This window comes from Klebsiella sp. 7-CIP_Kleb., from assembly GCF_050378655.1.
In the GTDB taxonomy this organism is placed as follows: Bacteria; Pseudomonadota; Gammaproteobacteria; order Enterobacterales; family Enterobacteriaceae; genus Klebsiella; species Klebsiella quasipneumoniae.
In genome coordinates, this window is sequence record NZ_JBNRLJ010000001.1 from 504504 (window position 1) to 559202 (window position 54699).

Genomic DNA, 54699 nt, shown 5'->3' on the forward strand with positions numbered 1-54699 from the left:
AAAATACCCGGCAGACCCAGGCCGGTCTGCGCTATGAGCGCCAGCTGAGCGCCCAGGACGATCTCAGCGTCATGATGTACGCCGGGGAACGCGAAACCACCCAGTTCCAGTCGATCCCGCGCGCGCCGCAGCTGAAGCCGAGCCACGCCGGCGGGGTGATTGACCTCACCCGCCACTACCAGGGGATCGATACCCGGCTGACCCATCGCGGGGAGCTGCTGGTGCCGGTCACCCTGACCGCCGGTCTTGACTACGAGAACATGAGCGAGCGCCGCAAAGGCTATGAAAACTTTGTGATGGTCAACGGCGCGCCGCAGTATGGCGAACAGGGCGCGCTGCGTCGTAACGAACGCAACCTGATGTGGAACGTCGACCCTTACCTGCAGACCCAGTGGCAGCTCACCGACAAACTTTCGCTCGATGCCGGGGTGCGCTACAGCTCGGTATGGTTCGATTCGAATGACTACTACATCACGCCGGGCAATGGCGATGACAGCGGCGATGCCAGCTATCACAAATGGCTGCCCGCAGGCTCGCTGAAGTATGCCCTGACCGACGCGTGGAACGTCTACCTCTCCGCCGGCCGCGGCTTCGAGACGCCGACCATCAACGAACTGTCATACCGCTCCGATAACCAGAGCGGCCTTAATTTCGGCCTGAAGCCCTCCACCAACGACACGGTGGAGATCGGCAGCAAGACGCGGATCGGCAATGGGCTGCTCACCGCCGCCCTGTTCCAGACTGATACCGATAATGAGATCGTGGTCGACAGCAGCAGCGGCGGGCGCACCAGCTATAAAAACGCCGGCAAGACCCGTCGTCAGGGCATGGAGCTGGGACTGGATCAGCAGTTTGGCGAGAGCTGGCGCCTGAAGGCGGCCTGGACCTGGCTGGACGCGACCTATCGCACCAACGTCTGCGGCGACGCCAGCTGCAACGGTAACCGTATTCCGGGGATCGCGCGCAATATGGGCTACGCCTCCTTCGGCTATCAGCCTGAGCAGGGCTGGTACGCCGGAAGCGATATTCGCTACATGAGCGACATCATGGCGAATGACGAAAACACCGCCAAAGCTCCGTCCTGGACGGTGGTCGGCCTGACGACCGGCTATAAGTGGAGCTATGGCAGGATGGATATGGATCTGTTCGGCCGGGTCGACAACCTGTTCGACCGCGAGTACGTCGGGTCCGTCATCGTTAACGAGTCCAACGGACGCTACTACGAGCCCGCGCCCGGACGCAACTACGGTATCGGACTGAACCTCGCCTGGCGCTTCGAGTAACGCTCGACTTCGCCCGCGGATTCGCGGGCGAAGTCGTTATTCTCAGGCGCTGGCGCCCAGGACGCTGATTAAAGCAGGTTTCTCAGGGACAATTCGAAAATGATCTTTTCCGCCTGGCAGGAGAAGGCGATGGACAGATCGAGCTTCACCTCGTCGCCGGCGGCGGCGAGGGTGTAGTCAACCTGCGGCGGTTCACTGGCGGGCGCCGCCGCGGCGGCACGCTCGCGAACGGCGGCTACGGTTGACTCCGCTTCCTCGCGGCTCGGGAATAATTTCTCAGCCCGGTAGACGCAGTCCTCGTTATCAATGATCGTCCCGACATCAATGGCGCAGCCTTTGGTGCTGCATTTATCTACTACATCTTTCATCGTCATAACCTCTTGAGTTTTCTTAAGGATAAGAATCCGCTCGCCGAAAAGCAAACCATTAATATTCGTAAGGATTAGCGATTTTTATTCTATCGCGCCGCGGCGGACGCAAGCTTGCGCCACCGCAAGGCGAGGCCTGATGACGCAGGACCGCCGCGACTAACCGTGCGATTGCCGGTGCAACCGTGCTTGCCATCACACTATTCTGCACACTATCTCGTCTGCTTCGCGCCGCAGCGTTAGTCTGGTCACAGAACAACGCCAACAAGGAGCTGCTATGGCACTGCCGATTATGATTGATTGCGATCCGGGACATGATGACGCGATCGCCCTGGTCCTCGCTCTCGCCTCGCCGGAGCTGGAGGTGAAAGCCGTCACCGCCTCCGCAGGCAACCAGACGCCGGAGAAGACCCTGCGCAACGTGCTGCGTATGCTGACCCTGCTGAACCGAGCGGATATTCCGGTCGCCGGCGGCGCGTGGAAGCCATTGATGCGCGACCTGATCATCGCCGATAACGTGCACGGGGAAAGCGGACTGGATGGCCCGAACCTGCCGGAGCCGGCCTTTGCCCCGCAGAACTGCACCGCCGTCGAGCTGATGGCCAGGGTGCTGCGGGAAAGCCGGGAGCCAGTGGCACTGGTGGCCACCGGGCCGCAGACTAATGTGGCGTTGCTGCTCGCCAGCCATCCGGAGCTGCACATGAAGATCGCCCGCATCGTGATCATGGGAGGCGCCATGGGGCTGGGCAACTGGCAGCCGGCGGCGGAGTTTAATATCTACGTTGATCCACAGGCTGCGGAGATGGTCTTTCAGTCGGGGATCCCGGTGGTAATGGCGGGCCTGGATGTCACCCACCGGGCGCAGATCCTTCCTGCGGATATTGAGCGATTCCGCAAGATTGGCAATCCGGTATCCACTATCGTCGCCGAACTGCTCGACTTCTTTATGGCCTACCATAAGGATGAAAAGTGGGGCTTCGACGGCGCGCCGCTGCACGACCCCTGCACCATCGCCTGGCTCCTCAAGCCGGAGCTCTTTACCACCATCGAGCGCTGGGTCGGCGTGGAAACGGAAGGAAAATATACCCAGGGGATGACGGTGGTCGATTACTACCATCTGACCGGCAATCCGCCCAATACCACCCTGCTGCTGGATGTGGACCGCGAAGCCTTTGTCGATATGCTCGCCCAGCGGTTAGCCTTTTACGCCTGATATTCATGCAGCGCCTCTCTTCCCGGCCGGGAGAGAGGCGCATTCAGGCTAAACCCGGCGTATTAGTCGTCCGCCGACACGCGGATCACCACCTTACCAAAGTTTTCGCCTTTCAACAGGCCGATCAGCGCCTGCGGCGCCTGCTCCAGACCGTCAATCAGCTGTTCGCGATATTTAATTTTCCCCTCCTGCACCCAGCGCCCCATCTGCTGCTGGAATTCCGCGATCCGATGCCCGTAATCCTGGCCGATAATAAAGCCCTGCATCCGGATGCGTTTCTTGAGGATGGTCGCCATCAGCAACGGCAGACGATCCGGCCCATCCGGCAGACCGGTGGCGTTATAGCCGCTCACCAGCCCGCAGACCGGAACCCGGGCCGCGGTATTCAGCAGCGGCAGCACCGCGTCAAACACCTTGCCGCCGACGTTTTCGTAGTAGACGTCAATGCCCTGCGGGCAGGCCTGGGCCAGCTGTTCGGCAAAGTCCGCTGCGCGATGGTCAAGGCAGACATCAAAGCCTAAGGTGTCAACCGCATAGCGACACTTCTCCGCGCCGCCGGCGATGCCGACGGTACGGCAGCCCTTAATTTTGCCGATCTGTCCGACCGTGGCACCCACCGGCCCGGTGGCCGCAGCGACCACCAGCGTGTCACCCGCCTTCGGCTGGCCAATGTCCAGCAACCCCATGTAGGCGGTGAAGCCCGGCATCCCCAGAACCCCCAGCGACCAGGACGGGTGCTGCGGGTTGTCCCCCAGCTTCACCAGTCCGCTGCCGTCGGAAAGCTCATAATCCTGCCAGCCGCTGTAGCCCAGCACCCAGTCGCCTGGTTGAAAATCATCATGCTGCGAGGTCACGACGCGACTCACGGTCCCGCCCACCATCACCGCGCCAATGGCCACCGGCGGTGAATAGGACGGCGCGTCGCTCATCCGCCCGCGCATATAGGGATCCAGCGATAAATAAACGGTACGCAGCAGAACCTGGCCCGGCCCTGGCGTCGGTACCTCGCTCTCTTCCAGGCGGAAATGCTCTGCCGTCGGTTCACCATGGGGACGGGAAGCCAGTACCCAGCGGCGATGGCGTTGCGGTTGTTCTGTCATAGCAAACTCCTCTTGTTAGCAGACTGTACTGAGGCTAGCTGCTTTATGCGCAATGCGCTTTAACATTAAGAGCCGGATGGCGATTGATTAAGGCGCACCACCAGATAGACGCAGGTCTCTGCGGACTCATTGATAAAGCGGCAGTCGTTCGGCGGGCCGAGCTCCAGACAGTCCCCTGTCTGCATCTCGTGGCGGGTATTCCCTTCCATGAACACCAGCTCGCCCCGCTGCAGCCAGATCAGCTGGCGGGCCAGCGCATAGGACGAGGCCGGCATCGGCACATCGCTGCCGGGCGGCAGCTCGATCTGCACCAGGTCAATGGGCAGATCGCTGCGCGGCGAAACGTGGCGGCGGAGATAGTGGCTTTGCGGGTCGTGCCATACCGGCTGGCTGGCAAAACGCAGCAGCTTGCCTTCCTGCATTTCCGCCCTGGCGATCAGGGTCGACATACTGATGCCGAAGGCGCCGGAAAGGCGGCCCAGCATCGACGCCGTCGGGCTGCTTTCGCCGCGCTCGATTTTATGGATCATCGCCCGCGAGGCGCCCGCCCGTTCGGCCAGGTCGTTCAGCGACCAGCCACGGGATTCGCGCTCGATGCGGATGCGCGCGCTGATACGCTGATTGAGGTTGTCTTCTATAGTATTCATAACGTAACACTATAGTGTGCGCGCAGGCATTACACAACCGCCCGTCGTGCCGCGTAACCCCTGGCCCATCAGGAAAAAATTTGCTGAAAACGGATGACAGCGTGGCGTTCATTATTGTAATAATATCGTACTACTATAGTGTACGAAAAACTGAGGTTTGCTATGTCCATCCGCCCTGCCATTAAAGACGATTGCGCGGCGATCGCCGAGATCTATAACCACGCCGTCGTGCATACCGCCGCTATCTGGAATGACAAAACCGTGGATACCGACAACCGCATCGCGTGGTTTGAAGCCCGCCAGCTGGCCGGCTTTCCGGTGCTGGTGAGCGAGGAAAACGGCGTCATCACCGGCTATTCCTCCTTTGGCGACTGGCGCGCGTTTGACGGCTTTCGCCACACCGTGGAGCATTCGGTGTACGTTCACCCCGAGCACCAGGGGAAAGGCCTGGGCCGCAAACTTCTGGTCGCCTTGATCGCCGAAGCGCGTCGGCTGAATAAACATGTGATGGTCGCCGGGATCGAGTCGCAGAACCACGCCTCGCTGCACCTGCATGAAACGCTGGGCTTTATCACCACCGGGCAGATGCCGCAGGTGGGAACCAAATTTGGTCGCTGGCTGGATCTGACCTTTATGCAGCTGCAGCTTGATGCGCGCCAGGACCCGGACGGCCAGGCATGAATGGGTCGCTTACCCTCGCCTTTCTGGTGGCCGCCGGCGTAGGCCTGGTGGTGCAGAACACCCTGATGGTGCGCATCACCCAGTCGGTGTCGACGATCCTCATCGCCATGCTGCTCAATTCGCTGGTAGGTATCGTTATTTTCGTGACCTTGTTGCTCCTGCGCCAGGGTGTCGCCGGCTTTCATGAGCTGGCCCTGAACGTGAAGTGGTGGACGCTGATCCCCGGCATGCTGGGATCCTTTTTCGTCTTCGCCAGCATCAGCGGCTATCAGACCGTGGGCGCAGCCACCACCATCGCGGTACTGGTGGCCAGCCAGCTGGTCGGCGGGTTGATCATGGATTTAATTCGCGCCCACGGCGTACCGCTGCGGGCGCTGATCGGGCCATTATGCGGCGCGGTAATGCTGGTAGTGGGCGCCTGGCTGGTGGCCAGACGCCAGTTCTGAGCGCCTCTTCAGAGGATCGCGCCGCCTTTGGTCAACTGCTCGCGGCGCGCGTCCTGCTCTTCCTGATGCTGTCGGCCATGGTGGGCGATAGCGGTGCGCAGGCGCTGCTGCTGGGTATAGCGCTCCTCACGACTGAGTTGCGCGTCATCGCTCAGGGCGATCAGCAGCTCATTCATATGAGCGATAACCCCCTCGGCAATAGTGTCATCGACTTTGACGATAACCTCATCCAGATGTGCCATCCTGTTCTCCTTTCGCTTAATTCAGCTTCGCTTTGGAAAAATCGCTGCCCATCATGCTCACGCGGTAGCCGCTGACGTTACTGCGGGTGGCATAGAAGGTCTTGCCGGTCGCCAGGGTGATCCACGGCGCCTGCTGGTAGAAGATCTCTTGCGCCTGTTCATAGAGTGTGGCGCGCGCCTGCGGATCGCTCACCAGCAGCGCTTTCTTCACCAGCGCGTCATACGACTTATCGCACCAGCGGGCGGCGTTAGAGCCGGTCTGGATATTATCACAGCTGAGCAGCGTGCCGGCAAAGTTGTCCGGGTCGCCATTGTCCGACATCCAGCCGTACAGCGCGCTATCGTGTTCACCTTTACGCATGCCGGCGAGGTATTCGCCCCACTCATAGCTGACGATCTTCGCTTTCACCCCGACTTTCGCCCAGTCATTTTGGATCATTTCAGCAATGCGTTTTGAGTTCGGGTTGTACGGACGTTGAACCGGCATCGACCACAGGGTCACTTCCGCCCCTTGGTCCAGACCCGCCTGCTTGAGCAGCGCTTTCGCTTTCTGCGGATCGTAGTCGTAGTCCGGGAGGTCTTTTTTATACCCGAGCATGGTGGACGGGATCGGTGACTTCGCCACCGTACCGGAATCGAGGAACACCGCCTTAACGATTGCCTGCTTGTCGGTGGCATAGTTTAACGCCTGGCGCACCAGCACATTATCAAACGGTTTTTTCTCCGTGTTAAACGCCAGGTAGCCGACGTTCAGCGCCTCGACGGCGTGCAGCGCCAGATCTTTATTGCCCTTAATTACCGGGAACTGAACCGGCGAAGGCGCAGGAATAATCTGGCACTCGTTAGTCTGCAGTTTCGCCAGGCGTGTCTCGACGTTTGGCGTGATGGAAAAGATTAAGTGCTTAGTCGGCACCTCGCCTTCCCAGTAGTGGGGATTGGCGATATAGCGGATTTGCGAATCCACTTTATACTGCTGCAGGGCATAGGGTCCGGTACCGACAGGCCAGTTATCAACGTTTACCGGCGTCCCTTTCTTCAGCATCGCCTCGCCATACTCCGCCGACAGAATAGAGGCGAAGTCCATTCCCCAGTCGGCAAGAAACGCCGCGTTCGGCTCGTTAAGTACGAACTGGACGTGATAGTCATCGACCTTTTTCACCGACTTAATCAGCTTATCGAGGCCCACGTCGTGGAAGTACTCATAGTTCCCCTGCGACACCTTGTGATAAGGATGCTGAGGATCCATCTGGCGCAGCACGGAAAACAGGACGTCGTCGGCGTTAAAATCGCGGGTCGGTTTGAAGAATTTATTGCTGTTGAACTTCACCCCCTGACGCAGCGTGAAGGTCCAGGTCTTGCCATCCTCAGAGACGTGCCACTCGGTGGCCAGCGACGGGATCGGCGTGTTCTTCACCGGGTCAAAAGTGACCAGGCGGTTATACAGCACCTGCGAGCTGGCGACGAACGACGGGCCGGAGCTGGCGATCTGCGGGTTGAAAGACTCCGGGGAGGCCTCTGAGCAATAGACCAGCGTATCATTGCCCGCGGCCCATGCGGCGCTGACCGGCAACAGCGCGCTCAGCAGCAGCGCCAGCGTGGTTTTCCCTGTAGACATGGTTATAAGTCCTGATTATTGATTATAAGAACAGTAATAACAGCACAGCCCCTCGCCACCGGCAAATAATCAATGGCTATCACCTTATGCCAATCGCGCTGAATTTGCTGGTTTAATCGGCGTCGCGCTGCTTTTTGCGTCAGGCACGATTGGGATGTTGTGAGCTACGCACAATTCCGGCAAAAAAATGTGCGATAACCGCCCCGCTCACGCTCGCCATCAGCCGCGACCGGTACACTGGAGGGACCGCAGAACAAGAGGTTACACCCATGACAATCACCTGCAATCTGTACATTGATGGCCAGTGGCATGATGCCGAAGACCGTCGGACCTTCACCCGGCGCCACCCGGCCCAAGACGATGTCGCTTCGGTTGCCGCTGCCGCCAGTCTCGCCGACGGCAAACGCTGCGTCGAGGCCGCGGCCAGCGCCTTCCCACAGTGGCGCGATACGCTCCCGGCGGAACGGCGTCGCTTACTGCTCGACGCGGCGGAACATATGCTGTTGCGGGAGGCTAAATTTATCGCCGCCATGGCGGCGGAAACCGGCGCGACCGCGCACTGGGCCGGATTTAACGTCCATCTGGCGGCTGATATCCTGCGCGAAGCGGCGGCGCTGACCACCCAGATTGAAGGACAGATCATTCCATCCAACGTGCCGGGCAATCTGGCGATGGGCGTCCGCCAGGGGGCTGGCGTGGTGCTGGGCATGGCGCCGTGGAACGCGCCGCTGATCCTTGCCACCCGGGCGCTGGCGACGCCGCTGGCCTGCGGCAACACGGTGATCCTCAAGGGCGCTGAGCTCTCCCCGGCGACACAAGGATTGATTATCGACGCCCTCGACGCGGCGGGCTTCCCGCCGGGTGTGGTGAACTATCTTACCTGCGCGCCGCAAGACGTACCGGCGCTGGTGGAGTCGCTGATCGCCCATCCGGCGGTGCGGCGCGTCAACTTTACCGGCTCCACGCCGGTGGGGCGGATTATCGCCCGCACCTGCGGGCAGTATCTGAAACCAGCGGTGCTGGAGCTCGGTGGCAAAGCGCCGCTGCTGGTCCTCGACGATGCCGATATCGAACAGGCGGCGGCGGGCGCCATTTTTGGCGCCTTCGCCAACGCCGGACAGATCTGCATGTCCACCGAGCGCATTATTGTCGACAACGCCGTGGCGGATCGCTTTATCCCTCTGCTGGCGAGGCGCGCCGCCTCTCTCCCCGCCAGCCTGACCGGCCCGGTGGTCGACATGAATACCGTCACCCGCTGCAACGCGTTAATCGACGATGCCATAGCCAAGGGCGCCCGCCTGCTGACCGGCGGTAAAGCCAGCGATACCCACATGGCGCCGACCTTACTGGACGGCGTCACCCGCGAGATGCGGCTGTGGAACGAAGAGTCCTTCGGCCCGGTAAAAGCGATTATTCGGGTTAATAATGACGAAGAGGCGCTGGCGGTAGCCAACGACAGCGAATATGGCCTTTCCGCGGCGGTCTACAGCCGCGACAGCGCCAGAGCGTGGAACCTGGCGCAACGTCTGCAAACCGGCATTTGCCATATCAATGGTCCAACCGTTCATGATGAAGCGCAGATGCCGTTTGGCGGCTGCAAAGCCTCCGGCTATGGCCGGTTCGGCGGCCGGGCCGGAATTGCAGAATTCACTGAGCTGCGCTGGATAACGCTCCAGACCCAGCCCCGCGAACTGCCTTTCTGACGCCGTCTCCCCTTAGCCGTGGCTGGCGATGAGTTGCGCCAGCCCTTCCGGGTTTTCCCACGCCATCGAGTGCCCCGCGTGGGGCACAATCCCGACCGGGATCCCGTGCGCCTCTGCCCGTTCGATATCCGCATAAGGGAGCGACTGCTCGCCGACGATCAGCATCTTCTGACAGCGCAGCTGGCAGAGCTGGGTAAACCAGGGCGTGTCGCTGCCGTTTATCAGGCTGCTGGCGGCTCGCCAGACGGCCCAGGGGGCGCTGTTTTGCAAACAGCCGGCCCACGGCGAGCGCTCTTCCGCCAGCATCCTGGCGTAACCTTCAGCGATAAAGGCCCCCTCTGCCTGCGCCGCAATGCGTCTGCTGTACTCACCGCCTCCGGCGAACAGGTTGGGTTCAGACACCAGCAGCGTCGTCACTCGCTCCGCCAGCAGCCCTGCCGCTTCGATGGCGATGCTTCCACCCATGCTATGCCCATACAGCGCGAAGCGCTGCAGGCGCAGGTGGTTGAGGACCTGCTCCACAGCTTGCGCTTGCTTATGTATGTTGTAACTAAATCCGTGCGGTTTATCGCTGTAGCCGAAGCCCGGGAGGTCGATAAGTATTTTGCGCCGCCCGTTGAGCGCGGGGTCGCTGGCGACGCGGGGGTAGTCGTAAGAGGACGCGCAGCCGAGGCCGTGGATAAACACCAGCGGAAGCCCCTCTCCCGGGAGATCGAGCCAGCGCAATGTGGCGCCTGCGACGGACGAAAAGAAACCGTTCACCTGTTTGCCTCCATGATAAGGTTACTGTGTTTTTATACAGTAACCTTACCTTTGCCGCCACCCTTTTCTGTCGTCCGCAGCCGGAAGGTTAAAACAGCGAGACGAGCAGCGCCATGGGGAAGCTGAACGGCCAGGTGGCACCGATCAACAGAGCCGCCAGCAGGCGGATCACCCAACTCTCTTTGGTTAAAAACCAGCTAATTACGGCACAGATCACGCCCATAATGGCGTAAAACACCAACATTTTTTGATATAACGTCATTCTTAGTTTTCCTTCCCTGAGGAGCGTTCCATGGTGGGATAATTATCTGCCATGACGTCGTGATTCAGAGATACCTGTATAACAAATTCAGAATCGGGCTCAATATTCAGAACAAAGCCTGATTCGTCTTAATCCGATAGCGCAACCGCGCCCGCCGTACTATACCTTTAGGGGCTTACTCATTAAGGTGGCGTTATGGATGTCTCCAGCAAGACCGTCGTTATGATTAATGTCTGCGCCGCGTTCGCGCTTATCAGCCTGCTGTCGGTGAGATTTGGCTGGTTTTAATCATTTTACTCAGCAACGAAACCTAAAAAAGCAGCCCAGTGGGCTGCTTTTTTACGTGCGGAGGCTGGCGCCATTATCAGGGTCATAAACGCTACGGGCTGAATGGCCTGCGATAATAACCTTGTTCAGCTCAGGGTTATAATGAGGCAGAACATTCACTTTCTCATTATCCCATTCGGCAGCGGCGCAGACGGCCTGCCCCACTCCCGCGTTCTCACAGTCCTGAATACGTTTTGCCGGCGCGTTACCATAGCTCAGCGCCACGGTGCCGATTGCCAGCAGAATAAAAGCCAAAATTTTCACAGCGACATCAACGTTAAAACCGAATATGCATGAAATGATCGCATGAGCGGCGGCGGAAAGTCAAACCCGGGAGCGTGCGCCACCGCGCTGGCGCGTATGGTGGATTGATTCGTCGGTGATTAAATATTGCGAATAAATATCACCCGCTGACTGCAAATATAAAAGCCTTATTTATAGTCGTGAAATAGTTTCTGTTCAGCGCAATCTGATTCATCTGATAAAGATAATATTTCGCCAATCGCAAATGAAAAGATTAGCGCGCGTTGACCGAAAATGCGATATACCACGCTGGCGCTGGATCTGAATAAGATAACAGGCGGCTACAAGCTATTGTAACCAAACCTTTTCCTGTCTGGCCTCGCTGGCCAGGGCCCAAAATAGCGCTAAATGACAACAAATATCATTTGCCTTCTCTGCAGAGAATACTTACATTCATAACTATTGGTAATGTTTTTAGCGCAGTGCGCTTTTATATTTCGAGGTGGATATGTCCGGAATCATCACGCTGGTCATCGCGCTGATCCTGCTGGTCGCGGCGGTGTATAATCTTATTTCCTATATACGTGACCGTCGCAGCGCCAGCTTGCCGAGCAAAAAAACCAAACGCTGAACACGGTTAAAACAAATTCCTCCCTGCTCCAGCGTCGCTGGCATCCTCCTCTTCCTGGCTTACTGTGGACATAAAAAAGCCCCTGCCATCAGGCAGGGGCCGGTATCCGGTCGCAAACCGCGACGTTGCCGCCTCACCCGCCGGGCGCGATGCGCCCAGGGTGGCTGGCGAACCCCATCCGGCGCTTATCTCCGGCACTCACGATGGCTTAGCTCTTGAAGGGGTATCAGAATAATCTCACATCCCCCGCCGCGAGTTTTAGCCATTTTTGCCATCGTGACTATTAGCGCACTAACACACCCATTGCGTAATAATCTTTTGCCGCTTAAGGGTCAATCCGTTAGCCATGTTTAACCATCACATGGCGAACCACGGTGTAATCCTCAAGGCCATACATTGACATGTCTTTCCCGTAGCCCGACAGCTTCTGGCCGCCATGCGGCATTTCACTCACCAGCATAAAGTGGGTGTTTACCCAGGTGCAGCCGTACTGCAGCCTGGCGCTGAGCCGGTGGGCGCGGCCAACATCTTTCGTCCACACCGAAGAGGCCAGCCCATACTGGGAGTCATTTGCCCAGCTCAGGGCCTGCGCTTCATCGCTGAAAGGCGTCACGCTGACCACCGGGCCAAACACTTCGCGCTGCACGATAGCGTCCTCCTGCCGGGCGCCGGCGAGCAGCGTCGGCTGGAAATAATAGCCGGCGCCGTCAGCCCGATTGCCACCGGTAACCACTTTAATATGCGGTAGCGCCTTTGCGGCTTCCACCGCGGCGCTGACCCGCTCAAGATGGGCCAGCGAGCTCAGCGGCCCCAGCTCGGTGGCGGCATCCTCCGGCGCCCCCATTTTCAGGCTGGCCACCGCCGCCCCGAGCTTCTCCACCAGCTGCTCATAAATACCCTGCTGGGCGTAGATCCGGCAGGCGGCCGTACAGTCCTGGCCGGCGTTGTAAAACCCGAAGGTCCGAACGCCATCCACTACCGCGTCGATATCCGCGTCGTCAAAGACGATGACCGGCGCCTTACCGCCCAGCTCCATATGGGTACGTTTAATCGACGAGGCGGTATGGCCGATGATATGGGCGCCGGTGGCAATCGACCCGGTCAGGGAAACCATCCGCACTTTCGCGTGAGCGGTCAGCGGATCGCCCACCGTTTTGCCGCGGCCAAACAGTACGTTGATCACCCCTTCCGGGAAGATATCTTTTGCCAGCTCTGCCAGCTTCAGCGCCGTCAGCGGCGTGATCTCGGAGGGTTTTATCACCACACAGTTGCCTGCCGCCAGCGCCGGGGCCAGCTTCCAGGCCGCCATCATCAGGGGATAATTCCACGGCGCGATGGAGGCTACCACGCCCACCGGGTCGCGACGGATCATCGAGGTATGCCCTTCCAGATACTCTCCGGCCGCCATCCCCGGCAGGCAACGGGCGGCCCCGGCGAAGAAGCGGAAAACGTCCGCAATGGCCGGCATCTCATCGTTAAGCACGCAGTGCAGCGGCTTGCCGCAGTTCAGCGACTCCAGCTGCGCCAGGGGCTCCGCCTGCGCCGCGATAGCATCCGCCAGCTTCAGCAGACATTCCGCGCGCGTTTTCGGCGTCGTCTGGCTCCAGGCATCAAACGCCCGATCCGCCGCCTCAACGGCGGCATCCACCTGGGCCGCTGTCGCTTCGGCAATCTCCAGGATCACTTCGCCGGTCGCAGGGTTGTATACCGGCACCTTTTCGCCTTCACCTGCCACTAACTTACCGTTTATTAAGAGGTTGTGTTGCATAGCATTATCCTGTTTCATGGTTTTATTTCCCGTTTCCGGCGACGTTATCGCCGTCGCGGGTGAGCCACCAGGCCCCTAAGATTGGTATCGTTGTTACCAGCATCACCAACAGCGCGACAACGTTGGTGACGGGCACATCTCGCGGCCGCCCCAGCTGATTCAGTAACCACAGCGGCAAGGTTCGCTCATGCCCCGCGGTAAAAGTCGTGACGATGATTTCATCAAATGACAGGGCGAATGCCAGCATCCCGCCCGCCAGCAGCGCCGATCCCAGATTGGGTAGCACCACGTAGCGAAAGGTCTGCCAGCCAGTCGCCCCCAAATCCATCGAGGCCTCCACCAGGCTCCAGGAGGTCCTGCGGAAGCGAGCGATGACGTTGTTAAACACCACCACTACGCAGAAGGTCGCGTGCCCCACCACGATGGTCAGCAGACCAGGCTCCAGGCCGACCGCTTTAAAGGCTGTCAGGAGCGCCAGGCCGGTTATAATCCCCGGCAGGGCAATGGGCAGCAGCAGCAGTAGCGACACCGCGTTCTTACCAAAAAAGGTGCTCCGCCACAGGGCGCCTGCAGCAAGCGTGCCAAGCACTAAGGCAATGGCCGTCGACAGGGCGGCGATCTTAAGTGACAACGTCACAGCCTCCAAAATATCGCTGCGCCCTGCCGCCTCACTGAACCAGCGCAGCGTCAGCCCCTGCGGCGGAAAGCTGAAGGCAGCATCTTCGGTATTAAAAGCATAGATGGCGATGATCAGCAGCGGAAAGTGGAGGAACACCACCCCGCCCCATGTCGCCAGTTTCAGGTACCAGGGTGCGCGTTCAGAGTGCATCGAAGGCTCCCAGACGTTTCACGAACGCCAGATAAAGGGCAATAAGCACGATCGGCACGAGGGTAAACGCCGCCGCCATCGGCATATTGCCGATCGCCCCCTGCTGCGAGTAGACCATATTGCCGATAAAGTACCCCGGTGGGCCGACCAGTTGCGGCACGATAAAATCGCCCAGCGTCAGCGAAAAGGTGAAGATCGACCCGGCGGCAATTCCGGGAATAGCCAGCGGCAGGACCACGTAGCGAAAGGTCTGCCGTGGGGCAGCGCCAAGATCGGCCGAGGCCTGGAGCAGAGAGCCCGGAATACGCTCCAGCGCCGCCTGCACCGGCAGGATCATAAAAGGCAGCCAGATATAGACGAAGACCAGAAAGCGTCCGAGGCCGGAAGTGGATAAGGTGTTGCCGCCCACCGCCGGGACGGTCAACAGAGCGTTCAGCGCCCCTTCCAGCCCGAGATGGCCGAGGAACCACTGCGCTACGCCATCTTTGGCCAGCAGCAGCACCCACGCGTAGGCCTTGACGATATAGCTGGCCCACATCGGCAGCATGACCGCGATATAAAAGAAGGCCTTCATTTTGCCGCTGGTGTAGCGCGCCATATACCAGGCCATCGGCAGCGCCAGCAGGGCGCTGGCCAAGGTCACGCACAGCGCCATCACCAGGGTGCGGACGATAATGTCGTAGTTGGCGGGGTTGAACAATGCCTGCAGGTTGGCCAGCGTAAAGTCGCTGGTCACCGACATGGTGAAGTCGTCAAAAGTGTAGATACTCTGCCACAGCAGGGTCAGCAGCGAGCCCAGATAGACGATGCCAAACCACATCAACGGCCCAAGCAGCAGCAAAAACAGGCCCAGCGCCGGCCGGCGCCAGAAGATCCCCGATACGCGTCCGGCCTGCGCAGGAACAATCGCCATGGTCATCTCAGCCTCCGCTTTCCAGCGGGGTCATCGCCGCACGCGACCATGACGCCTGCACCGTTTGCCCGGTTCGAGGAACGCTCGCCGCCGCCGCGCCGTCGATATTGGCCTGGCTAACCAGCAGCTTGTCGCCATCCGCCAGCCGGAGCTCGATCCGCGTCGCCGCCCCCTGATACTGTACCGCCTGAACCACGCCCTGCACCTGCACCTCCCCGCCGCCCTGCAGGCGAACATGCTCCGGGCGCAGCGACCAGCAGCCCGCCAGGCCGCATAACCGCCGGGCCGCCTCGGCCTCAAAGACGTTGGCGGTACCGACAAAACCGGCGACAAAGGCGGTCTTCGGATGCAGATAAAGATCCTGCGGGGCGTCCACCTGCTCAATGCGCCCGTTGTTAAACACCGCCACGCGATCGGACATCGACAGCGCTTCGCTCTGGTCGTGGGTAACGAAGATGAAGGTGATCCCCAACGACTGCTGTAGCTTTTTCAGCTCCACCTGCATCTGCTCGCGCAGCTTCAAATCCAGAGCGCCCAGCGGCTCGTCGAGCAGCAGCACCCGCGGCTGGTTCACCAGCGCCCGGGCGATGGCGACCCGCTGCCGCTGACCGCCGGAGAGCTGGGAGGGCTTGCGATGCTGCGCAAAACCGAGGGCCACTTTCTCCAGCGCTTCCTCGGCGCGGGCATGGCGCGCTTTCTTCGCCACGCCTTTGACCATCAGGCCGTAAGCAACATTGTCGAGGATCGACATATGGGGAAACAGCGCATAGTCCTGGAACACGGTATTGACGTCCCGCTGCCAGGGCGGCAGCTCGCTGGCCGGTTGACCGAAGATCCGGATGGTGCCGCCGGAGAGCTGCTCAAAACCGGCAATCAGCCGCAGGCAGGTGGTTTTCCCCGAGCCCGAAGGACCCAGCATCGAGAAAAACTCGCCGTCACGGATGCCAATGCTGACCCCGTCCACCGCCCGCACATCGCCATACAGGCGCGATACATTCTGAAACTCGACCGCATACGTCATTGTTTGCCTCCGATCCTTAGCGGCCGCCCATTATCGCAATGTAGTCCTGCGTCCAGCGGCTGTAGGGAACGTATTTCCCCCCCTCGGCAATCGGCGTTTTCCAGAAGTGGATGCGGGTAAACTGGTCATAGCCGTTGGTCTCACAGCCTTTCTCTCCGAGCAGCGCGCTGGCTTTACAGCCCTCAGGCACCACCGGCAACGAGCCGAACCAGGCCGCCACATCGCCCTGCACCTTCGGCGTGAGCGACCAGTTCATCCATTTATAGGCGCAGACCGGGTGCTTCGCCTCGCTGTGCAGCATGGTGGTATCCGCCCAGCCGGTCACCCCCTCCTTCGGAAATACGGTGGCGACAGGCTGGCCTTCCGCCTTCAGGCCGTTGGCCTGATAGGGCCACGAGCTGGAGGCGGCCACCCCTTCGTTTTTGAAGTCGTTCATCTGCACGGTGGCGTCATGCCAGTAGCGGTGAATCAGCGGTTGCTGGTCACGCAGCACTTTCAGCACCGCGTTGTACTGGGTTTCGGTCAGCTGATAGGGGTCGTCGATCCCGAGCTGTGGTTGGGTGGCTTTGACAAACAGCGCGGCGTCGGCGATATAGATCGGGCCATCATAGGCCTGCACTCGCCCCTGATTGGTTTTGCCATCCGGAAGATCCTGCTTCACGAAGACCACGCTCCAGCTGTCCGGCGGCGTCGGGAATACGCGGGTGTTGTACATCAGCAGGTTCGGTCCCCACTGATACGGCGTGCCGTAGACTTTGCCCCCGACGTTAAACCATGCCCCTTGCGCAATGCGCGGGTCAAGAGTGCGCCACCCGGCAATCAGCGCTGTGTTAATCGGCTGAACGCGTTTGCCCATGATCAGACGCAGCGAAGCATCGCCCGAGGCGGTCACCAGATCGTAGCCCCCCTTAGCCATCAGGCTGACCATTTCGTCGGAGGTGGCGGCGGTTTTCACATTGACCTGACAGCCGGTCTCCTTTTCAAACTGGCTGACCCAGTCGTACTGCTTGTCGGTCTGACCGCGTTCGATATACCCCGGCCAGGCGATAATATCCAGGCGCCCTTCCGGTTTATCCAGCGAGGTGAGTGGCTCAGCCGCCTGTACGGTCAGGCAGGCCATCCCCAGCACATAAAGGCTGCAACGGGCCAATTTTTTGCTCATCAGGTGTTACTCCTGTCACAAGGGAATTAGCGGCGGCCGTGCCGTAAAAATATCTCCTGAAATAAGGGTAGTCAGCGGATTAACGCCCTCGGGGGAATTTATTCAGGTTGTGACCCGGGACGCATTACGCAAAAATCGCCAACACAAGAATGACTTTATGGATTATAGACAACGAGTTAGAGAAAAAGGAGGGGTATGCATATTTCCTATGGTGAGCGCCGGTAAAATAATGACCGGCCTCGATAAAAAAAACTCTTCGTTTATTTATAGCGATTGGTTATCGCGGCGAAAAATAGCCAAAGCGATCAGGAAAGCTGCTCACGAATTAGTTCACCCAGCCGCTTCACCCCCTGCTCTTCGCGTTCTCCCCAGCCCCAGGCGGTATTGAAACGGAAAAACGAGGTCCAGCTGGCAGAGGTGGAAAACATTTTTCCCGGAGCGATGCTGATGTGCGACGCCAGCGCCCGGGCGCTCAGCACGCTGGCATCCGCCCCTTCCGGTAGTTCGATCCACAGAAAATAGCCGCTGTCGCTGTGATGAATAGTGACCTCCGGCGGCAGATGGCGCAGCAGCGCCTGCCAGGCCTGCTGTTTACGTTCCGCCAGCTGGCGACGGAGACGGCGCAGATGGGCGTCGTAGCGTTTGGTCGACAGGTAATCCACCAGGGCTAATTGCATCGGCGAGCTGGTGGAGAGCGTACTCATCAGCTGCAACTGCTGGATCCGCCGCGCCTGTTTCCCTGCCGCCACCCAGCCGATACGAAAGCCGGGCACCAGACATTTTGAAAACGAACTGCAGTGCAGCGTCATATCCTGTTGATCCCAGAACTTCGCCGGCAACGGCTTCTCGCGGCCAAAATAGAGCTCACTGTAAACATCATCTTCAATCAGCATCACGTTATAGCGCGCCAACAATGCCACCAGCGCCGCTTTTTTTTCGGCGCGGAGGGTGAAGCCGAGCGGGTTCTGACCGTTGGTCATCAGCCAGCAGGCCTTGACCGAATAGTTTTGCAGGGCCGCCTCCAGCGCCGTCAGGTCAATGCCCTCCTTGACGTCGGTGGCCACCGACAGCGCCTTCAGGCGCAGCCGCTCCAGCGCCTGCAGGGCCCCGTAAAAACAGGGATTTTCCACCACCACCCAGTCCCCCGGCTCGGTCACCGCCTGCAGGCTAAGGTTTAACGCCTCCAGCGCTCCGGCGGTAATGACGATCTCGTCGGGCGAGACGTTCATCCCCTGCAGAGCATAGCGCCGGGCAATGGCGTGCCGTAGCTCCGCGTTGCCCGGCGGCAGGTTCTCAATCACGCTCATGGCGGTGGCAGTTTTACTCACCTGCGCCAGCGAACGGTTAAGCTGCTGGAGCGGAAAGAGGCGCGGATCCGGGAAGGCCGAGGCAAAGGGCAGCATTGACGCCTGGCGGCTGGCCTGAAGCACCTCAAAGATGTAGGTATTGATATCAACCGCTTCATCGCGGGTCACCTGGGCAGGCGGCGCCGGCTGACGAAGCTTCACCGGCTGGGGGGCAACGTAATACCCTGACTGTGGTCGGGCGACGATGCGCCCCTGGCTTTCCAGTAGCTGATAGGCATGGCTGACGGTCATAAAGCTCATGCCGCTGCTGATCACCTGCTCGCGCAGCGAGGGGAGCCGATCGCCCGGTAACCAGACGCCCAGCGCGATCTGGTCGGTCAGCTGCTGCGCCAGCTGTTGATACTTTTTCATTGTCACCCTTTCCTTGCTGCAAACTCCTTTTATCATATATCAGTTGTTATAAATTAACAGTTTTAAGAAACTGTTATGTAAAACAGCGCAACCCGGTCACACAGAACGCCCGCAGGAAAGGTTCACGAGAAAATTGTCCAAAAAAACGATATGATGCATAACCAAAAAATGAACATGATACCGATGGTAATACATAAGCTATGTAATCCTTTTTCTGACATGACCATTCCCTTTTATTGATATCCTGAGAATAAAATACAAAGCACGGCTAAATACGACAATTTAAAATTATTTAATTCATAATTAACTGACTCATCCTTTTTACTGATTCTCATACTAGCAAACGTGTGCAGACGTTAAATTCATTAATAAAGAACAGATAATAAAATGCTATATCTGTCGTAATCAGAGGATATTGCTCACAAAAATTAAACGACCGCGCTTTCCCGGGCAGCTATAGGTCTAAGCTGATCCGTAAGACTACGATAATACAGTGAAATAGATTATTAATATTTTCCTGGCCAACAATCTGGCTTTGCTTTCAGCGTTAAAAATGACGCTGTTCACCCGGGGGATCTCCATGTTGGCGGTCCCCGGAGACCGGCAAAAAGATCATAACAGCCGCTAACTGTTATGCTAAAAAATGGCCCGACTGCCTCTGCCCCCTTGCCACCGCCCTGCCTAAAATTGCGCTGAATCAATTTTGTTGTGGAGTCCTGCATGTTCGGTCTTGATGCATTCCATCTGGCGCGAATTCAATTCGCCTTTACGGTCTCGTTTCATATTATCTTTCCCGCCATCACCATTGGCCTGGCGAGCTACCTGGCGGTTCTCGAAGGCCTGTGGCTGAAAAGCAAAAATCCCACCTGGCGCTCGCTGTACCATTTCTGGTCGAAGATCTTCGCCGTCAACTTCGGTATGGGAGTGGTATCCGGGCTGGTGATGGCCTATCAGTTCGGCACTAACTGGAGCGGTTTTTCGCAGTTCGCGGGCAGCATCACCGGCCCCCTGCTGACCTATGAAGTCCTGACGGCGTTCTTTCTGGAAGCCGGTTTTCTCGGGGTCATGCTCTTCGGCTGGAACCGCGTGGGGCCGGGGCTGCACTTTTTCGCCACCTGCATGGTAGCCCTGGGGACCATCATCTCAACCTTCTGGATCCTCGCCTCCAACAGCTGGATGCAGACTCCCCAGGGATTTGAAATCGTCGATGGCCAGGTAGTGCCCGTCGACTGGCTGGCGGTGATTTTTAACCCGTCGTTCCCCTACCGCTTACTGCACATGACGGTGGCGGCATTTCTCAGCAGCGCGCTGTTCGTCGGCGCCTCGGCGGCCTGGCATCTGCTGCGCGGCAATCAGTCGCCAGCGATCCGCAAGATGTTCTCCATGGCGCTATGGATGACGCTGCTGGTCGCGCCGGTCCAGGCGCTGATCGGCGATATGCATGGCCTGAACACCCTGAAACACCAGCCGGCAAAAATCGCCGCCATTGAGGGCCACTGGGAAAACCCGCCCGGCGAGCCGACGCCATTATTGCTGTTTGGCTGGCCAGATATGGAGCAGGAGCGCACCCGCTACGGGCTTGAGATCCCGGCGCTGGGCAGTCTGATCCTCACCCATAGCCTGGATAAACAGGTGCCGGCGCTGAAGGAGTTCGCCCCAGAGGATCGCCCAAACTCCACCGTGGTGTTCTGGTCATTTCGCCTGATGGCCGGTCTGGGTATGCTGATGCTGCTGCTCGGGGCGCTGGCCCTGTGGCTGCGCCGTGGCGACCGGCTGTACCACTCGCGGCCGTTTCTGCGCTTCGCCCTGTGGATGGGCCCCTCAGGACTGATTGCCATTCTCGCCGGCTGGGTGACCACCGAAGTGGGCCGCCAGCCATGGGTAGTGTATGGCGTTCAGCGCACCGCCGAGGCCGTTTCCGCCCACGGCGATCTGCATATGTCGGTCAGTTTGTTGACCTTTATTGTGGTTTATAGCGCCGTCTTCGGCGTTGGCTACAGCTATATGCTGCGCCTGATCCGCAAGGGGCCGCAGGCGGTGCAACCCGCGACAACCGGTACGCCAGCCCGCCCGCTGTCCGCCGCTACTGAAGGTCATCTGCAGAAGGAGTCCCGCTAATGGGTATCGAATTATCGGTGATCTGGTTCGTGATTATCGTCTTTGCCACGCTGATGTACATCGTCATGGACGGCTTTGATCTGGGCATTGGCATACTGTTCGGCACGGTCCAGGGCAGCACAGAGCGCGACGTGATGGTGAACAGCGTCGCCCCGGTTTGGGATGGCAATGAGACCTGGCTGGTGCTGGGCGGCGCCGGTCTGTTTGGCGCCTTTCCCCTCGCCTACGCGGTGATAATCGACGCCCTGTCGATCCCCCTGACCCTGATGCTGATCGGCCTGATCTTTCGCGGCGTGGCCTTTGAATTTCGTTTCCAGGCCACGCCGTCGCACCGGCCATTCTGGGACCGCGCCTTCTTTGGCGGTTCCCTGCTGGCGACCTTCAGCCAGGGCGTGGTGGTCGGAGCGGTGATCGACGGTTTTACCGTCAGCGGTCGCGCCTTCAGCGGTGGCATGTTTGACTGGCTGACCCCGTTCAGCCTGTTTTGCGGACTCGGGCTGTGCGTGGCCTATGCGCTGCTCGGCGCCACCTGGCTGGTGATGAAGAGCGAAGGCGCGCTGCAGCAGCGGATGCGCAGCACGTCGCGGCAGATGCTGGTCGCGCTGCTGGGGGTATTTGCCGTCATCAGCCTGTGGACGCCGCTGGCGCACCCGGCGATCGCCGCCCGCTGGTTCAGCCTGCCGAATCTCTATTTCCTGCTGCCGGTGCCGCTGCTGGTGCTCCTGATTAGCGCCTGGCTATGGCGCACGCTACCTCTGCATGACCGCCATGTCTCGCCTTTCACCCTGACGCTGGGCCTGGTGTTTCTCGGCTTTAGCGGCCTGGGGATCAGCATCTGGCCGCATATTATTCCGCCGTCGATCACCCTGTGGCAGGCCGCCGCCCCGCCGCAAAGCCAGGGCTTTATGCTGGTGGGCGCGCTGCTGATTATTCCGGTTATTCTTGGCTATACCTGCTGGAGCTATTACGTGTTCCGCGGCAAAGTCCAGCCCGGGGAGGGGTATCATTGATGAAAACCGTCTGGTCCAAACGTCTGCTGTGGCTGATCGCGCTGTGGGGAGGCAGCGTGCTGATGCTGACCGCCATCAGCCTGCTATTTCGCCTGCTGATGACCGCCGCAGGTCTTAAAGTTTGAACCGGGATGCAGAGTATTCCGGATCTGGACTTCTCCATCTTGTCTTCACTTTTACCTGCTGAAATACGCGGACACATCAGATTAAAGGATATTGCTATGAAGAAGTTAGCTTTACTCTCCGCCGCGTTGACGCTGGGACTATCGTCATGGGCTTTCGCTGCCGACAACCCGCCGCCGCCGCCAGAAAAAGGCGCGCACCATCAGGGTAAATTGCCGGCGAAAAAGGGCCAACACGACGGTAAGCAAGTGCAACACAACGGCAAGCAGCCGCAGCATGATGGCAAGCAGCCGCAACGAGACGGCAAACAACCGCAGCATGGTGGTAAGCAGCCGCCAAAAGGCGGCGAGCACAGCGGGAAACCACTGCCGCCAAAAGCGTAATCCCTCAGGCCTGGCCTTCTACGCCAGGCTTTTTTCACCCTCTTTCAGCAGACATTGACAAACCCTTGCCCTTCTTTGATAAACCGGGAAAAAAACCTGCACAGCCCCTGGCATAGTAAGCCCACGCCATTGATTCGCAGAGAAAAGGTATGTTGAGAAGAAGCACGAGTGCCCTGCTGTTGTTGTGCGCGCTATTTTCCGGGCATCTGCTGGCCCACCGTCAGGGGCACGATTACTTTCCGGTACAGGGTCTCGAACAGCAGCTGCTGCATGAGGCGGATAGCGATGAGCTTCGCAGCCGGTGCGAAGAGAACGCCGCCGACCTGCGCGAGCATCACCGCTGGCAGGACGCCCGCAAACCGCGGGCATCACACAGCCAGTAGCGTCGCCGCCGATCAGGCCCCTTTGCGCTTCGGCAGGGTCTTCATCAGCTCGTCAGGGCTAACGGAGGCCACGATGCTCCCCGGATGCGGCATTTTGAGGATATGGTTTTTGATCTTGCCGACCACGTGCATTTCGCACGGACGGCAGTCAAACTTCAGGGTCAACACTTCATCGCCATGGATCAGCTGCATCGGCGTGGCTTTCCAGCTCTTGATGGAGCCTTTCGCCTGTTTCGGACAGAGATTGAAGGCAAAGCGCAGGCAGTGTTTGGTGATCATCACCGGCACATCGCCCTTCTCTTCGTGCGCTTCATAGGCGGCATCAATCAGCTGCACGCCATAGCGCTGGTAGAACGCCCGCGCCTTATGGTTATAGACGTTGGCGAGGAAGGAGAGATGGGTCTCCGGGTAAACCGGGGGCGGCACGGAGACCGGCTTGCGGGTACCGCGCTGCCAGGCGTTGAGACGCGCGTCATCCAGCATTTCGGCGGTTTCACGACGCAGCTGGTTGAGCAGGCTGTTGGGAACAAACAGCGGCGGCAGATTGACCTGCACATCGCGCGCATAATAAATGGTTTGCCCCAGTTTTGTGACACCGTCACGCAGGTTGGTTAGCGCTTTCTCTGCCTGGTTAGCTTCGGCAAACACCCCGTCAAGGGTATGGGTCACGCTGACGCCATCTTCACAGGTCATGGTGAGAACCAGCTGCTCCTGCCAGCCGCTTAGGGTGACGTCTACGGCGATGCGGCGTTCGCTGGAGGTCTTCAGCAGCGCCTGCTGCCAGTTGTGGTCGAGGTTGCGGTTAAGCGCCTGATGCGGACGCACTTTATGCAGATCCGCAGGCATCTCGTTCGGCCACACTCGATAGCGATTTTCGCCAGTTTTTTCCACGGTATTGGCGCGGAAACCCACCACTTCGCGCTTAATCATCACGTTAAGGCCGTCGCCGTTGGTTAACGGTTCGCTAACCTCGACGTCGAGATGGTCTTTACCCACCTTCAGCACTTCGCCCACCGGCAGTCCGATAAATTTTGGCGAATCAAAGGCGCCGATATCGCCTTTACGGGCATTAACGAAGTAGTCGGTGCTGCCGCGGTGGAAGGTTTTATCGGTGGACGGGATAAAGAAATGCTCAGTGCGGCCGGCTGAAGCGCGCGCGAGGTCGCCGCGGTCTTCGATTATGGCGTCCAGCATCTGGCGGTAGTGAGCGGTGATGTTTTTCACGTAGCTCATGTCTTTGTAACGGCCTTCAATTTTGAAGGAGCGTACCCCGGCGTCGATCAGCGCCGCCAGGTTGGCGGTCTGGTCGTTGTCTTTCATCGACAGGAGATGCTTTTCATAGGCCACCACGCGCCCCTGATCGTCCTTCAGGGTATACGGCAGGCGACAGGCCTGCGAGCAGTCGCCGCGGTTGGCGCTGCGTCCGGTCTGGGCGTGGGAAATGTAGCACTGGCCGGAATAGGCCACGCACAGTGCGCCATGGATAAAGAATTCAATGGTGGCGTCAGTATTATCGTAGATGGCTTTGATTTGACTGAGGTTCAGCTCGCGCGCCAGCACGATCTGGCTGAAGCCGGCGTCTGAGAGAAACTTTGCTTTCTCCACGCTACGGATATCGCACTGGGTGCTGGCGTGCAGCTCGATTGGCGGCAGATCCAGCTCCATGATCCCCATATCCTGAACAATCAGCGCATCGACGCCCGCGTCATAGAGATCCGTGATCAGCCGCTGCGCCGGCTCCAGCTCATCGTCATGCAGAATGGTGTTCAGCGTCACAAAGACCTTGGCGCCAAAGCGATGGGCGAAAGGCACCAGCCCGGCGATGTCACTCAGGCTGTTGCTGGCGTTGTGGCGGGCGCCAAAGCCAGGTCCACCGATATAAACGGCGTCAGCGCCGTGAAGGATCGCTTCGCGAGCGATACCGGCGTCGCGGGCAGGACTAAGAAGTTCAAGACGATGATTGTGCAGGCGCATACGCGTGTTGTTATCCAGTATAAGGGGGTCGAAATGGCGGCTATTGTAGTCAGAACCGGGCGCAGACGAAAACCTTTTCCGCCGTCATGGGACGACGAATTTTCAGTTTTCAGCAAAGTATTGAAGGAAAAGATATTTCCTTCAAATCACCGTACAGAGTACTGTCATTACGTATTCCGGATTTTCCTCGTCACGTTGTGAGTGGTTATCATCAGTCATCTTGTCTGGCCGCGGGTTCGCCCGCGGTTTTTTCTTTTGGATAATGGATAAGCGAATGGAAATGAGCCGCCAGGACGCCGCTGTTCCGATAGGCATGCGCCGCATCGCCGGCAAAGCGCCGACCCTCACCCGCCTGCAGCGAGTGCCATTCCCCCTGTAAGCAGAGCTCCAGAGTACCGCTAATCACCACCACATGCTCAATCACCCCTTGTTCATGCGGCGTCGATTCACTCAACGCCCCGGGAGCGAGGGTTATCGAGAAATGATCAAAGCGCAGCTCCGGGTCCCACGGAAAGACCGGGGTTACCACCATCGCCTGCTGCTGCGGGTCAAACGCGGAGGGCGCCACGCTGTCATCCGGAACGATAAATGCCGAAAACGGCACGTTCAGCCCGGTGGCAATCTTCCACAGCGTCGCTACCGTCGGACTCGATTCATTCCGCTCTATCTGCCCGAGCATGGCTTTCGACACCCCGGTCTCTTCCGCCAGACGCGACAGGCTCCAGCCGCGCTGCTGACGCAGATGTTTGAGGGTGGCCGCCAGATGTTGCGCAATATTCATCCTACCTCCTGATTTTTCAGCCCAGAGTATACCCCCATTTGCCTCATTCTACAGGGCGATTAGCGGCATCGCGGGCCGTTTGCGACGAGCGCCTCGGTGGCGCTACCCTCACGCCGCGGATAGCTTGTGCGCTATAACGTACAATGATAGAGTAAACGGACGTTATAACGCACAAGAGAAAACTATGCGCTCGTTTACCGTTCCGCTTCCCACCCTGTTCGCCGGCTTCGTCGCCGTGCTGGTGGGCTACGCCAGTTCTGCCGCCATCATCTGGCAGGCCGCCGCGGCCGCCGGCGCCACGCCCGGGCAGATCGCCGGCTGGATGACGGCCCTGGGCCTCGCCATGGGCGTCAGCACCCTCGCGTTGAGCGGCTGGCGAAAAGTGCCGGTGCTCACCGCCTGGTCAACGCCGGGCGCCGCCCTGCTGGTCAGCGGCCTGCAGGGGGTGACCCTACCCGAGGCGGTGGGGGTATTTATCTTCGCCAATGCGCTGATCGTCCTCTGCGGCGTCACAGGCCTGTTTGCCTGGCTGATGAAAATCATTCCCCATTCGCTGGCCGCCGCAATGCTGGCCGGCATTCTGCTGCGTTTCGGTTTGCAAGCCTTCGCCGGCTTACAGGATCATCTGCTGCTGTGCGGCGGCATGCTCGCCGCCTGGCTTCTGTGTAAGGCGCTGTGGCCCCGCTTCGCCGTGGTGGCCGCGCTGGCTGCGGGGGCGCTGATAGCCGCGGTCTCCGGGGAAGTAGCCAGCGCCGCTGTGCCGCTGGCGTTTGTCGCACCGGAATGGATCGCCCCGCAGTTTACCCCGGCGCTGCTTCTCAGCGTCGGCCTGCCGTTCTTCCTCGTCACCATGGCTTCACAGAACGCGCCCGGGTTCGCTACCCTGCAGGCAGCAGGCTATGTCGTACCGGTCTCCGCGCTGATCGTTGTCTGCGGGGGGCTGGCGCTGCTGCTGGCGCCGTTTGGGGTCTACTCCATCTGTATTGCGGCGATCACTGCCGCCATCTGCCAGAGCCCGGAAGCGCACCCGGATCCTCAGCAGCGCTGGCTGGCGGCCATGGCTGCCGGCGGTTTTTATCTGCTGGCCGGTCTGTTCGGGGGATCGATCACTGCGCTGATGTCGGCCCTGCCGACAGCGTGGATCCAGATGCTGGCCGGCCTGGCGCTGCTCGGCACCATCGGCGGTAGCCTGTTTCAGGCGGTACACCAGGCCAGTGAGCGCGACGCGGCGGTGCTGACCTTTCTGATCACCGCCAGCGGGGTGACGCTGGCGGGAATTGGTTCGGCGTTCTGGGGCGTGATGCTCGGCGGAGTGAGCTACGGCGTGTTATCCGCGCTGCGCCGCCCGTAGCTGGGAGGGCGTCAGGCCGGTGGCGGCTTTGACCCGATGGCTGAAATGGCTGGCGGAGCTGAAACCGCATGCCAGAGCGATCTCGGTGAGCGGCAGCGCGCTGTGGCAGATCAGGTTTTGCGCCTTCGCCATTCGCTGCTGCATCACATATTGATGCGGAGCCATATTCAGCGACTGGCGGAACATACGGGCAAAATGAAATTCACTCAGTCCCGCCTGCTGCGCCAGGTCGGCCAGGGTCAACGGCTGATCGAGATGAGCGTCAATCCAGGCCAGCACGTGACGCTTCACCCCTGGCGCCAGTCCTCCTGTGACCGAGGGCAAGCGCCACTGCACTGTGGAATAGTGCTGGATCAGATGGGTGAGCAACAAACTGCTGGCGGCGCTAAGTGTCAGCTGGTTCGCCGGCTGTCGCCAGTCATTAGCCAGCAAAAACTGACGATACACGCTGGTGATTTTGTCATCGCTGGCGAAGGTTTTTTCCTGCAGGGTGAAGTTAGCCGGGCTGCGATCCCACACTTCCTCCCCAACGCGGCGCAGATGCGCATCGGTACAATAGAGATGGACAAACGACAGATCGCCGCGGATATCCCAGACGCTTTCATCGCCTTTCGGCATCAGGCAAAAGCGATCCGGGCCGCCGCCATTCTTCCAGCCGTGCGGCGTCTTTTGATAGCTTTCATAACCATCGGCGATGTACAGGCTTAAGGTATGATGATCGCTGCGCACCGTCACGGTATCGCAGTTGTTATACCACGCGGCCAGTTGAATACCGGAATTCAGCTCCACGGTGCCCTTCAGCACCGCATTCTGTCGCCGTAATGTTTCAAACGTCCCGTAACCCATCGCCTTCACACATCTGTTCTGTCAAGAAAACTCTAGTCTAGGGAGACTGCGATGCGGTTTCCAGTCCTCACCGCCGGCAAAAGACAAATAAGCGCAAGAATTTGCAAGCCGACAACAAGCGGATGAAAGCCGCAGGTTGCGGCAGGCGGCATACTCCTCCGTTCAACAAGCAGAGGAGAACCAGGGTGAACGCATTACTTTATGCACTCGTTGTCGTTATCTGGGGGACGACGTGGATTGCTATTTTTTTACAGCAGGGGCCGGTGGCGGCGCCGGTATCGATATTCTGGCGTTTCGCCGTGGCCAGCGTCACAATGCTGACGATTCTGCTCGTCACACGACGTCTGCGGCCGCTGGGCGCGAAGGACCATTTCTGCTGCCTGCTGCAGGGCTGCTGCGTCTTCTGCTTCAATTTCTGGTGCTTTTATACCGCCGCCGCCTGGATCAACACCGGTCTGGAGTCGGTGATCTTTTCCATGGCGGTACTGTTTAACGCCATCAACAGCTTTCTTTTCTTCCGCCAGCAGCCGCCGGGACGCTTCTGGGCTGCCGCCGCGCTCGGTATGGCCGGTATCGTCACCCTGTTCTGGGATGACCTGCTGGCCAACGGGCTAAACGCTACGCTACTGTGGGGGATCGGTCTGAGCGCGCTGGGCACCTATGGCTTTTCGCTGGGCAATATGTTCAGTATTCGTCACCAGCGGCGGGGGCTGGAGACGCTGACCACCAACAGCTGGGCGATGCTGTACGGCACGCTGGTGATGGGGGCTATCGCTGTGCTCCGCGGGGATAATTTCATGCCGGAGTGGACCGTCAGCTATCTTGGCGCCCTGCTTTACCTGGCGCTGTTCGGCTCAGTTGTCGCCTTCGGCGCCTATTTCACCCTTGTAGGGCGCATCGGCGCCAGCAAAGCCGCCTACAGTACGCTGCTGTTTCCGCTGGTCGCCCTGTCCATCTCCACCGTCTATGAAGGGTATGTATGGCACAGCAACGCCGTTATCGGACTGGCGCTGATCCTGTTGGGTAATCTGGTGATGTTTGCCAAACCGGAACAGCTGCTGCTGCGCCGAAAGCTGGCCTGAAACGGCGGAAGATAAATCAGCGCCGTCGGCAGACGGCGCTGACGAGATTACCGCTGAGAAGGGTCGAATTTGACGGCGTCTACCGCCATATCATCGATCACCTGCTTCATGGTTTCGATAGTCAGCGGCGTGTTTTCATTGGCCAGGGTTTTGCCCTCACCTTTACGAACCACTTTGATCACCGGCTTGTTGGTGCTGGCGTCAATCAGTTCGGCTTCAAAATAGAGGTCGGTGTCCATCGTACGATGGCCGGTGGCGGCTTGAGTACCGGCAACAATCATCGCTACCGGAACCACTTCATAGAACTGCAGCATTTCTTTGCTGGAGTCCACTCCGGTAATCGCCCCGCGGAAAATAAGGCTACGCTTGCCGGCGGTGGTTGCCAGCGGTTTACGCTCGGAAATGGCCTGTTTGAGCTGTTTGTTGGTGTAATTCAAAATATCCTGCAGCGCCTTTTCACCCACCTGGGTCGTCGGCTTCGGTACTGGATAGTACGTTACCGGATGGTAGACGACATTATCGTAGTTGGCCGGATTGTAGTTTGGATCGATCCAACGCAGCTCCCACTTACCGGAGGCAGTGGTGGCTTCTTTCAGGTTGGAATAGTCTTTTAAAAAGCCCGAATACTGATTCGGTTGCGCCAGTTTGGACGCACAACCCGTCAACGCTAACATCCCCGCCAGAGCGGCGACTTTAAATAACACGCGAGTACGCATAAAGAGATCCCTGTAAATGCAGTTTTTTCGGCAGACGTTATAGCAGATAAGACCCACTAGTTTTGTGACAAAATGAGGGCTTCGTCAAGGAAGATATACAAATATTGATGGGATCAACATTACGTTATTAAATAATTACTTAAAACGTTAACAGGTCGGCTTTAACCTTTCTTTTCAGCGAGGATTTTCGCGCTTCTTGATCCGAGGTGTATTCGTGAGAGGCGGCGCGGTCAATCTCAGTAATTACACGCGCCGCTGAGGATTATGCGGGCTTGCGCGCCAGCAGCGTGGCGAAGCGCAATTTGATCCGGTTGCCGCTGGCGTCGGTCCGATGCAGCTCACCGACGTCCTCATTATATTTCAGTAATTCCCAATCCCGGTAGTACTCCCGAAGTTCATCGGGTTTAAAAGCAAACGGGAAGCCGACGGTGCAGGGATAGTCCTCGGTGTCCATCGCCGCGACAATCAGGTTATAGCCCCCGGCGGCGGTGCAGCGCTGCATATTGCCGATGAGTCCAGGGATGGTGTCAGGCTCGAGGAACATCATCACTACGGTGGAGAGGATCAGATCATACTCGCCGTCAAAGGCCAGGCTGTTGAGGTCTTTCACCGCGGTCTGCAGATTATCCAGCCCTTCGGCGGCGCGAATAGTCTCCAGATTGTTGATGCTCATGGCATTTTTATCCCACGCCGTCACCGTGAAGCCATTCGCCGCCAGATAAAGACTGTTACGTCCGTTGCCGCAGCCGAGATCCAGCGCCCTTCCCGGCGGCACAATCGTCGCGGCATGCAGCACCTCAGAGTGGGTGCGGGTCAGGCCATATTTTTCACTAAAATAATCCGCGTCTCGCGTTGTCATGATCCTTCCTTCTTATTCAGGAGTGTTTCCCGGTCGACCTGTAGCAACAGTTTCCCGCTGACCAACAGCAGCCCTGTGCGCAGCAGCAGCAGGCCGATGACCAGATTGCTAAAAATAAAGAGCGGCAGCGCCAGATGATGAAAAAAGCCGTCCGCCTTCGCCTGGCCCAGATGCAGGCCGGTGGTGGCCAGGGCGGAGATACCGAACGAGAAGCTCCAGAAAGAAGCATTGAACGGCTGGCGAAGATACCAGGGCATCAGACGCAGCATAAACAGCAGCTGTAACAGACCGTAGCCGAACAGCAGCTTAGCGAAGGTATCGGCCTCACCGCCGTTAACGCTGAGCCAGGCGCTGCAGGCCACCAGCGCAGGCGCCAGCTGGATCCCCAGCGACGTGCGCAGCGCGGTCGGCAGTTCGCCTGCGCTGCGCAGACGATGGAGGATAGCCGGCTCGAGGCTCAGCCAGGAGAAGACCCCGGCGCCAAGGAACACCAGTCCGGCGTCGGTAAACCCCAGCGCGCCGCAGGCCATCGCGCTGATAAAATTATTCGCCACCGTGGGCAGATACAGCCCCGGCGTAGTGGCCTCGCGAGGATGGTTTCCCCGCCACAGGCCGCCGCTTTGCCAGGCGGCATAGGCCAGCTGCAGCGCCACGCCCGGCACAAACAGCCCGATGGCCAGCGGTCGGCACCAGGGCGCCAGACCAATCGATACCAGCAACGTGGTGGCGGGAAACAGGCTGACGAAGCTGCTGCTGACCGGATGTCGCATCTCCTGCAGCACACTCGCCGGAAAGCGGATCGCCCGGCTGATAAACGCCATACTGAGCAGGACCCATATCGCTATCGCCAGCGTCACCAGCCCATCACCAATACTGCGGCTGACCGGCCAGAGGGTGCTGGCGTAACGCCAGGCAAAGCCCATCCCGATGGTGCCAAGCACCATGCCAAAATATCCCGCCGGCAGGTTAAGCACCTGCTGCGACCTATACGTTTTGCTCATTTTATTGATGTTATCAATTAAATTTGAAGTTGCATTCTAAAGGAACCTTATACCACGCGCTACGGCGATCTTTGCTATGTTTATGTTAACCATAAGTAATGAGGATCGGGAATGCGTAAATACCGTCTCAGCGAACAGACCCGGCAGTATTGTTACCAGGAAGAGGATGGCAAACAGTGCGTCACCCTGCGCCAGATTGTGGCGCTTATCGATTTCGCTGACGTCAAAGCGGGCAGCGAAGGCGGTTGGGTGGATGAAGAAAGCGCCCTCAGCCAGCAGGGAGAGTGCTGGATCTACGATGCCAATAGCGTGGTCTTCGCCGGGGCGCGCATCCTCGACGATGCCCGACTCAATGGCCCCTGCGTGGTCAGCCATGGGGCTATCATCAGCGGACGGGCATCCATTCACGCCTCGCAGGTCAGCCATCACGCGCAGATTGGTGACAACGTCACGATTAGCCAGAGTCTGGTGCGCGGCTTCTGTCGCCTCGCCGATGAGGCGCGTCTTCTGCCCCACTGTCAAGTCATTGCCGCCCGTGGGCTGACCGCCGATCGCGACAAAGTGCTGCAGATTTATCAGCGAGCCACCGTCAGCGCGTCGCGCATTCTCCACCAGGCGCAGATCTATGGCGAGGCCTTCGTCGAACACGCTTTTGTCGAACATCGGGCGGAAGTCTTTGACCATGCCAGGCTCGAGGGAAACGAGGAGAACGACGTCTGGGTGTGCGATAACGCGCGGATTTACGGGCATGCCCGTCTGATCGCAGGACGCGGTGAGGACGCCATTCCCACCGTGCGCTACAGCTCGCAGGTCGCGGAGAATGCGGTGATTGAAGGCAACTGTCTGCTAAAGCATCGGGCGATGGTGGGCGGCGAGGCGCAGCTGCGCGGTGGACCGATTCTGCTTGATGATGACGTGCTGATCCAGGGGCGGGCTGTCATCGTCGGCGATGTGATCGTTGAGCACCAGGTCACTCTTGGGGACGAGGTGCAAATCGCCGCACGGGAAGGAGAAGCCATTCACCTGCGCGGCCCGAAGACCCTCGGCGGCCAACAGCAGATCACCCGAACGCCGCTGTTAGGCGCCCTGTAGCGCCTCGTCGCGGTCAATAATGCGGGCGTAGATATTCTGATCGTCATAGCTGCCGTTCAGATACTCGGCCTGTCGGAGACAGCCTTCCAGAACAAACCCGTTACGCAACGCCACCTGGTTGCTGCGGGTATTCGCCACCCGACATTTGATCACAAACCGGCGCACCAGCCCGCTGCGGGCATAGTGGTGGATAAAGGCCTGCAGGGAACGGGACAGATACCCCTGCCCCTGGTGATCCTCATCGATCCAGTAGCCAATATAGGCCGTCTTATTCTGCGGCTCGATCTGGTTGAACGACAGAACGCCAATCGGCCGCTTTTCGAGAAACAGCAAAAACATTTTGGCGTAATCCCGCTGATGCAGCATCACGTTACCCTGCACATGGCGGCGGGTCTCCTCTTCGCTGCGCACCTCGCCAGCCCAGCTGAGCGACTGCTGTAGCCAGCGCTGGTTTTTCACCACCAGCTGGTGCAGGTCGCTGACGTAGTGTTCATCAATGGCGATAAGCGTCAGCGCCTCGGTCACCGGGATCGACTCCGGTACTGCTGGAATGTCTGTGGTCATGGGGCTCTCTACGGGCCCGCAGGGGGTGCCTGGGGCCACAGCTGTCACGGGGTTATTTCATGATCCGGTCGTCAATGTAGTTACGTTTATCCGGCGCCGGCGGGAAGTACTGATAGAGCCAGGTTTCGCTGATGGCTTCTCCCTGACAGCGCAGGAACAGACGCATCTCCACCGGGTCGGTCGAGTCGGAGGTCGGATACCAGTCGAAGAGGATCCGGTAGCCATCGAACGGCTCGACGTAGAGGATTTCAATCTGCTTCGCTTCGCCGCTGGAGAGGGTGATCACCGGTTCAATACCGCGCGGCGCGGCCGCTTTCAGATCGCCGCCAACAAAGTCGATGGCAAAACGACGCGCCCACTTGTCCGGGTAGTGTTCGCCCGGCGCCCATCCCTCCGGGAAGCCCCCCATCCCGGTGCGGGTGGCGAGCACACGCGCCAGCGGTGTGCTGACCGGCGGCTGTGCGCTCCAGTAGAGACGGTAGCGGAAGTCGAGTTCGTCGCCCGCCTTCACTGCCTTTTCCGGCTGCCAGAAGCAGACGATATTATCCAGCGTTTCACCGGTGGTCGGGATCTCCATCAGGCTGACCGCCCCTTTGCCCCACTGGTTACGCGGCTCAACCCACAGGCTGGGACGCTTGTTATACCAGCCCATCACGTCCTGGTAGTGGGAAAAATCACGGTCCAGCTGCAGCAGACCAAAGCCGCGCGGGTTCTTGTCCTGGAAGGCGTTGAACTGCAGCTTCTGCGGGTTGTTCAGCGGCCGGCAGACCCATTCGCCGTTGCCCAGCCACATCGACAGCCGATCGGAGTCGTGGATCTGCGGGTGGATGGTATCGCACATCCGACGCTCGTTGTTGCCGCAGCTGAACATGCTGGTCATCGGCGCGATCCCCAGCTGTTTGATATCCTTGCGGGCGTAGAGATGGTTCTCCACGTCCATAATGACCTGGGTATCCTGGCAGTGGATGGTGAACTTGTAGGCGCCAGTGATGCTCGGGCTGTCGAGCAGGGCGTAAACGGTAAAGACCGTGGCGTCCCCTTTGACCGTTTCGAACCAGAAAGAGGTGAAATCGGGGAACTCTTCCGGGGTATCGGTAAAGGTATCCACCGCCAGCCCACGGGCCGACAGGCCATACTGGTAGGTGCTGTCTACCGCGCGAAAATAGCTGGCGCCGAGAAACGCCACGATATCCCGGCGCGCCAGCTCAGGTGCTTTAAATACCCGGAACCCGGCGAAGCCGAGGTCGGACTGCCCTTCCAGCTGGCGGGTATCTACCCCGGCGTCATTGTACTTGAACAGCTCCGGACGGAAGTGGATCTCGCGCGCCTGCTGGGTGCCGGCGTCTAAAGAGAACATGCGCACGCGGCGACGGAACCCCATCCCGACGTGGAAAAACTGGATATCCAGTTTGCGTTCTTCAAAGTTGTTCCATAGCGAGTGGTTAGCGTCATACTGAATGCTGTTATAAGCCTGCGGGGTGAGATTGGCCAGCGTCGGCGGCAGATCGCGCGGGGCCCCGCCCCACGGCTGGCGCGCCAGATCGTGGGCCATCGCCTGCAGCACGGCATAATCGAACCGACGCGTCTGCCCGTCGGCAATGCCCGCGTCTTCAGCAAACGCGGCCTGACTGAATAAGGAAGCGACTCCTGACGTTCCGCATACGGCGGCAACAGCCATGGAAGATTTAAGAAAACGTCTGCGGTTCATGCCTGAGAAAGCGTCCTTCTGCACGGGTGAAATGATTCGCAACGCGTCATCACGCTGCGTGATAATTTCCGCCCACTCTAGACAAAAACGATTAATAATCCAATTGTTGCCAGCAGAAAAACGGTAAAAAAGCCCTGTCTACCAGAACAGGCTGTTTTTTCATCGCCGGCGGAGGGAGAGCGCAATATCTAACGCAAACCCGCCTTAAACAAAGCGGACAGCACTCTCCCGGCGCCCTGTCTCATCGCCGGGCCGTTTCTTAGCCACCCGCGGCCTGCAGCAGGGGCGTGCCCCGCTGAGCCGCCCCCATCCCCTTTATTCGAGGGTCACGTGGTGCTTCATCACCCGGCGAAACAGCGCCAGCCGGGCGCGCATAAAGCGATTCTCCACTTTAAACCCGGCACGCTTATGCAGGCCAATGCGCAGCAAACGATCCCGTCCGCGCAGGCACGCCGGCCAGCGCACCGCGCCGGCAAGCACCTGCTCGCCGCTGGCGACGCGGGCAAACTGGACCCAGTAGTCAGCGACCTGAGCGGCGAAGGCCAGATCCGCTTCACTGGCATACTGCCGCACCGGATCGGTGAGCCGCAGGTTATCAAACACGTAGGGCACCTCGTTGCCGTGCCAGGCGCCGTGCGGATAGGCGTCATGTTCCGCTTCCGCGACATAATCGAACCAGTACCGCCAGCATGGCTGGCCCACGCGCTGCTGGGCCTGCATCACCACATAGCCGAGGGTGGTAAACGCCATATCCCGACAGACTTCCCGCCCCAGCGCTTCATCGCCTTTTACGCCGGGATAGAGGAGTTTGATCAGTCCCAGACCCAGACGGCGCTCACGGCGCAGTTTCTGGATCTGCCCGGCGATGTCGACGCCAAACACCGCCATCACGCTGGCTTCATCGCTGTTGGAGCCGATGATCACCGGCATCGGATGCTGGCGCCCGGCAAAAAAGGTCTCCAGCATCGGCTGCGGGAGCACGATATCGCCTGCGATGGGCGCTGGCCCGATATTCAGCGGGGCGGAAAGCGACCAGAAGGCCTCCGCCGGGATTGCCCGCAGTTGCTCAGCGCTGGCCTGTGGTAAGGCGAAATGTTCCGCCAGCAGACGGCCTTTCTCCAGCGCCTTTTCCCGCGGCAGATCGGGTAAGGTATACCCGCTCTGAATAATCGCTTTATGGAACAACCCTTTCGCTTTCGGCGAGGCCATCAGCGACAGCACGCTGCGCGCGCCGGCGGATTCGCCAAACAGCGTGACGTTGGCGGCGTCGCCGCCGAAGGCGTGAATGTTTTCCTGGACCCACTGCAGGGCGGCGATCTGGTCGAGCAGCGCGAAGTTATACAGCCGCTCGCCCGCCTCTTCTTCCAGCGCCGGGTGGGCGAAAAAGCCGAGGTGGCCCAGACGGTAGTTGACCGTCACCACCACCACGTCGCGGCTGGCAAGCGCCAGGCCATCGTAAGGCGGCAGGCTACCGGCGCCGATGGTAAACCCGCCACCGTGCAGCCAGACCATCACCGGCAGCGGCTGCGCTGCGCTGGCGGGGGCCCAGACGTTGAGATAGAGACAGTCTTCGCTGAAGCGACCGGGATCCCCGCCGCCAAGTTCGCGGCAGTAGTCAATGTCCTGCCAGCTGGCGGCGGAAAAGGCGTCGGCCTGACGCACGCCCGGCCAGCGGGCGGGAGGCTGCGGCGCGCGCCAGCGCAGCGGCCCCACGGGCGGCGCGGCGTACGGAATACCGCGCCAGATATGGATCCCCTGCTCTGCGCTCCCGGCCAGCGTGCCCTGCCGGGTTTTCGCCAACGGTTTCGACGGATGTTGCATAACCTGCTCCCTGTAAGGCTGATGCCAGCAGGTTACTGATTTTACAGCAGACCGCAACGTCGTTTGCTGCGCTCCTCCGCCTGCTGGTACAGTTCAAATTCATCCTGCACCGGACAGCCCAGCGCCGCTTCAAAGGCTTCGCGGCTGGCATTCCCGTGGCTGCGGGCCTGGGTTTCGTTACCCAGATTGGACTGAAAAATGCCCGCCGCGCTGACCGGTAAAAAATCCTCATAGACGATAGGCTGGGCCACTATCCACCCGCGCTCGATCAACGGCTGGGGATCGTCGCCCGGGCGAAACGCGTGGCGATGTGCCTCGCCAGCCGGCGTCAGGCGGTAGCGAAACCAGGCCAGCCCCTGCTGACGCAGCAGAAATTCGCTGTCGGGAAATTCGCGGAATACCTCCTGCAGATGCAGCTGGTGGCTGAGATTGTCTTTGCCGGTCCCTGCTGCCTGCAGCAATCGGTCGTATAGCGCGCGTCCTTTTGGCGTCAGCGCCACGCCGCGCTGCTCAATTTCGCCGAAGCGGGCGCTGTGAGTGCCGCGGTGTTCGCCGGCGAACATTACTGGCTCCTCAAGCGCCTTGAAGCTGGTCTGTCGCAGGAGGATCGGTACCTCCCGGCGCGGCGGACCTTCGATCAGGGCCTTTGGCTCAATGCCGCACTCCGGCATCAGGGCCTGCGCGCGGTCAATATCCAGCGTCCGCGGCGTGAGGTGGTTGATATGACATCCCGGGAAGCAGACCACATCGGCAATCAAGCGATGCTCGCGATGCAGCGCGTGGTAGGTCTCCTCATCGACGGTGGCATGCCGGTGCCAGCGGAAGGTCTCCAGCGCCTGCTGCACGAACTCGCGGGCTTCCGCAGGGGTGAACGCCCCTTCGGCCTCATGCCGGGCGATCAGCGCCAGACAGCGGGGAGTGAATATGTTGCGCCGGGCGAGGATCGCCTCGGCTCGCTCACGCAGAGCGCGGTTTTCGATCAGTTCCAGACGCAGCAGCGAGGTAAAAACCCGAAACGGATTGCGCGCCAGCGCGGCATCGTCGACAGGACGAAACGCCGTGGAATGAACCGGCACGCCGGCCTGTGAAAGATCATAATAGCTGACGGGATACATCCCCATGATGGCAAACATGCGACGCAGCGTCGCCAGTTCCTCCGCTGTGCCCACGCGGATCGCCCCGTGGCGCTCAACGTTCAGGCGAGCCAGCTCGTCGGCGTTGGCCAGTTGTTCATGCAGCTTCGGATTATTTTCCAGTACCGCCAGGTTGACGTCAGCCACCAGCTCCAGCAGCGTCCCGTACTGCGGAACTTCCTGCTGGTACATGGCCGACATGGCCTGCGAAAACTGCTCCCGAATCTCATCAGCCGTGATGGTGTTCGCCATGATGTGTTACCTCCAGTGAATACTTCCTGGAGTGTAGGAAAGCTGCCTCCCGGCGGGGGGAAGAATTTACAAACTGTGATGGCGATAACCTGCTTCCGGTCATGGGCATGGCGCAGGGCATAACCGACGGTTATGAAAAACACCCGGTAATTTCACTTTAAATTAACAATATATTTACACACACTGTTTCTGGCGACATTACAACAACATGCCTCTCTACCCTCTATACGGAGTACCCGATGAACGATAAATGGTCCCCGCGCGAGGTTATCCATCGCGATTACAGTAGTCACCCGCCCGCTTACGCCCCGGGCTATAAAACCAGCGTCCTGCGCTCCCCGAAAAACGCCCTAATCTCCCTGCAGAACTCGCTGTCAGAGATCACCGGCCCGGTGTTTAGCCGCGACGACCTGGGCCCGCTGGATAATGACCTTATCCTTAACTATGCCAAAGAAGGCCTGCCGATTGGCGAGCGGATCATTGTGCACGGCTATGTGCGGGATGGTTTCGGCCGACCAATGAAAAACACCCTGGTGGAAGTGTGGCAGGCCAATGCCGGCGGCCGCTATCGACATAAAAAAGATCAGTATCTGGCGCCGATTGACCCGAACTTCGGCGGCTGCGGTCGGGTGCTGACCGACGAGAACGGTTATTACTGTTTTCGCACCATCAAGCCCGGCCCCTACCCCTGGCGCAACCAGGCCAGCGACTGGCGTCCGGCGCATATTCATTTCTCGCTTTCAGGCGACGCCTGGGCCCAGCGCCTGATCACCCAGATGTATTTCGAAGGCGACCCGTTGATCAAGCAGTGCCCGATCGTCAGGACCATTAATAATGACGACGCCGTGCGCACCCTGATCGCCGAGCTGGACATGCACGCCGCCGTGCCGCTGGATTGTCTGGCCTACCGCTTCGACCTTGTTCTGCGCGGCCATCGCGCCACGCTGTTTGAAAATCGCACTCAGGGGGCCGCCCGATGAAAGAGTATCTGCCTGAAACCGCCTCGCAGACTGCGGGACCCTATGTTCATATCGGTCTGGCACCGGATGCCGCGGGGTTTCATATTTTTGAAAAAAATTTTGGTCCGGTTCTCACCACCGCCGATACGGTCGGGGAACGGATCACCATTGAAGGCCGGGTTATCGACGGCTCCGGGACCCCAGTCCGCGACGTGCTGCTGGAGATCTGGCAGGCTAACGCCGCGGGACGCTATAACCATCCTGAGGACCGTCAGCAGCAGAAAGCGGTCGACCCAGGCTTTCGCGGCTGGGGGCGCACCTGCTCTGACTTTACCTCCGGCGTCTGGCGCTTTGAAACCATCAAGCCCGGCGCGGTGGTTGGCCGCGACGGCCGTCTGATGGCGCCGCACGTCAATCTGTGGGTGGTGGCGCGGGGGATCAACATTGGCCTGAATACGCGGATGTATTTCGCCGATGAGCACGAGGCCAATGCCAGCGACCCGGTGCTGAATCTCATCGAATGGGAGGTGAGACGCAAAACCTTAATCGCCGAGCGCGAGGTTCGCGGTGCGGAAGTGGTCTATCGTTTCGACATTTATCTGCAGGGCGAGAACGAAACCGTCTTTTTCGATATCTAGCGGCCATGCTGACCACCGCCGTCGCCCCGCACAGCCGGGGCGACGGCGTGTTAAACCATAGGGAAAGATCTTGTAATGTAATCAGCTCAAATGTTAATAATATTTTGCTATCTGGTTATCAAATTTAAACAAGGCCGCTTGTCTCTTTCACCGCTGTGTTTTTAACATCATCTTACTATGGAAAAAAATGGTCTCTTCAGTCAGCGCATTCGCTTGCGCCATCTACACACCTTCGTGGCCGTCGCTCAACAGGGAACGCTGGGGCGCGCGGCTGAAACTTTAAATCTGAGCCAGCCAGCACTTTCAAAAACGCTTAACGAGCTTGAACAGCTGACCGGTACCCGTCTGTTTGAGCGGGGACGTCTGGGGGCGCAATTGACCCTGGTCGGGGAACAGTTTCTGACTCATGCCGTGAAAGTGCTTGATGCCCTTAACTCGGCGGGCCAGGCGCTGAACCGTAAAGAGGGCCTGAATAACGATATCGTGCGCATCGGCGCGCTGCCTACCGCCGCGCTGGGGATCCTGCCGACGGTGATCGGCCAGTTCCATAAGCAGCAAAAAGATATCACGCTGCAGGTCGCCACCATGAACAACACCATGCTGCTCGCCGGGTTAAAATCCGGGGAGATCGACATCGGCATCGGACGGATGTCCGATCCGGAGCTGATGAGCGGGCTGCATTACGAACTGCTGTTCCTGGAATCCCTTAAGCTGGTGGTACGCCCGGGACATCCTCTGCTGCAGGAGACCGTGACCCTCAGTCGGGTGATGGAGTGGCCGGTGGTGGTCTCGCCAAAGGGCACCGTGCCGCGGCAAAACGCCGAAGCGCTGCTCCAGAGCCAGGGCTGTAAAATGCCCGCCGGCTGCATCGAGACCCTCTCCGCTTCACTGTCGCGCCAGCTGACGGTCGATTTTGACTATGTCTGGTTCGTCCCTTCCGGGGCGGTGAAAGACGATCTTCGCCGTGGCGTACTGACCGCCCTGCCGATTGCCACCCAGGGCGCCGGGGAGCCCATCGGCATTCTAACCCGCGTCGATGCGACGCTGACCCCCGGGACACAAACCCTGCTCAGCGCTATTCGTAAATCAATGCCTGCCTGATCCGCTGATCCCCCGGCCCGTAGCGGCCGGGGAGCCAACGCTGACTGCGTCACATTCAGCAGAATAATCATTTAGTGCGAAATTATTTATTAACATTTGCGCAAATTTCTTTAACAGATCTATCATATCGCGATTTCACCAAATGGTTCATACGAAATCAAAACAGGCAATAAACTTGGCTTTATGAAGATACAAACCACTTCATTCAAAAATAAAACAAAATAACTTTGTTTCATTTGGTTCGCACTGAGGTGGCTGGTGTGGTTAAGGAGATTTCATGACAACTGGCAACGCGCCGCGCGGATTCCCCCGGATCCTGCAGTGGCTTCTCGCCGGACTGATGCTCATCATCGGTCTGGCTATCGGTATTCTGGGGGTAAAACTGGCTCTCGTCGGCGGCACGCTGTACTTCGCGCTGATGGGCGTGGTGATGGTTATCGCGGCGGTGCTGATTTTCCGTCGCCGCCGCGGGGGTATTCTGCTGTACGCCGTGGCGTTTATCGCTTCGGTGATCTGGGCGATCGGCGACGCTGGCTGGAACTTCTGGCCGCTCTTCTCGCGTCTGTTCGCCCTTGGCGTGCTGGCCTTCCTCGCCGCCCTGGTCTGGCCTTTCCTTGCCAGCTCGCCGGCGAAAAAAGGCCCGGCTTTTGCCATCGCCGCCGTGCTCGCCGTGGCGCTGGCGGGAAGCTTTGGCTGGATGTTTAAATCCGAACCGCAGGTCAGCGCCACGGAAGCGGTGCCGGTGAAACCCGTCGCGCCGGGCGAAGAGCAGAAAAACTGGGCGCACTGGGGCAACACCACCCACGGCGACCGCTTCGCCGCCCTGGATCAAATCAACAAGCAAAACGTCAACCAGCTGCAGGTAGCCTGGGTGGCGCATACTGGCGATATCCCACAGAGCAATGGCTCCGGCGCGGAAGATCAGAATACCCCGCTGCAGATTGGCGATACCCTCTACGTCTGTACCCCTTACAGCAAAGTGCTGGCGCTGGATGTCGACAGCGGCAAAGAGAAATGGCGCTATGACTCCAAATCCTCTTCGCCTAACTGGCAGCGCTGCCGCGGCTTAGGCTATTACGAAGATAGCCAGGCGCAGACGACGCCAGCGTCAGGCGCTCAGCCTGCCGCTTGCTCCCGTCGTCTGTTCCTGCCAACGATCGATGCCCGCCTGATCGCCATTGATGCCGACACCGGCAAACTGTGCGAGAGCTTCGGCGATCGCGGTATTGTCGACCTTAGCGTCGGGATGGGCGAAGTCAAAGCAGGTTACTATCAGCAGACCTCCACCCCGCTGGTCGCGGGTAATGTGGTGGTGGTCGGCGGCCGCGTCGCGGATAACTACTCTACCGGCGAACCGCCGGGGGTGGTCCGTGCGTTTGACGTCCACACCGGTAAACTGGCCTGGGCGTGGGATCCGGGTAATCCGGCGCTGACCGGCGTACCGCCGGAGGGCCAGACCTATACGCGCGGCACGCCGAACGTCTGGTCGGCGATGTCTTACGACGCGAAGCTGAACCTGATCTATCTGCCGACCGGTAACGCTACGCCTGACTTCTTTGGCGGCGAACGAACCGCGCTGGACGATAAATACAGCTCCTCCATCGTCGCCGTGGATGCCGCTACCGGCCAGGTACGCTGGCACTTCCAGACCACCCACCACGACCTGTGGGACTTTGACCTGCCGTCCCAGCCGCTGCTGTACGATCTGCCTGACGGCAAGGGCGGCACCACCCCGGTGCTGGTGCAGACCAGCAAGCAGGGCATGATCTTTATGCTCAACCGCGAAACCGGCGAGCCGGTGGCGAAAGTGGAAGAGCGGCCGGTGCCGGTGGGCAATGTCAAAGGCGAGCGCTACTCGCCGACGCAGCCTTACTCGGTGGGAATGCCGATGATCGGTAACCAGACGCTGACCGAGTCCGATATGTGGGGAGCGATGCCGATCGACCTGCTGCTGTGCCGTATCCAGTTCAAAGAAATGCGCCATCAGGGCGTCTTTACCCCGCCGGGGGAAGACCGCTCCCTGCAGTTCCCGGGCTCGCTTGGCGGCATGAACTGGGGCAGCGTCTCGGTGGATCCCAACAACAGCCTGATGTTCGTTAACGATATGCGTCTGGGTCTCGCCAACTATATGGTGCCGCGCGAGAAGGTGGCGAAAGACGCCAGCGGCATCGAGATGGGCATCGTGCCGATGGAAGGCACGCCGTTTGGCGCCATGCGCGAACGTTTCCTGTCGCCGCTGGGCATTCCGTGCCAGAAGCCGCCGTTCGGCACCATGTCCGCGGTGGATCTGAAAACCGGGAAACTGGTGTGGCAGGTGCCGGTAGGTACCGTAGAGGATACCGGGCCACTGGGGATCCGCATGCACATGCCGATTCCGATCGGTATGCCGACCCTTGGCGCGTCGCTGGCGACGCAGTCCGGGCTGCTGTTCTTCGCCGGCACTCAGGATTTCTACCTGCGCGCCTTTGATACCGCTAACGGCAAGGAGATCTGGAAATCCCGTCTGCCGGTTGGCAGCCAGTCAGGCCCGATGACCTACGTGTCGCCGAAAACCGGTAAGCAGTACATCATTATCAATGCGGGCGGCGCCCGTCAGTCTCCGGATCGCGGCGATTACATTATCGCTTACGCGCTCCCTGACCATCACTGATTGACTTAAGCAAAAGGGCCCATCCGGGCCCTTTTTTGCTGTTGCCGAAACGCCTTGCGCGTTAGCGATTACTGGTCGCCAAAGTGGATCACGGTGCGAATCGATTTGCCTTCATGCATCAGGTCAAAGGCCTCGTTAATCTGCTCCAGCGGCAGGCGATGAGTAATAAACGGGTCGAGGCGAATTTTACCCGCCATCGCGTCTTCCACCATTCCCGGCAGCTGGCTACGGCCTTTCACGCCGCCAAAGGCGGAGCCGCGCCACACGCGGCCTGTCACCAGCTGGAACGGACGGGTCTTGATCTCCTGCCCGGCGCCGGCCACGCCGATAATGACGCTCTCGCCCCAACCCTTATGGCAGCACTCCAGCGCCGCGCGCATCACATTGACATTACCGATGCACTCGAAGCTGAAATCCACCCCGCCGTCGGTCAGCTCAACGATCACATCCTGAATCGGCTTATCGTAGTCGTTGGGGTTGATAAAGTCGGTAGCCCCCATCTCTTTAGCGAGAGTGAACTTATCCGGGTTGGTATCGACTGCCAGAATGCGCCCGGCTTGCGCCTGCACAGCGCCCTGGATCACCGCCAGGCCGATGCCGCCCAGACCAAAGACCGCGACGGTATCCCCGGCCTTAACCTTCGCCGTGTTGTGCACCGCGCCGATACCGGTGGTCACGCCGCAGCCCAGCAGACACACTTTATCCAGCGGCGCCTGCGGATTGACTTTCGCCAGCGAGATCTCAGCGCAGACCGTGTATTCGCTGAAGGTGCTGGTGCCCATGTAGTGATAAATCGGTTCGCCGTTATACGAGAAACGGGTGGTGCCGTCCGGCATCAGCCCTTTGCCCTGGGTAGCGCGCACCGCCTGACAGAGATTGGTTTTACCCGACTTACAAAATTTGCACTCGCCGCATTCGGCGGTATACAGCGGGATGACATGATCGCCCGGCTTAAGGCTGGTGACGCCCTCGCCCACTTCCACGACCACGCCGCCGCCTTCATGGCCCAGCACCGCCGGGAAGACCCCTTCCGGATCGTCGCCGGAAAGGGTGAAAGCATCGGTATGGCACACGCCGGTATGGGTGATTTTCACCAGAACTTCGCCTTTTTTCGGCGGCGCGACGTCAATCTCTACGATTTTTAACGGCTGACCGGGGCCAAAGGCCACTGCTGCGCGTGATTTCATAACTGTCTCTTCCTCGTCGTGATGTTATTTTAAATAGGATCGTAGCAGATGACCGACCTCTGCCATTCTCGCGGCCCGCTGGTCCGGGGTGGTGTCGCCGCTGACCAGCTCGTCCTGCAGGTGGATCTCCACCATTTCGCCCATCAGACCGTTTGCCGCCCCGCGAATCGAGGCGATCTGCTGCAGGATAGTCATACAGGGCTCGCCGGACTCCAGCGCGCGTTCAAGGGCTTCAACCTGGCCGCGGATGCGTCGTACGCGGCTGAGCGCCCGTTTTTTATCTTCAGGTGAATGTGGCACGATAACGCCTCCGTATCATATAGGGGGGTATACTATATTTTATTCACCACAAAGGCAAAAAAACCCCGTCGCGGGACGGGGTCTGAATGTTGAAGCAAACCATTCAGCGCTTACGGGGCATCATTCGCAGCAGGGTATTATCTTTCCACCAGTAATGATGGAGCAGCGCAGCAAAGGCATGCAGGCCAATCACGAAGTAACCGGCGTTCGCTAACCATTCATGGATCGCTTTCAGGGTGTCCACCCGCTCAAAATCGCTCTGCGGAGCATACGGCATCGTCAGGCCAAAGGCGTACCAGGGATTCCCGCGCCAGTACATCATTACCATGCCAATCAGCGGCAGGACGATAAACAGCAGATAGATAATCAGATGGCCGAGATGGGCGAAACCAGTCATCATCGGTGACGGCTTTGGCACGATCGGCGGCGTCGGCATTTTCAGCCGCACCAGCAGACGCGCCACCATCAGCACGCAAATGGTGATTCCGCAGGAAACATGAACCATATTGATCAGCGGCCGATCGCTGCGGGGGAAAAATCCGCGCAGCTCCATCGCCGCATAGGCCACCACCACCAGCAGAAAGACCAGCCAGTGGATGCCGATCTGCAGGCCGGAATATTTATCGCGCATGGAATATCCTTAATGGAAAGTGTGATTGTGCCAACATAGCGGCCTTCTCTTAAATTTTCATTAACCTTTACGTTGAATTAACAATTGATTACCGCATTGTGCCGAGCCGCTGCACCCGGACCACGCGAACGGGCGCCGGATACCATCCGCTATTACAAAATTAAACATTTTTGTTACCTGCCGCCGCGCTCACCCCTCTATAGTTGAGAACATCTGTCGGCCACGCTGCGTATGGAGATGAAAATGAAGAAAATGAGCTTACCGCTATTGCTGCTGACCGCGCTGGCCAGCCCGACTTTCGCCGCGGACTGTCAGCCTAACGGCATCGGCGGCTCATTTTGCATTAACGATGACGGGACCACTACCGACACGGTGCCGAATGAAGTCAACGGTATGGATACGTATTCGAATAATGGCGGGTATAGCAGTTCTCTGCCAGACCAGTCGGGGGCAGAGGAAGCGCTTGAAGGGTCAACGCTGTCGACGCAGCAGGACAGCGTCGCCAGTAGTGGTCAGGGAGACAGCGCCCTGGCGGGTCGCGACTGGCATTCGCCGTCCAATCTGAATGATGGCGCCGCCACATCCAGTATGAGCCTGCTGGATAAACCCTGAGGCCTGGCGTCAGGCAAAGCTCCAGCCTGCGGCGCCGATGGCGACGGCGAACAGCAGGCAGGCCAGCGCCGTTTTGCGTAACAGCATGGTATAGAAGGAGATCGCGACGCCAACGAATACCACCAGCAGAATGGGCCACATGCTTAATAACAACAGCAGAAAACCCTCAATATTATTATGGATTACGCTTTCCACATCCGCATCCCTGCCTCATCGTCGATAAAGTAAGCAGAATTTAATATGTAACATGAATACATTCAAATAAAATATAAATGTAAATGATTATGCGGCTGGCGGCGGGTCACTGTTACGCGTCCGGGGAGTTAGCATCAGAAGCAGTGCGCAAAAAATAGGTCAGGATTGTTCCACAACCCTTTAGCGGTACGATCGTATTCTCACTAGAATCCCGCAAACCCTTCACGACATTATTCGGCGCTGGTATCTGATACAACGCGCCGGCGATGACAGTCGCCTGGTTGCAATTTATCTCCCTGAGCGGAACGCACATCCAGATATTGAAGCGGCTGGCAGTGTTCGTTATCCAGCAGGACAGAGTAGGTTTCTCCCTGCTCAAACATATAACGCTCTCCCCATTGACGCATCGCCACAACAATGGGAAACACGGAGCGCCCCTTTTCAGTCAGGACGTATTCCTTATATGCGCTGCCATCCGATGCCGGTAAAATCTCGAAAATACCGATATCGACCAGGTGCTTCAGGCGCGCGGCAAGGATATTTTTGGCCAGCCCTAAATTTTTTTGAAACTCGCTGAATCTCCGTACATCGTCAAATGCTTCGCGGATAATCATCAGGCACCAGCGTTCACCAATTGATTCCAACGTTCTCGCCACCGGACATTCACTGGTTCTGAGTGATTCCTGTTTTGCCATCTGCGCGCTCCTCATCAATCTGTCTACTAATGCTAGCTTAATCTTCCGTTTTACCAGTTGCAAAAAAAAACCACTATGGCTATTTCTATAGGTAAACGAGTTTTAAAAAGCAACCAGATAGAAGGTCTCTTATGAAAGATAAGACAAGCAGGTGTACCGGCCACGGCATTCAAACCGCGTCAGCCCCTGACGCGATGCTCACCGCAGGGATAACGACGTTGTTTTCACTGACCTGCGCGCTGGCGGTAGCCAACGTTTATTCAGCTCAACCTTTACTCGACTCGATGGCGGTCAGCCTCAAGGTGGCGCCAGGCATGATTGGCGGCGTCATCACCGCTACGCAGTTGGGCTATGCCATTGGCTTACTGTTCCTGGTTCCGCTCGGGGACTGGCTGAACCGTAAATACGTGGTGATGACTCAGCTGTTGCTTTCAGCGGCGGCGTTAGTTGTAGCAGGGTTATCCCCCAACATAGCCACTCTGCTTGGCGCCATGCTGATCGTTGGCCTGATGGCCGTTGTGGTGCAGTTGATGGTGGCGTGGGTGGCAATACTGGCGACACCGCAGAAACGAGGCCAGGCGGTGGGTACCCTGACCAGCGGAATTGTTTCAGGCATCCTGTTGTCTCGGTTTATCTCAGGCGCGATAGCCGATATTGCCGGCTGGCGAGCCGTTTATCTCACGGCTGCCTGTATGATGCTGTTGATGGCCGGTGTCGTCTGGAAGGTCATGCCTCCGCCCTCAAAGCAATCGCAGCCACAAAAGTCCACCTACCTTTCCTTATTGAAGTCAGTGTTTCAGCTATATATCACTGAACCGCAACTGAGAAAGCGCGGCATACTGGCGCTTCTTATCTTCGCCGCCTTCAGCATGCTATGGCCAACTATGGTCATGCCGCTTACCGCCCTTTCCCTCTCGCACACCCAGGCGGGGATGTTTGGCTTAGCCGGCCTCGCTGGCGTGCTGGCCGCCTCAAGAGCGGGAAAGTGGGCTGACCAGGGATGGGCTCAGCGTACTACCGGCTTGGCGCTGGCGCTGCTGGCTCTCTCATGGCTGCCTATCGCCTATGTTGAAACCTCTTTGCTCTGGCTGTTAGTTGGCGTCATTGCGCTGGACTTTGCGGTACAGGCCGTACATGTCTCTAACCAGAGCCTGATCATTGCCGCCAGGCCTGCAGCGGCAAGCCGCCTGGTTGGGGCTTACATGTGTTTTTATTCGCTGGGTAGCGCGGCAGGGGCTATCGTTGCCACACAGCTTTATTCCCACTGGGGATGGCAGGCGGTCTGCCTTGCGGGTGCCGCGGTTAGCACGTGTGCTTTTCTTGTCTGGTCAGGATCGCGTCGATCATGACATTCGGCCCCTGTTTTGAAGGGGCCAGTCAAAAAGCGCGTAAAAATGACCTGATTGCCCCCAGCTGTTTGTATCGCATAGATTTTTTCAATGCTTTTAAACAGTTATGCTCATGTTGTATAATGACGTGCACTTTAACTAAAAAAAGAGTGCGACCATGATTGATTCCTCATTGCCATTAACCGACATTCACCGCCACCTTGACGGTAACATCCGGGCCCAAACCATCCTCGATCTTGGCCGCGAGTTTAATATCACCCTTCCCGCTACCACCCTTGACACGCTGCGTCCCCACGTCCAGGTCACCAGCCTGGAGCCCGATCTGGTCAGTTTTCTCGCCAAGCTCGACTGGGGGGTGAAAGTCCTGGCCTCGCTGGAAGCCTGCCGTCGCGTGGCGTATGAGAACGTCGAAGACGCGGCGCGCAATGGCCTGCACTACGTGGAGCTGCGCTTCTCCCCACGCTATATGGCGATGACCCACCAATTGCCGGTTGACGGCGTGGTAGAGGCAGTGATCGCCGGGGTACGTGAGGGGTGCCGCGATTTTCAGGTCGACGCCCGCCTGATCGGCATTTTGAGCCGCACCTTTGGCGAAGCGGCCTGTCAGGAAGAGCTGGCGGCGCTGCTCGCCCACCGCGATGGCATCACCGCCCTCGACCTCGCTGGCGATGAGCTGGGCTTCCCGGGGGCGCTGTTCCTCAGTCATTTTAACCAGGCCCGCGATGCCGGGTGGCATATCACCGTTCACGCTGGCGAAGCGGCCGGCCCGGAAAGTATCTGGCAGGCCATTCGTGAGCTGGGCGCCGAGCGTATCGGCCACGGGGTAAAAGCGGTACAGGATCCCGCCCTGATGGACTATCTGGCCGAGCACCGCATCGGGATTGAATCCTGTCTCACCTCGAACGTGCAAACCAGCACCGTACCCTCTCTGGCCCAGCATCCGCTGAAGCAGTTCCTTGAGCACGGCGTGCTGGCGAGCCTCAACACTGACGATCCGGCGGTCCAGGGGGTCGATATTATCCACGAATACACCGTGGCGGCGCCAGCGGCGGGCCTGAGCCGGGAGCAGATCCGCCAGGCCCAGATCAATGGTCTGACCCAGGCGTTTCTGAGCGAACAGGAAAAAGCCGCGCTCATTCAGCGGGTGGCTAAAGGCTGATAGCCGGCCCGGCAGCCGCGCTGCCGGGCTATCTCTTACACAAGGCTGAGCGTGGCGCGATGCCGGGCCGACTCGATACCGAGCTCAAGCAGGGTCATGATTTGAATCGCCTCGCTGGCCGGAACCGGGTTTTCTCCCACCCCATTGAGCGCATCGCGGATAGCGGCATAGTAAGCGGGATAATTGCCCGGTAGCGTCAGCCATGTCTCCTCGCTACGTTCGTCGCCTTCGGCGCGGGTCAGGGTACCGTCACGCATATCATACCCCCAGTCCTCCTGCGGCAAACGCTCGCCATTTTTCAGCCGCTCCTCCTGCGGGTCGAGACCGTACTTGATAAAGCTGGCCCGCGAGCCGTGGACGATAAAGCGCGCGCTCTCCGCGGCGGCGAGCAATGTGCCGTGCAGCACCACCCGCCGCTGTGGATAGGCCAGCACCGCGTGAAAATAGTCGGTGGATTGCGCGCCGGGCCGAAGTTGAGCGAGATCCACCGTGATGCTCACCGGCAGACCAAACAGCACCACCGCCTGGTCGAGCAGATGCGGTCCGAGATCATACCAAATTCCACTCCCGGGGCCCGCCTGTTCCCGCCAGCGCTGGCGTACCTGCGGGCGGAAGCGGTCGAAATGGGATTCGAAGTAACACACCTCTCCCAGCAGGCCTTCGTCGATTAACGTTCTGACCGTTAAGAAATCACTGTCCCAGCGCCGATTGTGAAATACCGACAGCACCCGGCCACAGTGCTTCGCCAGGCTCTCCAGCTCACGAGCCTGTGACAGTGTCACGGTAAAGGGTTTATCCACCACCACGTGCTTACCGGCCTCCAGCGCCGCTTTCGCCAGTGGGAAGTGGGTGTCGTTCGGCGTGGCGATGACCACCAGATCGATCTCCGGGTCGTTCAGCAATTCACCCGCCGCACTAACCACCTTCGCGCCAGGCCAGTCGGCATGAACTTTGGCCGCGTCGCTGCTGGAGACCGTCGTCAGCGCCAGGCCCGGCGTGCCGCTGATTAATGGCGCGTGAAACGTTTTGCTGGCATAGCCATAGCCCACCAGCCCCACCCGGATCGCATCACTCATTTAACCGCCTCTCTTATTCAGCTGATGTCAATATCTGACTAATGAGAATATTCTTACAAAACGTGAATAAAACTTATCATTTTTTCACTTAAGGTTTTAACGCATGCGTGCAAAATCAGACAGATACCCCTTGTGATCTGCTGACCATAGAGTAACATTTCCCACTGTGTTCAAAGGATATTGAAGTGTTATGACGACTGTTTTTACTCGTATTGTAGAACTTATTGGCTGGATTGTTTTTGGGATTTCCGCACTGCTTTTGGTTATCGCGCACCATATTGATAACTACCAGTCGCCACCGCCAGCGGATGTGGTGCAGACAAAGTAGCGCCGCCGTGAAACAGTGACCCGCTTCGCAACTGTGCAACCGGTTTCAGAAACCGGTTGCACAGTTATCCTTGCTTTGATTACACTCCCTCTATCATCAGACTGGGAGTTTTTTCATGGCCGCTTTTCCGCAACATTTTCTATGGGGTGCCGCTACCGCAGCGTATCAGGTTGAAGGTGGGCACGACGCTGACGGTAAAGGACCGTCAATCTGGGATATCTACTCTCACCTGCCGGGAACCACCTTTGAAGGGACCACCGGCGATATCGCCGTCGATCACTATCACCGTTTTCGCGAAGACGTGGCGTTGATGGCCGAGATGGGCCTGCAGAGCTATCGCTTTTCCATCTCCTGGCCGCGCCTGCTGCCCACCGGGCGCGGCGAGATTAATGAAGCAGGCGTGCAGTTTTATAGCGATCTGATCGATGAACTGCTGGCGCATAATATTGAGCCGATGATTACCCTCTATCACTGGGACCTGCCGCAGGCCCTGCAGGATGAGGGCGGCTGGGAAGCACGCAGCACCGCCGAAGCCTTCGCCGAGTACGCCCGCCTGTGCTACGCCCGCTTTGGTTCGCGGGTGAAGCTGTGGGCTACCTTTAACGAGACCATCGTCTTTATCGGCCACGGCTACATTAACGGCCTGCATCCGCCGGCCGTTCGCGATCCGGCGCGCGCCATCCAGGCCTGTCATCACGTGTTTATCGCCCATGCGCTGGCGGTGAAGGCGTTTCGCGAGATGGCCGTGGCAGGCGAGATTGGTTTCGTCAATGTGCTGCAGCCGCATACCCCGCTCACCGACAGCGAGGCGGACAGGCAGGCTACCGACCTGGCTGACGCCATCCATACCCACTGGCTGTACGATCCGGTGCTAAAAGGCACCTATCCTGCTGCCCTGCTGGCGCAGACTCAAGCCCTGTGGGGAGTACCGCGCTTTGCTCCAGGCGACGACGCGCTGCTGCGAGACTACCGCTGTGACTTTATCGGTCTGAATTACTATCGTCGGGAAACGGTATCCGCCCAGCCGCCCGAAATCCCCACCGGCGGCGAGCCTGGCGTGGAGGGGTTATTCTATTTCGTGCGTAATCCGCAGAGCACTTATACCGAATGGGGCTGGGAGATCTGGCCGCAGGGGCTAACCGACGGCATTATGATGATCAAGGCGCGCTATGGCGATATCCCGATCTATATCACCGAGAATGGCCTGGGAGCGAAAGACCCGATTATTGCCGGTGAGGTGGTCGACGATCCGCGAATCGACTACCTGAGCAGCCATATTGGCGCTCTGGAAAAGGCGCTGGCGCAGGGAGCTGACGTTCGCGGCTATTATCCCTGGTCGTTTATCGATCTGCTTAGCTGGCTCAACGGATATCAAAAGCAATATGGCTTTGTCTATGTGGACCACCAGCAAAATCTGGCACGGAAACGAAAGAAGAGTTTTTATTGGTACAAATCTGTTATTGCCAGTCGCGGCGAACAGCGTTAATCTTCTCCTGCGGGCGCCATTCGGCGCCCGGTCTGATTTAGAATATTCTTAAACATCTCCCTGCTCTTCAAGGCTGGCTTTGCCCCTTGTCATGGGTTTATATAACCTGAAACATTCCACGCGGCCCCGGCAGAAGGCGCCGTTGGTTGAGAGTAGGTTTAGTGAATGCTGATAATATTCAACGTAATTATTCCGATTATAAAAAGGATACGAAATGACCGTTCTGGACTATTTATTAAAATTCCGCAAAATCAGTTCGCTGGAAAGTCTTGAAAAACTATTTGATCACCTTAACTACTCCCTGACAGACACCGAAGAGATCGTTAATATGTATCGCGCCGCCGATCACCGCCGGGCAGAGCTGGTTTCCGGCGGTAAATTGTTCGATGTGGGCCAGGTGCCTAAATCCGTTTGGCGATTCGTGCAGTAAGACTGTCATCCTTCACGCCAGTTGCTTATACTTCCCGGCCTGCTTTTATATACTGGCGTTAAATAGGGGAGAACCATGACGTCTCAATCTGCGGAACGCATCGGCGGATGGCTGCTGGCACCGCTGGCCTGGTTGCTGGTGGCGCTGCTGAGCGCCTCGTTATCGCTGCTGTTTTTTGCCAATGCCCTCATGTCGCCGCAAACCTGGGCCCTGCTGCGCGCCATGAGCACCGGACACATGGCGCTGTGGGTCGCCTCGTTGCTGTTTGCCCTCGCCATGTGGTTTTATACACTCTGGCTGACCATCGCCTTTTTCAAGCGGCGCTCGCTGGTGCCGAAACACTATATTATCTGGCTGCTCATTACGCTGCTGCTGGCGATAAAGGCGTTTGCCTTCTCCCCCGTTTCGGATGTCCTTGCACTGCGTCAGCTACTGTTTCCGCTGCTGGCCGCCGCGCTGCTGGCGCCCTATTTTCGCCGTTCACAGCGGGTAAAACGGACCTTTGTTAATCCGTAATAACCCCACACTTAACCTGTTGTCGCCGGTATCGTTTTATTCGATAATAAGCGGCTTTTTTTCGTTTCAGGTCGCATGATGGCTGATTATTTACTGCTCTTTATCGGTACTGTCCTTGTCAATAACTTCGTTTTGGTGAAGTTCCTTGGCCTGTGTCCGTTTATGGGGGTTTCCAAAAAGCTGGAAACCGCAATGGGGATGGGGCTCGCCACCACCTTCGTGATGACCCTGGCCTCTATTTGCGCCTGGCTGATTGATACCTGGATCCTTATCCCGCTAAATCTGGTTTATTTACGTACCCTGTCCTTTATTCTGGTTATCGCCGTGGTGGTTCAGTTCACTGAGATGGTGGTGCGTAAAACCAGCCCGGCGCTCTATCGCCTGCTGGGCATCTTTTTGCCCCTTATCACCACCAACTGCGCGGTGCTCGGGGTGGCGCTGCTGAACATCAACCTGGGCCACAATTTCCTGCAGTCGGCGCTGTACGGCTTTGCCGCCGCCGTCGGCTTCTCGCTGGTGATGGTGCTGTTCGCGGCGATCCGCGAACGTCTGGTGGTGGCCGATGTCCCCGCGCCGTTCCGCGGTAATGCCATCGCGCTGATTACCGCCGGTTTAATGTCTCTGGCCTTTATGGGCTTTAGTGGTTTGGTGAAGTTGTAATGAGCGCAGTCTGGATAGCCGTGATCGCCATCAGCCTGTTAGGGCTGATTTTCGGCTTAATACTGGGGTATGCGTCGCGCCGTTTCGCGGTGCAGGACGACCCGGTGGTGGAAAAAATTGATGAACTGTTACCGCAGAGCCAATGTGGGCAGTGCGGCTACCCTGGCTGCCGCCCCTATGCGGAAGCGGTGGGCGTGCAGGGTGAGAAAATTAATCGCTGCGCGCCGGGTGGCGAAGCGGTGATGTTAAAAATCGCCGCCTTGCTCAACGTCGACCCGCAGCCTGTCGACGGCGACGAGCAGGCAGCCGAGCCGGCCCGCATGCTCGCCGTGATTGACGAGCCGAACTGCATCGGCTGTACCAAATGTATTCAGGCGTGTCCCGTGGATGCCATTGTCGGGGCGACCCGCGCCATGCATACCGTGATGAGCGACCTGTGCACCGGCTGCAACCTGTGCGTTGCCCCCTGCCCGACCCAGTGCATTTCACTCGTTCCGGTGGCGACCACCCCGGAGACCTGGAAATGGGATCTGCACACGATCCCGGTGCGAAATATTCCTGTGGAACAACATGTTTAAGCTATTTTCCGCTTTCCG

At 58.8% G+C, this 54699-nt stretch carries 60 protein-coding genes (2 of these 60 running past the window's edge); 30 read left to right on the forward strand and 30 right to left on the reverse strand.

Annotated features, from left to right (window positions below):
• Positions 1–1283, forward strand: the 3' portion of a protein-coding gene (gene pqqU, locus ACQUTI_RS02450) for a TonB-dependent receptor PqqU (protein WP_017900492.1). Its footprint begins 823 nt before the window's first position; the window shows 1283 of its 2106 coding nt (coding positions 824–2106); its start codon lies off the left edge, out of view; it ends in the stop codon at positions 1281–1283.
• A gap of 68 nt (positions 1284–1351) precedes the next feature.
• Here pqqU and ACQUTI_RS02455 read toward each other — a convergent pair whose 3' ends face one another.
• Positions 1352–1651, reverse strand: a complete 300-nt coding sequence (locus tag ACQUTI_RS02455) for a DUF406 domain-containing protein (RefSeq protein ID WP_020481014.1) — start codon at positions 1649–1651, stop codon at positions 1352–1354.
• Positions 1652–1928: 277 nt separating this feature from the next.
• Between ACQUTI_RS02455 and rihA the strand changes: the two genes are divergently transcribed.
• Positions 1929–2864: a pyrimidine-specific ribonucleoside hydrolase RihA gene (gene rihA, locus ACQUTI_RS02460; protein WP_122542376.1), complete on the forward strand. Its 936-nt coding sequence runs from the start codon at positions 1929–1931 to the stop codon at positions 2862–2864.
• A gap of 62 nt (positions 2865–2926) precedes the next feature.
• Here the strand turns inward: rihA and ACQUTI_RS02465 are convergent, their stop codons facing one another.
• Together ACQUTI_RS02465 and ACQUTI_RS02470 are read right to left on the reverse strand one after the other, a co-directional pair.
• Complete coding sequence (locus ACQUTI_RS02465) at positions 2927–3964, reverse strand: NADP-dependent oxidoreductase (protein ID WP_017900489.1); 1038 nt, start codon at positions 3962–3964, stop codon at positions 2927–2929.
• Between the two features lie 65 nt (positions 3965–4029).
• Positions 4030–4611: a helix-turn-helix domain-containing protein gene (locus tag ACQUTI_RS02470; protein WP_108433575.1), complete on the reverse strand. Its 582-nt coding sequence runs from the start codon at positions 4609–4611 to the stop codon at positions 4030–4032.
• 162 nt (positions 4612–4773) lie between these two features.
• Here ACQUTI_RS02470 and ACQUTI_RS02475 point away from each other — a divergent pair, with 162 nt between their 5' ends.
• Positions 4774–5292 (forward strand): GNAT family N-acetyltransferase, encoded by a 519-nt coding sequence (locus ACQUTI_RS02475; protein ID WP_023289887.1) that lies wholly within the window; start codon positions 4774–4776, stop codon positions 5290–5292.
• Positions 5289–5738, forward strand: coding sequence for a DMT family transporter (locus ACQUTI_RS02480; RefSeq protein WP_023289888.1), 450 nt, complete (start codon positions 5289–5291; stop codon positions 5736–5738). Before ACQUTI_RS02475 ends, ACQUTI_RS02480 begins: the two co-directional genes overlap by 4 nt.
• 8 nt (positions 5739–5746) lie before the next feature.
• On the opposite strand, the gene ACQUTI_RS02485 is transcribed toward ACQUTI_RS02480, so the two are convergent.
• Together ACQUTI_RS02485 and ACQUTI_RS02490 are read right to left on the reverse strand one after the other, a co-directional pair.
• Complete coding sequence (locus ACQUTI_RS02485; RefSeq protein ID WP_004202765.1) at positions 5747–5980, reverse strand: YdcY family protein; 234 nt, start codon at positions 5978–5980, stop codon at positions 5747–5749.
• Between the two features lie 16 nt (positions 5981–5996).
• Positions 5997–7595: an ABC transporter substrate-binding protein gene (locus ACQUTI_RS02490; RefSeq protein ID WP_428923194.1), complete on the reverse strand. Its 1599-nt coding sequence runs from the start codon at positions 7593–7595 to the stop codon at positions 5997–5999.
• A gap of 269 nt (positions 7596–7864) precedes the next feature.
• Here ACQUTI_RS02490 and ACQUTI_RS02495 point away from each other — a divergent pair, with 269 nt between their 5' ends.
• A complete protein-coding gene (locus ACQUTI_RS02495; RefSeq protein WP_186601894.1) occupies positions 7865–9298 on the forward strand; it encodes an aldehyde dehydrogenase in 1434 nt (477 codons plus the stop codon).
• 12 nt (positions 9299–9310) lie between these two features.
• Here the strand turns inward: ACQUTI_RS02495 and ACQUTI_RS02500 are convergent, their stop codons facing one another.
• Positions 9311–10060, reverse strand: coding sequence for an alpha/beta fold hydrolase (locus tag ACQUTI_RS02500; protein WP_048324441.1), 750 nt, complete (start codon positions 10058–10060; stop codon positions 9311–9313).
• Positions 10061–10148: 88 nt separating this feature from the next.
• The gene (locus ACQUTI_RS02505; RefSeq protein ID WP_004202771.1) at positions 10149–10322 is read right to left on the reverse strand and encodes a GhoT/OrtT family toxin; all 174 of its coding nucleotides are present in this window, start codon (positions 10320–10322) and stop codon (positions 10149–10151) included.
• 195 nt (positions 10323–10517) lie between these two features.
• On the opposite strand from ACQUTI_RS02505, the gene yncL reads away from it, so the two are divergent.
• The gene (gene yncL / locus ACQUTI_RS02510) at positions 10518–10610 is read left to right on the forward strand and encodes a stress response membrane protein YncL (RefSeq protein ID WP_002906891.1); all 93 of its coding nucleotides are present in this window, start codon (positions 10518–10520) and stop codon (positions 10608–10610) included.
• A 51-nt stretch (positions 10611–10661) separates the two neighbouring features.
• On the opposite strand, the gene ACQUTI_RS02515 is transcribed toward yncL, so the two are convergent.
• Positions 10662–10913, reverse strand: coding sequence for a hypothetical protein (locus tag ACQUTI_RS02515; protein WP_004202772.1), 252 nt, complete (start codon positions 10911–10913; stop codon positions 10662–10664).
• 487 nt (positions 10914–11400) lie between these two features.
• Here ACQUTI_RS02515 and ACQUTI_RS02520 point away from each other — a divergent pair, with 487 nt between their 5' ends.
• On the forward strand, positions 11401–11523 hold the full coding sequence (locus ACQUTI_RS02520) for a small membrane protein (RefSeq protein WP_004175940.1): 123 nt from the start codon (positions 11401–11403) through the stop codon (positions 11521–11523).
• Positions 11524–11863: 340 nt separating this feature from the next.
• Here ACQUTI_RS02520 and patD read toward each other — a convergent pair whose 3' ends face one another.
• The 6 genes from patD to ACQUTI_RS02550 all read right to left on the reverse strand — a co-directional run bounded on the left by patD (position 11864) and on the right by ACQUTI_RS02550 (position 18934).
• Positions 11864–13291, reverse strand: a complete 1428-nt coding sequence (patD, locus tag ACQUTI_RS02525; protein WP_043520012.1) for an aminobutyraldehyde dehydrogenase — start codon at positions 13289–13291, stop codon at positions 11864–11866.
• A 22-nt stretch (positions 13292–13313) separates the two neighbouring features.
• On the reverse strand, positions 13314–14120 hold the full coding sequence (locus ACQUTI_RS02530; RefSeq protein ID WP_017900483.1) for an ABC transporter permease: 807 nt from the start codon (positions 14118–14120) through the stop codon (positions 13314–13316).
• A complete protein-coding gene (locus tag ACQUTI_RS02535) occupies positions 14110–15039 on the reverse strand; it encodes an ABC transporter permease (RefSeq protein ID WP_004202776.1) in 930 nt (309 codons plus the stop codon). The genes ACQUTI_RS02530 and ACQUTI_RS02535 overlap by 11 nt, the downstream gene beginning before the upstream one ends.
• Position 15040: 1 nt before the next feature.
• On the reverse strand, positions 15041–16054 hold the full coding sequence (locus ACQUTI_RS02540) for an ABC transporter ATP-binding protein (RefSeq protein WP_043520010.1): 1014 nt from the start codon (positions 16052–16054) through the stop codon (positions 15041–15043).
• A 16-nt stretch (positions 16055–16070) separates the two neighbouring features.
• Positions 16071–17216 carry a putative ABC transporter substrate-binding protein YdcS gene (gene ydcS, locus ACQUTI_RS02545; RefSeq protein WP_017900481.1) on the reverse strand — a complete coding sequence of 382 codons (1146 nt, stop codon included), beginning with the start codon at positions 17214–17216 and terminating at the stop codon, positions 16071–16073.
• Positions 17217–17521: 305 nt separating this feature from the next.
• Positions 17522–18934: a PLP-dependent aminotransferase family protein gene (locus ACQUTI_RS02550; protein ID WP_122542380.1), complete on the reverse strand. Its 1413-nt coding sequence runs from the start codon at positions 18932–18934 to the stop codon at positions 17522–17524.
• Between the two features lie 720 nt (positions 18935–19654).
• Between ACQUTI_RS02550 and ACQUTI_RS02555 the strand changes: the two genes are divergently transcribed.
• The 5 genes from ACQUTI_RS02555 to ACQUTI_RS02575 all read left to right on the forward strand — a co-directional run bounded on the left by ACQUTI_RS02555 (position 19655) and on the right by ACQUTI_RS02575 (position 22951).
• Positions 19655–21052: a cytochrome ubiquinol oxidase subunit I gene (locus ACQUTI_RS02555; RefSeq protein WP_064183330.1), complete on the forward strand. Its 1398-nt coding sequence runs from the start codon at positions 19655–19657 to the stop codon at positions 21050–21052.
• Entirely contained in the window at positions 21052–22062 is a 1011-nt protein-coding gene (gene cydB / locus ACQUTI_RS02560) for a cytochrome d ubiquinol oxidase subunit II (protein ID WP_080846790.1), read from the forward strand. The genes ACQUTI_RS02555 and cydB overlap by 1 nt, the downstream gene beginning before the upstream one ends.
• The gene (locus tag ACQUTI_RS02565) at positions 22062–22187 is read left to right on the forward strand and encodes a DUF2474 domain-containing protein (protein ID WP_428923195.1); all 126 of its coding nucleotides are present in this window, start codon (positions 22062–22064) and stop codon (positions 22185–22187) included. Before cydB ends, ACQUTI_RS02565 begins: the two co-directional genes overlap by 1 nt.
• Positions 22188–22283: 96 nt before the next feature.
• Positions 22284–22568 carry a hypothetical protein gene (locus tag ACQUTI_RS02570; RefSeq protein ID WP_049092986.1) on the forward strand — a complete coding sequence of 95 codons (285 nt, stop codon included), beginning with the start codon at positions 22284–22286 and terminating at the stop codon, positions 22566–22568.
• Between the two features lie 149 nt (positions 22569–22717).
• On the forward strand, positions 22718–22951 hold the full coding sequence (locus tag ACQUTI_RS02575) for a DUF2554 family protein (RefSeq protein WP_017900476.1): 234 nt from the start codon (positions 22718–22720) through the stop codon (positions 22949–22951).
• A gap of 12 nt (positions 22952–22963) precedes the next feature.
• On the opposite strand, the gene ACQUTI_RS02580 is transcribed toward ACQUTI_RS02575, so the two are convergent.
• Positions 22964–24925 carry a peptidase U32 family protein gene (locus ACQUTI_RS02580; protein WP_004202789.1) on the reverse strand — a complete coding sequence of 654 codons (1962 nt, stop codon included), beginning with the start codon at positions 24923–24925 and terminating at the stop codon, positions 22964–22966.
• 33 nt (positions 24926–24958) lie between these two features.
• Between ACQUTI_RS02580 and ACQUTI_RS02585 the strand changes: the two genes are divergently transcribed.
• A complete protein-coding gene (locus ACQUTI_RS02585) occupies positions 24959–25126 on the forward strand; it encodes a hypothetical protein (RefSeq protein ID WP_032425876.1) in 168 nt (55 codons plus the stop codon).
• A gap of 10 nt (positions 25127–25136) precedes the next feature.
• Here the strand turns inward: ACQUTI_RS02585 and ACQUTI_RS02590 are convergent, their stop codons facing one another.
• Complete coding sequence (locus ACQUTI_RS02590) at positions 25137–25706, reverse strand: helix-turn-helix domain-containing protein (protein WP_004202791.1); 570 nt, start codon at positions 25704–25706, stop codon at positions 25137–25139.
• Positions 25707–25890: 184 nt separating this feature from the next.
• Between ACQUTI_RS02590 and ACQUTI_RS02595 the strand changes: the two genes are divergently transcribed.
• Positions 25891–27057, forward strand: a complete 1167-nt coding sequence (locus ACQUTI_RS02595) for a benzoate/H(+) symporter BenE family transporter (protein ID WP_049003831.1) — start codon at positions 25891–25893, stop codon at positions 27055–27057.
• On the opposite strand, the gene ACQUTI_RS02600 is transcribed toward ACQUTI_RS02595, so the two are convergent.
• Positions 27034–27903, reverse strand: coding sequence for an AraC family transcriptional regulator (locus tag ACQUTI_RS02600; protein ID WP_004202793.1), 870 nt, complete (start codon positions 27901–27903; stop codon positions 27034–27036). The genes ACQUTI_RS02595 and ACQUTI_RS02600 overlap by 24 nt on opposite strands.
• A 185-nt stretch (positions 27904–28088) precedes the next feature.
• On the opposite strand from ACQUTI_RS02600, the gene ACQUTI_RS02605 reads away from it, so the two are divergent.
• Positions 28089–28985, forward strand: a complete 897-nt coding sequence (locus ACQUTI_RS02605) for a DMT family transporter (protein ID WP_428923196.1) — start codon at positions 28089–28091, stop codon at positions 28983–28985.
• A 47-nt stretch (positions 28986–29032) separates the two neighbouring features.
• Here the strand turns inward: ACQUTI_RS02605 and ACQUTI_RS02610 are convergent, their stop codons facing one another.
• From ACQUTI_RS02610 to tehA, 3 genes are all read right to left on the reverse strand, one after another.
• Positions 29033–29701, reverse strand: a complete 669-nt coding sequence (locus ACQUTI_RS02610; RefSeq protein ID WP_428923197.1) for a DUF3313 domain-containing protein — start codon at positions 29699–29701, stop codon at positions 29033–29035.
• A 262-nt stretch (positions 29702–29963) separates the two neighbouring features.
• Complete coding sequence (tehB, locus tag ACQUTI_RS02615; RefSeq protein ID WP_017900473.1) at positions 29964–30560, reverse strand: tellurite resistance methyltransferase TehB; 597 nt, start codon at positions 30558–30560, stop codon at positions 29964–29966.
• Positions 30557–31561 (reverse strand): dicarboxylate transporter/tellurite-resistance protein TehA, encoded by a 1005-nt coding sequence (tehA, locus tag ACQUTI_RS02620; RefSeq protein WP_049092914.1) that lies wholly within the window; start codon positions 31559–31561, stop codon positions 30557–30559. The genes tehB and tehA overlap by 4 nt, the downstream gene beginning before the upstream one ends.
• A gap of 111 nt (positions 31562–31672) precedes the next feature.
• Between tehA and ydcK the strand changes: the two genes are divergently transcribed.
• On the forward strand, positions 31673–32653 hold the full coding sequence (gene ydcK / locus ACQUTI_RS02625; RefSeq protein ID WP_049092912.1) for a YdcK family protein: 981 nt from the start codon (positions 31673–31675) through the stop codon (positions 32651–32653).
• Here the strand turns inward: ydcK and rimL are convergent.
• The 4 genes from rimL to hglS form a co-directional block, all read right to left on the reverse strand.
• On the reverse strand, positions 32639–33217 hold the full coding sequence (rimL, locus tag ACQUTI_RS02630) for a 50S ribosomal protein L7/L12-serine acetyltransferase (RefSeq protein WP_130939136.1): 579 nt from the start codon (positions 33215–33217) through the stop codon (positions 32639–32641). The two genes, ydcK and rimL, sit on opposite strands and share 15 nt — an antisense overlap.
• Before the next feature lie 52 nt (positions 33218–33269).
• Positions 33270–34925, reverse strand: coding sequence for a glucan biosynthesis protein D (locus ACQUTI_RS02635; protein ID WP_428923198.1), 1656 nt, complete (start codon positions 34923–34925; stop codon positions 33270–33272).
• Between the two features lie 315 nt (positions 34926–35240).
• Complete coding sequence (locus ACQUTI_RS02640) at positions 35241–36746, reverse strand: carboxylesterase/lipase family protein (RefSeq protein ID WP_023318416.1); 1506 nt, start codon at positions 36744–36746, stop codon at positions 35241–35243.
• 41 nt (positions 36747–36787) lie between these two features.
• Complete coding sequence (gene hglS / locus ACQUTI_RS02645) at positions 36788–38131, reverse strand: 2-oxoadipate dioxygenase/decarboxylase HglS (protein ID WP_043519991.1); 1344 nt, start codon at positions 38129–38131, stop codon at positions 36788–36790.
• A 239-nt stretch (positions 38132–38370) separates the two neighbouring features.
• Between hglS and pcaH the strand changes: the two genes are divergently transcribed.
• The 4 genes from pcaH to ACQUTI_RS02665 all read left to right on the forward strand — a co-directional run bounded on the left by pcaH (position 38371) and on the right by ACQUTI_RS02665 (position 43479).
• Entirely contained in the window at positions 38371–39111 is a 741-nt protein-coding gene (pcaH, locus tag ACQUTI_RS02650) for a protocatechuate 3,4-dioxygenase subunit beta (RefSeq protein WP_004202816.1), read from the forward strand.
• Positions 39108–39728 (forward strand): protocatechuate 3,4-dioxygenase subunit alpha, encoded by a 621-nt coding sequence (pcaG, locus tag ACQUTI_RS02655; RefSeq protein ID WP_004202817.1) that lies wholly within the window; start codon positions 39108–39110, stop codon positions 39726–39728. The genes pcaH and pcaG overlap by 4 nt, the downstream gene beginning before the upstream one ends.
• Positions 39729–39905: 177 nt before the next feature.
• Entirely contained in the window at positions 39906–40829 is a 924-nt protein-coding gene (locus tag ACQUTI_RS02660) for a LysR substrate-binding domain-containing protein (RefSeq protein ID WP_004143800.1), read from the forward strand.
• A 277-nt stretch (positions 40830–41106) separates the two neighbouring features.
• The gene (locus ACQUTI_RS02665) at positions 41107–43479 is read left to right on the forward strand and encodes a glucose/quinate/shikimate family membrane-bound PQQ-dependent dehydrogenase (RefSeq protein ID WP_428923199.1); all 2373 of its coding nucleotides are present in this window, start codon (positions 41107–41109) and stop codon (positions 43477–43479) included.
• A 68-nt stretch (positions 43480–43547) separates the two neighbouring features.
• Here ACQUTI_RS02665 and ACQUTI_RS02670 read toward each other — a convergent pair whose 3' ends face one another.
• The 3 genes from ACQUTI_RS02670 to cybB form a co-directional block, all read right to left on the reverse strand.
• A complete protein-coding gene (locus tag ACQUTI_RS02670; RefSeq protein WP_004202819.1) occupies positions 43548–44666 on the reverse strand; it encodes an S-(hydroxymethyl)glutathione dehydrogenase/class III alcohol dehydrogenase in 1119 nt (372 codons plus the stop codon).
• A 24-nt stretch (positions 44667–44690) separates the two neighbouring features.
• Positions 44691–44966, reverse strand: a complete 276-nt coding sequence (locus ACQUTI_RS02675) for a metal/formaldehyde-sensitive transcriptional repressor (protein WP_004202822.1) — start codon at positions 44964–44966, stop codon at positions 44691–44693.
• Positions 44967–45069: 103 nt separating this feature from the next.
• A complete protein-coding gene (gene cybB / locus ACQUTI_RS02680; RefSeq protein ID WP_004202824.1) occupies positions 45070–45597 on the reverse strand; it encodes a cytochrome b561 in 528 nt (175 codons plus the stop codon).
• 243 nt (positions 45598–45840) lie between these two features.
• Between cybB and ACQUTI_RS02685 the strand changes: the two genes are divergently transcribed.
• On the forward strand, positions 45841–46209 hold the full coding sequence (locus ACQUTI_RS02685; RefSeq protein WP_032456163.1) for a hypothetical protein: 369 nt from the start codon (positions 45841–45843) through the stop codon (positions 46207–46209).
• A 9-nt stretch (positions 46210–46218) separates the two neighbouring features.
• Here ACQUTI_RS02685 and ACQUTI_RS02690 read toward each other — a convergent pair whose 3' ends face one another.
• Positions 46219–46404, reverse strand: coding sequence for a hypothetical protein (locus ACQUTI_RS02690; RefSeq protein ID WP_004202827.1), 186 nt, complete (start codon positions 46402–46404; stop codon positions 46219–46221).
• Between the two features lie 230 nt (positions 46405–46634).
• Positions 46635–47099, reverse strand: coding sequence for a winged helix-turn-helix transcriptional regulator (locus tag ACQUTI_RS02695; RefSeq protein WP_064177748.1), 465 nt, complete (start codon positions 47097–47099; stop codon positions 46635–46637).
• A gap of 194 nt (positions 47100–47293) precedes the next feature.
• Here ACQUTI_RS02695 and ACQUTI_RS02700 point away from each other — a divergent pair, with 194 nt between their 5' ends.
• Both ACQUTI_RS02700 and add read left to right on the forward strand, forming a co-directional pair.
• On the forward strand, positions 47294–48448 hold the full coding sequence (locus tag ACQUTI_RS02700) for an MFS transporter (protein ID WP_428923230.1): 1155 nt from the start codon (positions 47294–47296) through the stop codon (positions 48446–48448).
• A gap of 157 nt (positions 48449–48605) precedes the next feature.
• A complete protein-coding gene (gene add / locus ACQUTI_RS02705; RefSeq protein WP_004202835.1) occupies positions 48606–49607 on the forward strand; it encodes an adenosine deaminase in 1002 nt (333 codons plus the stop codon).
• A gap of 35 nt (positions 49608–49642) precedes the next feature.
• Here add and ACQUTI_RS02710 read toward each other — a convergent pair whose 3' ends face one another.
• Positions 49643–50683, reverse strand: a complete 1041-nt coding sequence (locus ACQUTI_RS02710; protein ID WP_004202837.1) for an oxidoreductase — start codon at positions 50681–50683, stop codon at positions 49643–49645.
• A gap of 190 nt (positions 50684–50873) precedes the next feature.
• On the opposite strand from ACQUTI_RS02710, the gene blr reads away from it, so the two are divergent.
• The 7 genes from blr to rsxC form a co-directional block, all read left to right on the forward strand.
• Positions 50874–51011 (forward strand): division septum protein Blr, encoded by a 138-nt coding sequence (gene blr / locus ACQUTI_RS02715; protein ID WP_012541534.1) that lies wholly within the window; start codon positions 50874–50876, stop codon positions 51009–51011.
• Between the two features lie 115 nt (positions 51012–51126).
• Positions 51127–52497 (forward strand): GH1 family beta-glucosidase, encoded by a 1371-nt coding sequence (locus ACQUTI_RS02720; RefSeq protein WP_048294966.1) that lies wholly within the window; start codon positions 51127–51129, stop codon positions 52495–52497.
• Between the two features lie 214 nt (positions 52498–52711).
• Complete coding sequence (gene ydgT / locus ACQUTI_RS02725; protein WP_004202843.1) at positions 52712–52927, forward strand: transcription modulator YdgT; 216 nt, start codon at positions 52712–52714, stop codon at positions 52925–52927.
• Positions 52928–53002: 75 nt separating this feature from the next.
• Positions 53003–53443 (forward strand): DUF2569 domain-containing protein, encoded by a 441-nt coding sequence (locus tag ACQUTI_RS02730; protein ID WP_004202845.1) that lies wholly within the window; start codon positions 53003–53005, stop codon positions 53441–53443.
• A gap of 78 nt (positions 53444–53521) precedes the next feature.
• Positions 53522–54103, forward strand: coding sequence for an electron transport complex subunit RsxA (gene rsxA / locus ACQUTI_RS02735; RefSeq protein ID WP_109938384.1), 582 nt, complete (start codon positions 53522–53524; stop codon positions 54101–54103).
• The gene (gene rsxB, locus ACQUTI_RS02740; protein WP_004202846.1) at positions 54103–54681 is read left to right on the forward strand and encodes an electron transport complex subunit RsxB; all 579 of its coding nucleotides are present in this window, start codon (positions 54103–54105) and stop codon (positions 54679–54681) included. The genes rsxA and rsxB overlap by 1 nt, the downstream gene beginning before the upstream one ends.
• Positions 54674–54699, forward strand: the beginning of a protein-coding gene (rsxC, locus tag ACQUTI_RS02745; RefSeq protein WP_428923200.1) for an electron transport complex subunit RsxC. Its footprint extends 2236 nt past the window's final position; only the first 26 of its 2262 coding nucleotides appear in the window; it begins with the start codon at positions 54674–54676; its stop codon lies off the right edge, out of view. Before rsxB ends, rsxC begins: the two co-directional genes overlap by 8 nt.

Bases quoted from the DNA above. Each gene is read 5' to 3' on its own strand.
- ACQUTI_RS02455 (WP_020481014.1), bottom strand. From the start codon at position 1,651: ATGAAAGATGTAGTAGATAAATGCAGCACCAAAGGCTGCGCCATTGAT.
- rihA (WP_122542376.1), top strand. From the start codon at position 1,929: ATGGCACTGCCGATTATGATTGATTGCGATCCGGGACATGATGACGCG.
- ACQUTI_RS02465 (WP_017900489.1), bottom strand. From the start codon at position 3,964: ATGACAGAACAACCGCAACGCCATCGCCGCTGGGTACTGGCTTCCCGT.
- ACQUTI_RS02470 (WP_108433575.1), bottom strand. From the start codon at position 4,611: ATGAATACTATAGAAGACAACCTCAATCAGCGTATCAGCGCGCGCATC.
- ACQUTI_RS02475 (WP_023289887.1), top strand. From the start codon at position 4,774: ATGTCCATCCGCCCTGCCATTAAAGACGATTGCGCGGCGATCGCCGAG.
- ACQUTI_RS02480 (WP_023289888.1), top strand. From the start codon at position 5,289: ATGAATGGGTCGCTTACCCTCGCCTTTCTGGTGGCCGCCGGCGTAGGC.
- ACQUTI_RS02485 (WP_004202765.1), bottom strand. From the start codon at position 5,980: ATGGCACATCTGGATGAGGTTATCGTCAAAGTCGATGACACTATTGCC.
- ACQUTI_RS02490 (WP_428923194.1), bottom strand. From the start codon at position 7,595: ATGTCTACAGGGAAAACCACGCTGGCGCTGCTGCTGAGCGCGCTGTTG.
- ACQUTI_RS02495 (WP_186601894.1), top strand. From the start codon at position 7,865: ATGACAATCACCTGCAATCTGTACATTGATGGCCAGTGGCATGATGCC.
- ACQUTI_RS02505 (WP_004202771.1), bottom strand. From the start codon at position 10,322: ATGACGTTATATCAAAAAATGTTGGTGTTTTACGCCATTATGGGCGTG.
- yncL (WP_002906891.1), top strand. From the start codon at position 10,518: ATGGATGTCTCCAGCAAGACCGTCGTTATGATTAATGTCTGCGCCGCG.
- ACQUTI_RS02520 (WP_004175940.1), top strand. From the start codon at position 11,401: ATGTCCGGAATCATCACGCTGGTCATCGCGCTGATCCTGCTGGTCGCG.
- patD (WP_043520012.1), bottom strand. From the start codon at position 13,291: ATGCAACACAACCTCTTAATAAACGGTAAGTTAGTGGCAGGTGAAGGC.
- ACQUTI_RS02530 (WP_017900483.1), bottom strand. From the start codon at position 14,120: ATGCACTCTGAACGCGCACCCTGGTACCTGAAACTGGCGACATGGGGC.
- ACQUTI_RS02535 (WP_004202776.1), bottom strand. From the start codon at position 15,039: ATGACCATGGCGATTGTTCCTGCGCAGGCCGGACGCGTATCGGGGATC.
- ACQUTI_RS02540 (WP_043520010.1), bottom strand. From the start codon at position 16,054: ATGACGTATGCGGTCGAGTTTCAGAATGTATCGCGCCTGTATGGCGAT.
- ydcS (WP_017900481.1), bottom strand. From the start codon at position 17,216: ATGAGCAAAAAATTGGCCCGTTGCAGCCTTTATGTGCTGGGGATGGCC.
- ACQUTI_RS02550 (WP_122542380.1), bottom strand. From the start codon at position 18,934: ATGAAAAAGTATCAACAGCTGGCGCAGCAGCTGACCGACCAGATCGCG.
- ACQUTI_RS02555 (WP_064183330.1), top strand. From the start codon at position 19,655: ATGTTCGGTCTTGATGCATTCCATCTGGCGCGAATTCAATTCGCCTTT.
- cydB (WP_080846790.1), top strand. From the start codon at position 21,052: ATGGGTATCGAATTATCGGTGATCTGGTTCGTGATTATCGTCTTTGCC.
- ACQUTI_RS02565 (WP_428923195.1), top strand. From the start codon at position 22,062: ATGAAAACCGTCTGGTCCAAACGTCTGCTGTGGCTGATCGCGCTGTGG.
- ACQUTI_RS02570 (WP_049092986.1), top strand. From the start codon at position 22,284: ATGAAGAAGTTAGCTTTACTCTCCGCCGCGTTGACGCTGGGACTATCG.
- ACQUTI_RS02575 (WP_017900476.1), top strand. From the start codon at position 22,718: ATGTTGAGAAGAAGCACGAGTGCCCTGCTGTTGTTGTGCGCGCTATTT.
- ACQUTI_RS02580 (WP_004202789.1), bottom strand. From the start codon at position 24,925: ATGCGCCTGCACAATCATCGTCTTGAACTTCTTAGTCCTGCCCGCGAC.
- ACQUTI_RS02585 (WP_032425876.1), top strand. From the start codon at position 24,959: ATGGCGGCTATTGTAGTCAGAACCGGGCGCAGACGAAAACCTTTTCCG.
- ACQUTI_RS02590 (WP_004202791.1), bottom strand. From the start codon at position 25,706: ATGAATATTGCGCAACATCTGGCGGCCACCCTCAAACATCTGCGTCAG.
- ACQUTI_RS02595 (WP_049003831.1), top strand. From the start codon at position 25,891: ATGCGCTCGTTTACCGTTCCGCTTCCCACCCTGTTCGCCGGCTTCGTC.
- ACQUTI_RS02600 (WP_004202793.1), bottom strand. From the start codon at position 27,903: ATGGGTTACGGGACGTTTGAAACATTACGGCGACAGAATGCGGTGCTG.
- ACQUTI_RS02610 (WP_428923197.1), bottom strand. From the start codon at position 29,701: ATGCGTACTCGCGTGTTATTTAAAGTCGCCGCTCTGGCGGGGATGTTA.
- tehB (WP_017900473.1), bottom strand. From the start codon at position 30,560: ATGACAACGCGAGACGCGGATTATTTTAGTGAAAAATATGGCCTGACC.
- tehA (WP_049092914.1), bottom strand. From the start codon at position 31,561: ATGAGCAAAACGTATAGGTCGCAGCAGGTGCTTAACCTGCCGGCGGGA.
- ydcK (WP_049092912.1), top strand. From the start codon at position 31,673: ATGCGTAAATACCGTCTCAGCGAACAGACCCGGCAGTATTGTTACCAG.
- rimL (WP_130939136.1), bottom strand. From the start codon at position 33,217: ATGACCACAGACATTCCAGCAGTACCGGAGTCGATCCCGGTGACCGAG.
- ACQUTI_RS02635 (WP_428923198.1), bottom strand. From the start codon at position 34,925: ATGAACCGCAGACGTTTTCTTAAATCTTCCATGGCTGTTGCCGCCGTA.
- ACQUTI_RS02640 (WP_023318416.1), bottom strand. From the start codon at position 36,746: ATGCAACATCCGTCGAAACCGTTGGCGAAAACCCGGCAGGGCACGCTG.
- hglS (WP_043519991.1), bottom strand. From the start codon at position 38,131: ATGGCGAACACCATCACGGCTGATGAGATTCGGGAGCAGTTTTCGCAG.
- pcaH (WP_004202816.1), top strand. From the start codon at position 38,371: ATGAACGATAAATGGTCCCCGCGCGAGGTTATCCATCGCGATTACAGT.
- pcaG (WP_004202817.1), top strand. From the start codon at position 39,108: ATGAAAGAGTATCTGCCTGAAACCGCCTCGCAGACTGCGGGACCCTAT.
- ACQUTI_RS02660 (WP_004143800.1), top strand. From the start codon at position 39,906: ATGGAAAAAAATGGTCTCTTCAGTCAGCGCATTCGCTTGCGCCATCTA.
- ACQUTI_RS02665 (WP_428923199.1), top strand. From the start codon at position 41,107: ATGACAACTGGCAACGCGCCGCGCGGATTCCCCCGGATCCTGCAGTGG.
- ACQUTI_RS02670 (WP_004202819.1), bottom strand. From the start codon at position 44,666: ATGAAATCACGCGCAGCAGTGGCCTTTGGCCCCGGTCAGCCGTTAAAA.
- cybB (WP_004202824.1), bottom strand. From the start codon at position 45,597: ATGCGCGATAAATATTCCGGCCTGCAGATCGGCATCCACTGGCTGGTC.
- ACQUTI_RS02685 (WP_032456163.1), top strand. From the start codon at position 45,841: ATGAAGAAAATGAGCTTACCGCTATTGCTGCTGACCGCGCTGGCCAGC.
- ACQUTI_RS02695 (WP_064177748.1), bottom strand. From the start codon at position 47,099: ATGGCAAAACAGGAATCACTCAGAACCAGTGAATGTCCGGTGGCGAGA.
- ACQUTI_RS02700 (WP_428923230.1), top strand. From the start codon at position 47,294: ATGCTCACCGCAGGGATAACGACGTTGTTTTCACTGACCTGCGCGCTG.
- add (WP_004202835.1), top strand. From the start codon at position 48,606: ATGATTGATTCCTCATTGCCATTAACCGACATTCACCGCCACCTTGAC.
- ACQUTI_RS02710 (WP_004202837.1), bottom strand. From the start codon at position 50,683: ATGAGTGATGCGATCCGGGTGGGGCTGGTGGGCTATGGCTATGCCAGC.
- blr (WP_012541534.1), top strand. From the start codon at position 50,874: ATGACGACTGTTTTTACTCGTATTGTAGAACTTATTGGCTGGATTGTT.
- ACQUTI_RS02720 (WP_048294966.1), top strand. From the start codon at position 51,127: ATGGCCGCTTTTCCGCAACATTTTCTATGGGGTGCCGCTACCGCAGCG.
- ydgT (WP_004202843.1), top strand. From the start codon at position 52,712: ATGACCGTTCTGGACTATTTATTAAAATTCCGCAAAATCAGTTCGCTG.
- ACQUTI_RS02730 (WP_004202845.1), top strand. From the start codon at position 53,003: ATGACGTCTCAATCTGCGGAACGCATCGGCGGATGGCTGCTGGCACCG.
- rsxA (WP_109938384.1), top strand. From the start codon at position 53,522: ATGGCTGATTATTTACTGCTCTTTATCGGTACTGTCCTTGTCAATAAC.
- rsxB (WP_004202846.1), top strand. From the start codon at position 54,103: ATGAGCGCAGTCTGGATAGCCGTGATCGCCATCAGCCTGTTAGGGCTG.